The organism is Pseudomonas sp. Tav-5-1A, assembly GCF_055755055.1.
Map to the genome: position 1 here is coordinate 4,780,925 of NZ_CM146901.1, position 57,671 is coordinate 4,838,595.

Consider the following 57,671-nt stretch of genomic DNA (forward strand, 5'->3'; position numbering starts at 1 on the left):
GAAACGCCTGGAAGTCTAACCCCCACACCGCTTGCGTAGCCGCTGCCGACAGGCTGCGCTGGCCCTGACGTACACTGGAGATGTCCAGCGTAGGTGATGGCCAGCGCAGCCTGCGGCAGCGGCTACGCATTTCAGCGTCGTAGGGTTAACCGCGCCCCATGTGCTGCACGATATAGTCGACGAAGCTGCGCAGCTTCGGCGACCGGTAGCGCTCCTGGGGGTAGACCAGGTGCATCGGCCGCACCGGCAGGTGCCAGTCCGTCAGCAACGGCAGCAGCCGGCCATCGTCCAGTTCCTCGCGCACCAGCGCATCGGGCAGCATCACGATGCCCAGCCCCGACAACGCCGCGCGCTTCAACGCCGGGGCGCTGTTGACGGCGATGCGCCCGCTGACATCCACCGTCACCTCGCCTTCCGGCCCGGTCAACCGCCAGTGCTTCTGCGTCCAGCGCCATTCGGTGCCGGCCGGGTAGGCGAACGCCAGGCAATCGTGCGCGGCCAGCGCCTGCACCGTCGTCGGCACACCGCGCCGGGCCAGGTAGGCCGGGGCCGCGCACAACGTCAGGCCGTAGTCGTGCAGCGGCCGCGCCACCAGGCTGGAGTTCTCCAGGGTGCCCAGGCGAATGGCGGCGTCGAAGCCCTCCTCCACCAGGTCCACCAGCCGGTCCGTCAGCACCACGTCGAGGTTCACCGCCGGGTTGGCCGCCAGGTAGCCGGCCAGGCAGGGCATCAGGCATTCGGCGCCGAAGGTCGGCGGCGCGCTGACCCGCAAGGTGCCGTGGGGCACGGCCTGCACCTCCTCGGCCAACTGCTCGGCGGCGCTGACCTGGCCGAGTATGTCCAGGCAACGCTGGTAGTAGGCGCTACCAAACTCGGTGAGGCTCTGGCGCCGGGTGGTGCGGCGCAGCAGGCTGACGCCCAGGCGCTGCTCCAGCGCGCGCAAATGGTTGCCCACCATGGTGGTGGACATGCCGCACGCTTCGGCGGCGGCGGTCATGCTGCCGCCCTCCACCACCTGGACGAATACGCCCATGGCCTGAAACAGGTCCATTAGCCACTCCTGCTTGAAAGTCCTTTCAGTGTAGAGCCGTTTATCCCGCCTTGCTGGATAAACATACTGAGCTGGCCCACTACAAGGAGACGGCCCCCATGAATGCCCCCCAAGCCCTGCCCGGCAACCACCCCAGCCTGATGAACAACTACCAGCCGCTGCCCATCAGTTTCACCCGCGGTGAAGGCTGCCGGTTGTGGGACAGCGAGGGCCGCGAGTACCTGGACGCCCTGGCCGGCGTGGCAGTGACCTCGGTGGGCCACAGCCACCCGCGCATCGTCGAGGCGATTCGCGAGCAGGCCGGCCTGCTGCTGCACACCTCCAACCTGTACCGCATCGACTGGCAGGTGCAGCTGGCGCAGCAACTGACGGCGCTGGCCGGCATGCAGCGGGCGTTCTTCTGCAACTCCGGCGCCGAGGCCAACGAAACCGCGCTGAAGCTGGCGAGGCTGCATGCCCAGCGCAAGGGCATCCGCCAGCCGCTGGTGGTGGTGATGGAGAACAGTTTCCATGGCCGCACCTTCGCCACCCTGTCGGCCAGCGACAGCCCCAGCTGCCAGGCCGGCTTCGCGCCGCTGATGGACGGTTTCATCAAGGTGCCGTTCGGCGACGTGCTGGCCATCCAGGCCCTGGCGCAGAGCCACGGCCAACGCATTGCCGCCGTGCTGGTGGAACCGGTGCAGGGCGAAAGCGGCGTGCAGGTGGCGCCCGGTGGCTACCTGGCGGCCCTACGCACCTTGTGCGATGAACAGCACTGGCTGCTGATGCTCGACGAGATCCAGACCGGCCTGGGCCGCACCGGCCGCTGGTTCGCCGGCCAGCATGAAGGCGTGGTGCCCGACGTGATGACCCTGGCCAAGGCCCTGGGCAACGGCGTGCCCATCGGCGCCTGCCTGGCCGCCGGCGCCGCGGCCGAGCTGTTCGGCCCCGGTAGCCACGGCAGCACCTTCGGCGGCAACCCGCTGGCCTGCCGGGTGGCGTGCACGGTGCTGGAGATCATGGAGGAAGAAGGGCTGGTGGCGAACGCCGAGCGCCAGGGCCGGCTGATGCTGGACGAACTGCGCACGGCGTTGAAGGGCCACCCCCAGGTGCTGGCGGTGCGCGGCCACGGCTTGATGATCGGTATCGACCTGGCATTCCCGGCGCGCCACCTGGCGGAGCTGGCCGCGCGTGAGCACGGCGTGCTGATCAACATCGCCCGCGGCCAGACCATCCGCCTGCTGCCACCCCTGACCCTGGACGACGCCACCCGCCAGGCCATGGTCGCGCGGCTGCTGGCGTTGCTGGAATCAGTGCGGTGAATGCCCCGGCGGGCCGATCAGTTCGCGGACCTTGGCCACCACGTCATCGATCTTGAACGGCTTGTCGAACACGGCGGCGAACAGTTGCGGGGTAGCACGGCCAATGCTGCCCTGGGCACCACTCATCAGCAGGATGGGCATGTCCTTGTACAGCGCGTGCTCGCGGATCTTGCGGGCCATTTCCAGACCGTCCATCACCGGCATCATGAAGTCGGTGATCACCAGCGCCGGGCGCTCGCGCTCCAGCACTTCCAGGCCCTTGCGGCCATTGGCTGCCTTGACGACCTCATAGCCCTCATCCTCGAACGCCAGTTCAAGGATGTTGGCAATCATGAATTCGTCGTCGACGATCAGGATAGTGCTCATGTCAGCTCGACCGGGGCGTCTTCAAGGCTTGCTGACCGCCGAGGCGCTTCCGGATAACACTGCCTCTGCATGCTTGAACGCCTTCTTCAGATCGATGCCGCTTTCGTCGATGACCAGCTCCAACAGCGACGGGTCATAAACGCTGTCCCTTACTTTAAGGATGGACAGCAAGCGTTTTAGTTCAGCTTCATATTCCACGAACCGCAGCAGCAGGATGTTGTCGACGATGCTCGACAGGTCCGGCGTCGGCGACGTGATCTCGGGGCCGAACAGGCCGCGGATCTCCCAGGTCACGAACACCGTCACGCCGCGGGCGCGCAGCTCCCCCATCAGGGCGCTGAAAAATTCGGTGAGGCGCGCCTGGTTGGTGGCGCAACGGGTCATGCCGCCCAGGCTGTCGATCAGCACGCGTTTGATGCGGTGCTCGTCCACCTGCTTGAGCAGGCGTGCGCCCAGGCCGTCGACCAGGCCTTCGGTGGTGGGCTGCCAGGACACGAACAGCGCGCCGGCGTCCTGCATGGCCTGGAAGTCGTAGCCCAGGGCCTTGGCCTTGATGGCCAGGCGTTGCGGCGACTCGTAGAAGCCGAAATGCAACGCCGGCTCGACGTGGCTGCCGGCGCCCAGGAAGTGAATGCCCAGGGAGGTCTTGCCGATGCCCGAGGGGCCCATGGCCAGGGTCACCGACGAGCGCGGCAGGCCGCCGCCGATCAGCTTGTCCAGCGCCGGCACGCCGCTTGGAAGGCGCGTCAGGTCGGCACTGTCGGGGCGCGACGGGTGGCTGTAGAGGCTTTCCAGGCGCGGGTACACCACCAGGCCGTCGTCGGTGATCTCGCATTCGTGCAGGCCCGACAGCGCGCCGCTGCCGCGGGTCTTGCGCAGCTGGATGCGGCGCACCGAGCGGGTGCCGAACAGCTCTTCGCCCAGTTCGATGACGCCATCGACCATGGTGTGCTCGGGGCTGCCGTCGTCCAGCCGCGAGCTGGTGAGGAACAGCACGGTGCAGCCGGCGAAGGCGGCGTGGCCCTGCAGCTCGGAGATGAATTTCTTCGTGTCGATCTGCGACTCGGCCTTGGAGCGCGCGTTGAGCAGGCCGTCGACGATCAGCACCGTGGCCTTCTGCCGGCTGATCTCGCGGCGCAGCAGCTTGACCACCTCGTCCAGGCCTTCGTTTTCCAGGGTGTCGAAGGCGCTGACGAACTGGATCTCGTTGCCGATGCGGCCAGCGTCGAAGAACCGCAGGGTCGACAGGTACTGGAAGAGTCGCTCGTGGGACTCGGCCAAAAGCGTGGCCACCAATACTCGCCCGCCATTGCGCACGTGGTTGAAGCCCAGCTGGTTGGCCAGGATGGTCTTGCCCGACCCCGGTCGCCCCTGGACGATGTAGGACGAACCTGCGACCAGCCCGCCCTTCAACAGAAGGTCGAGCCCTTCAATACCGCTTTCAAGGCGTTTTAGCTGTTCCAAGATCCGGCCTGCCTTTCATGAATAATCGCCGAGATAGACTGCCCCGTGTACGGAACGTTTAATCTCTTGATGGATAAGGAATTCTATACCGCATCGCGAGCATGCAGAAAAATTTATCTCAGCCTTCTGTAGCAGCGGCCGCCAGGCCGCGTCCCAGGCCCATCGACAGGGTCAATCGCGCTATCGAAACAAGCGATTAGACGTGCAGGCGTTGAGCCATTAGCTTTCGCGGCAATCAATGTCGCAAATCGTCGCAGGGCCAGGATGGCGCAGCGTAAGACAGCGCACCCTTTTTCCACCTGGCTCGCGAGTACCTTCCATGTCCTTGAACACCCCCCAGCAGATCGCCGAGATGGCCATCGAAACCGGCACCAAGAAAGCCCAGGCCTCGCTGCCCGCGATCCTGGTGCTGGGCTTCCTGGCCGGCGCATTCATCGCCCTGGGCTTTTTGCTCGACATCCACGTCAGCACCATGATCCCCGGCGCCTGGTCGTCCCTGGGCAACCTGCTGGGCGCCGCCGTGTTCCCGCTGGGCCTGATTTTGGTGATCCTGGGCGGCGGCGAACTGCTGACCGGCAACATGATGACCCTGCCCATGGCCCTGTTCAGCGGCAAGATCAGCCTGGCCGCGCTGCTGCGCAACTGGCTGCTGGTGACCGTGGCCAACCTGCTGGGCGCGCTGTTCGTGGCCTACTGCTTCGGCCACGTGCTGGGCCTGACCGAAGGCCCGTTCCTGGCCAAGACCCTGGCGATTGCCAACGCCAAGGCCAGCGCCGACTTCACCCACGCATTCGTCTCGGGCATCGGCTGCAACTGGATGGTGTGCCTGGCGGTGTGGCTGTCGTACGCCAGCAAGGAAGTCACCGGCAAGATCCTGGGCATGTGGTTCCCGGTGATGGGCTTCGTGGCCATCGGCTTCCAGCACGTGGTGGCGAACATGTTCGTGATCCCGGCGGCCATCTTCGCCGGTGCCCTGGACTGGAGCCAGTGCGCCAACAACCTGGTGGCGGTGTTCCTCGGCAACGCCGTGGGTGGCGCGGTGTTCGTGGGCCTGGCCTACTTCGTGGCCTTTGGCAAGCAGGCCGAGGCCGCCGCTACCCCGGTGGCCGAAGCCCACCGCTGAGGCAGGACGCGCGCCTGGGGGGAATCGCGCAACGGCCACCACCCGCCGTCCACACGGCGGGCCGCAGCCTTGCGGCAGCAGCTACATTTGTTGCAACGTGCCATGGCCTGATGGATCGGCGTTGGCTGAGGTGTTACAAAGACGTTTTCGCTACTGCCGCGCATCCCCCCATGAACATCGACGACAGCATGATCACCCGGGCGATCTTCGCCCTGCTCTCCCAAGGCGCCCCCGAAGACTCCATCTGCCCCAGCGACGTCGCCCGCGTGCTCAGCGCCGACGAGGCGCTGTGGCGCGCGTTGATGCCAGACATCCGCCGGGTGGCCTCGTGCCTGGCCCAAGCTGACGTTTTGCGCATCACTCAAGGCGAAGCCACCCTGGTCCCGGACCGCATCGGCAGCGGCCCTATACGGCTGCGCCGCGGGCGACTGATGCGCTGAGTGATAACATCCGCGCATCAATACATCAGAAATATGCAGTTATCATTTCAAAATATTTCCGCGACCATCGTCCCCCTACAAAAAACCCATGTGCCCCGTTGCACGTGTCATAAAAATGATGGGAGATGCACATGCAGTCCTCACCCCAGGGCGCGTCCGCGTCCGCTCGCGCCAAAGCCGGCGCGGTATTCCGTGTCACCTCGGGCAACTTCCTCGAACAGTTCGATTTCTTCCTGTTCGGGTTCTACGCCACCCACATCGCCGCCGCCTTCTTCCCCGCCAGCAGTGAATTCGCTTCGCTGATGATGACCTTCGCCGTGTTCGGCGCAGGCTTCCTGATGCGGCCCCTGGGCGCGGTGATCCTTGGCGCCTATATCGACGACGTCGGCCGCCGCAAGGGCCTGATTGTGACCCTGTCGATCATGGCCAGCGGCACGATATTGATCGTGCTGGTGCCCGGCTACGAGACCATCGGCCTGCTGGCCCCCGCCCTGGTGTTGCTGGGCCGCCTGCTGCAGGGCTTCTCGGCCGGCGCCGAGCTTGGCGGCGTGTCGGTGTACCTGGCGGAAATGGCCACCCCCGGCAAGAAAGGCTTCTACACCAGCTGGCAGTCGGCCAGCCAGCAGGTCGCCATCGTCGTGGCTGCCGCGCTGGGCTACGGCCTGAACCAGTGGATGAGCGGTGACGACATCGCCGCCTGGGGCTGGCGCATTCCGTTCGCCGTGGGCTGCATGATCGTGCCGTTCATCTTCCTGCTGCGTCGCAAGCTGGAAGAGACCGAAGAGTTCAGCGCCCGCCGTCACCGCCCGGCCATGCGCGAGGTGTACAACACCCTGGTGGCCAACTGGACCATCGTGGTGGCCGGCATGCTGATGGTGGCCATGACCACCACCGCCTTCTACCTGATCACCGTGTACGCGCCCACCTTCGGCAAGAGCGTGCTCAACCTGAGCACCGCCGACGCGCTGATGGTGACCCTGCTGGTGGGTGTGTCGAACTTCATCTGGCTGCCTATCGGCGGCGCGCTGTCTGACCGTATCGGCCGCAAGCCGATGCTGATCGCCATGACCGTGCTGGCCATCGCCACCTCGTACCCGGCGCTGTCGTTCCTGGCCCAGGCACCGAGCTTCGCGCACATGCTGGAAACCCTGCTGTGGCTGTCGTTCATGTACGGCATGTACAACGGCGCGATGATCCCGGCGCTGACCGAAATCATGCCGGTGGAAGTGCGCGTGGCCGGTTTCTCCCTGGCCTACAGCCTGGCCACCGCGGTGTTCGGCGGCTTTACCCCGGCCATCTCCACCGCGCTGATCCACAGCAGCGGCGACAAGGCCGCGCCTGGCTACTGGATGAGCTTCGCCGCCCTGTGCGCCCTGTGCGCCACCCTGTACCTGTACCGCCGCGGCAGCGCCCAGCTGCGCGCCGCCGTGTGAGGGGCGTGGCCATGAAGAAATTGCTCAACAGCCTGGCCGCCCTGACCCTGGGGCTGGCCGCCGCGGGCCTGGCCCAGGCCCAGGACCTGACCGTGATGACCTCCGGCGGCTTCACTGCCGCCTACAAGATCCTCGGCCCGCAGTTTGCCGCAGCCCATGGCGACCAGCTGAACACCGTGCTGGGCCCGTCCATGGGCAAGGCCGCCGAGGCGATCCCCAACCGCCTGGCACGCGGTGAGCAGGCCGACGTGGTGATCATGGTTGGCTACGCCCTGGACGACCTGATCAAGCAAGGCAAGGTGCTGCCCGCCTCGCGGGTGGAACTGGCCGACTCACGCATTGGCCTGGTGGTGAAAGCCGGCGAGCCGAAGCCGGACATCAGCAGCGTCGCTGCCTTCAAGCAGGCGTTGCTGCAGGCCAGGTCCGTGGGTTATTCCGACAGCGCCAGCGGCGTCTACGTACAGGACCAGCTGTTCAAGCGCCTGGGCATCGAAGCCCAGCTCAAGCCCAAGGCGAAGATGATCGAGCGCATTCCGGTGGCCGGTGAAGTGGCCAAGGGCGAGCCGCAGCTGGGCCTGCAACAGGTCAGCGAGCTGTTGCCCATCGCCGGCGTGACCTACGTGGGCAAGATCCCCGAGCCGCTGCAGTCGGTGACACGCTTCGCCGCCGGCATCCCGGTAGGCTCCGCGCACCCGGCCGAGGCCAAGGCCCTGCTCGACTACATGGCTTCGGCCCAGGCGCAGTCGGTGGTCACCGGCACCGGCCTGGACTCAGTGCCTCACTGATCTTCCAGGGGTTTCTTGAACTCCCTGATCAACTGCTCCAGTTCCAGCGCCGCCGGGGTCAACAGCCGGCCCCGGCGGCGGATCAACCCCACGCTGCGCAGCACCTCGGGCTCCACCAGCGGGATGCTGGTCATCCACTGGTGCTCGCCCAACGGCAAGGCCATGGACGGCACCGCCGCAATCCCCAAGCCCGCCTCAACCAGCCCGAGCATGGTCGTCACATGGCGGGTCTCGCAGATGCTCGGCCGCGCCGGGCGGATGTGCAGCAACGCCTGGTCCAGCACGAAGCGGTTGCCGGAGGTCTTGTCCACCGAGATGTAGTCGTGCTGGAAATACTCTTCCCAGCTCAGCTGCTTGCGCCCGGCCAGGGGGTGGTCGCGGCGGCAGGCGGCCACGTAGTGCTCCTGCACCAGCAGTTCGAATTCCAGCTCCGGCGGCAGGTTGCCGGTAAAGCTCAGGCCCAGGTCGGCCTCGCCGCTGAGCACGGCCTGCTGCACGTCGTTGGCGCTGGCATCGAGCACCTTCACGCGAATGCGCGGGTAGAGCTTGTGGTAGCGGGCCACCACCTTGGGCATGAAGTAATAGGCGGCCGACGGCACGCAGGCCACGGTGACGTTGCCCAGGCGCGTGGAGGCCACTTCGCTGATGCCCAGCAGGGCGATGTCCAGGTCATTGAGCAGGCGTTCGGCGCTGGGGGCGAAGGCACGGCCGACCATGGTCAGGTTGACGCGGCGGGTGGTGCGGTCGAACAGCCGCACGTTGAGCGCGCTTTCCAGCTTTTCGATGCGCCGGCTCAACGCCGGCTGGGAGATGCTGATGGCCTCGGCGGCCTTGCGAAAACTGCCCTTCTCCACCACTGCGCGAAAGGCCTGCAGGTCGTTCAGGTCGAAATTGATGCTCATCCCGGTCACTCATGCCGAATTTTATTTATCCGATCAGCTTAATGCATGAATGGCCATGATTGATGCTGGACCATAGTCGAAAGACCGTTCGTCGCCGCCCAAGCACCAACGCGGTGGCCGGGCAATCCATTGTAGGGAGCGAGGCGTCACCCTCTCGCTTCCCGAACAATAACGACGGAGATTTCCCATGGACGCATTCAAAGCAGGCACGCTTGTGCTGGCCCTGACCGGCGCGCTGGCAAGCCAAGCATTCGCCGCTGCCACCAGCGCCTTTGTCGCCGATGCCACGGCAGGCGGCATCACCGAAGTCGAGGCCGGCAAGTTGGCGCTGCAGAAGAGCAGCTCGGCGGACGTGAAGAGCTTCGCCCAGATGATGATCAAGGACCACGGCGCGGCCAACCAGAAGCTGGCGGCGCTGGCGCACAAGCTGGACCTGGTGGTGCCCGACGACGCCACGTTGATGGACCAGGCGAAGAAGAAAATCCTCGAAATGCGCGACGAGTCCTTCGACAAGGCCTACGCCGCCAATCAGGTGAAGGCCCACGAAGACACCATCGAGCTGTTCCAGAAAGAGGTCGAATCCTCCGACAAGGCCGAGCTCAAGGACTTCGCCAAACAGACCCTGCCCAAGCTGCAGGAGCACCTGAAAATGGCCAAGGAACTGCAAGCCAAGCATCAGTGATCCTGGCGCGCACGGCCGTGGATTTCCCACGGCCCTGCGCCAGCGTTTACCATGGGCGCTTTATGCCCTGCCAAAAGTCTTTCATGAACGCCGACGCCCTCGCTTTATTGCAGCAACACCTCAGCACCGCCCTGCAACACCCGCCTGCCGAAACCCGCCGCCTGTTCCACGGCCGCGGCCGCTGCTGGCCGGGCCTGGAGCAAATCACCGTGGACTGGCTGCAAGGGGTGCTGCTGGTGTCGCTGTTCCGCGAACCGGCCGCCGACGAGCTGGCCGCGCTGAAGCCGCTGCTGCTGGCACTGGCCCAGGCCACCCCACAGGTGCACAGCCTGATCCTGCAGCACCGCTACCTGCCCGACAGCGCCGCCGAATGGCTGCTGGGCGAGCCGGTGGAGCAATGGTTCATCGACGAGGACGGCCTGCGCTACCAGCTGGACTTGGGCCGCAAGCAGAACATCGGGCTGTTCCTGGACATGCGCTACGGCCGCCAATGGGTGCGCGAGCAGGCCGCGGGCAAGCGCGTGCTGAACCTGTTCGCCTACACCTGCGGCTTCTCGCTGACGGCCATCGCCGGCGGCGCCGAGCACGTGGTGAACCTGGACATGGCCCGCGCCGCCCTGAGCCGCGGCCGTGACAACCACCGCCTGAACGGCCACGACCTGGACCGCGTGAGTTTCCTGGGCCACGAGCTGTTCAAGTCGTGGGGCAAGGTCAAGCGTGGCGGCCCCTATGACCTGGTGATCATCGACCCGCCGTCGTTCCAGCGCGGCAGCTTCGTGCTCACCCAGGACTACCGCAAGGTGCTGCGCAAGCTGCCCGAGCTGCTGACCGAACAGGGCGTGGTGCTGGCCTGCGTCAATGACCCGGCCATCGGCTCCGACTTCCTGATCCAGAGCATGGCCGAGGAAGCGCCGCAGCTGACCTTCCAGCACCGCCTGGAAAACCCGCCGGAATTCCCCGACGCCGAGGCCGAAGGCGGCCTCAAGGCGCTGGTATTTACCAGCGCATGAACCCCGCATGACTGCGTAGCCGCTGCCGCAGGCTGCGCTGGCCCTTGCCCACGCTGAAAATATCCAGCGTACGCCAGGGCCAGCGCAGCCTGGCGGCAGCGGCTACAGCGTTTGCCCCTGGGAAGGTGAACGGCAGGTTGCTCTCTTGGGCAATGCCACTTACCCTCTGCGGGCTTTTTCATGCGTGCAGCAGGAAGCCGGTGCAACTCCGGCGCGGTCGCGCCACTGTGTTCGGGCCTCCCGAAAGCCAGACCTTGCTGCACGCCATTTCTTTCGCCCAACGGACGCGCCATCCCGGGAGCCGCTGCATGCTGTTACGCCGCCTTGCCTTTGCCTGCCTGTGTTTATCCGCCGCCTCAGCCGTAGCCGCCGCGCCGGCCAGCCACTACCCACTGACCGTGCAGAACTGCGGCCACAGCGTGCGCATCGACGCCCCACCACAACGGGCGGTCAGCCTGGGCCAGGCCAGCACTGAATTGCTGCTGTCCCTGGGCCTGGGCCCGCGCATGGTCGGCACCGGCGTGTGGTTCGGGCCGCTGCCGCCGTCGCTGGCGGCCGCCGGCGCCAAGGTGCCGCGCCTGGCCGACAACGCCCCCAGCTTCGAGGCCGTGGCCAAGACCGCGCCGGACATCGTCGTGGCGCAGTACACCTACCACATCGGCCCCCAGGGCGAGGTGGCGACGCCCGAGCAGTTGCTGAAGCTGGGTATCCCCTCCTACGTGTCGCCCAGCGACTGCGACGGCAAGGGCGTGACCGCCACCTCCAACGCCGATGGCAGCCGCAGCCAGCTGTATTCCCTGGCCCTGGTGGACAAGGAAATCAGCGAACTGGCGACCATCTTCGACGTGCCCGCTGCCGGCCAGGCCCTCAGCGCACGCCTGCATGAGCGCGTGGCGGCCGCCGTGAAACTGGCCAGCGCCACCGCGCACCCACCGCTGTCGGTGCTGTACTGGTTCTCCAGCACGCGCCTGGAAGGCGACCCGTGGGTGGCCGGCAAGCACGGTGCGCCGGGCTATATCTCCCAGGTGCTGGGCCTGCGCAACGTCATCGACAGCGATGAGGAATGGCCCGGCGTGAGCTGGGAGAGCATTGCCGCCCGCGATCCCGACGTGATCGTGCTGGCGCGCATGCAGCGCCGCCTCTACCCCGCCGACGACGTCGAGAAGAAGCTGGCCTTCCTGCGCAACGACCCGGTGACCCGCGAACTCAAGGCGGTGCGCAACGGCCGCCTGATCGTGGTCGACGCCAACACCCTGAACCCGTCCATGGGCGTGGTCGACGCCATCGAACAGATCGCCAAGGGCCTGGCCGACACGGGCAAGGCGCCTTGATGCCAGTGGAGCGCAGCCGCCTGGGCCGCTGGGCCCTGGCCCTGCTGGCGCTGTTCAGCCTGGGCCTGTCGATTGCCCTGGCGGTGTCCCTGGGCGAGCTGGACATTCCCATAGTCGTGACCCTCAAGGCGCTGCTCAACGGCCTGGGGCTGGGTGCCTATGACGTGCCGCGGATCCAGCAGGGCATCATCTGGGAATACCGCCTGAGCCGCGCGCTGGTGGCCGCCTGCTGCGGCGCTGGCCTGTCGCTGTGCGGCGCGGTGTTGCAGGCGCTGCTGCGCAACGCCCTGGCCGATCCGTACGTGCTGGGCATCAGCGCCGGCGCCTCCACCGGCGCGGTGCTGGTGATGCTGCTGGGCCTGGGCGGCGGCTTGATTGGCATATCCCTGGGGGCCTTCCTCGGCGCCGCGCTGGCGTTCGGCCTGGTGGTGCTGCTGGCCACCGGCATCCGCGGCGGCCCGGCCCAGGTGATACTGGCCGGCGTGGCCGGCGCGCAGCTGTTCAACGCCCTGACCGCCTGGATCGTCTCCACCTCGGCCAACGCCGAACAGGCGCGCAGCGTGATGTTCTGGCTGCTGGGCAGCCTGGGCGGCGTGCGCTGGGCGGACGTCGGCTTGGCCGCTGCGGTGGTGGGCGCCGGCCTGGTGGTGTGCTTGTACTGCGCGCGCACCCTGGATGCCTTCGTGTTTGGCGACGACGCCGCCGCCAGCCTCGGCGTGCCGGTGGCGGGCCTGCGCTGGTTGCTGTTCGGAGTGACGGCGCTGATCACCGCCACCCTGGTGAGCATCGTCGGCGCCGTGGGTTTCGTCGGCCTGGTGGTGCCGCACATCGCCCGCCTGCTGGTAGGCCCGCGGCACGTGCGGCTGCTGCTGGCCTGCGTGCTGATCGGCGCCAACTTCATGGTGCTGGCCGACATCGCCTCACGGTTGATCGTGCCCGGCCAGGTGCTGCCCATTGGCGTGGTCACCGCCCTGGTCGGCGCGCCGGTGTTCGCCGCCCTGCTCTACCGCAACCGGGCGGCGCCATGAGCCTGCGCGCCGACAACGTCGGCTGGAGCGTCGACGGCCAGGTGATCATCGACGGCATCAGCCTGGACCTGCCCGCCCAGGGCACCCTGGGCCTGATTGGCCCCAACGGCTCCGGCAAATCGACCCTGCTGCGCCTGCTGGCCGGCCTGCGCACGCCCAGCCAGGGCAGCGTCAGCCTCGACGGCCGCCCACTGGCGCAATGGCCGCGCAAGGCCGTGGCCCGGCGCGTGGCGCTGGTGGAACAGCACGCCGGCACCGAGGTGGACATTCGCGTGCAGGACATCGTGCGCCTGGGCCGTACCCCGCACCGCGGCGCGTTGTCGGCCTGGACCCAGGAGGACCAGGCCATCGTCGAGCAGGCCCTGGCGCGCACCGGCCTGGGCGCGCTGCGGCTGCGCAGCTGGCACAGCCTGTCGGGGGGCGAACGCCAGCGCACGCAGATCGCCCGCGCCCTGGCCCAGGGCCCCAGCGAACTGCTGCTGGACGAGCCCACCAATCACCTGGATATCCAACACCAGCTGCAGCTGCTACAACTGATTCAGGGCCTGCCGGTGACCTGCGTGATGGCCCTGCATGACCTGAACCTGGCCGCGATGTTCTGCGACCGCCTGGTGCTGCTGCAACAGGGCCGGGTGGTGGCCAGCGGCAGCCCGGAACAGGTCCTCACCGCCGGGCGGGTCGCCCAAGTCTACGGCGTGCGCTGCGTGGTCAGCCCCTCCGCCCACCATGGCCGGCCGCACATTCAATACCTGCCCTGAGGCATGGCCCATGAAAACCGTCCTGGTCATCGGCATCGGTGCCGGCAACCCTGACCACCTGACCTTGCAGGCGCTGAAGGCGCTGAACCGCGTCGACGTGTTCCTGCTGTTCGACAAGGGCCCGGCCAAGCACGGGCTCAACGACCTGCGCCGCGACCTGTGCACGCGCCTGGCCACCGAGCGGCCCTGGCGCATGGTGGAAGCCGACCACCCGCCGCGCGGGCCTGACGGCGACAGCTATGCGGGTGCGGTGCAGCAGCTCAACGACGACAAGCAGCGGCTGATCGAACGGCTAATCGCCGATGAAGTCGCCGATGGCCAGTGCGCGGGCATCCTGGTGTGGGGCGACCCGGCCCTGTACGACAGCACCCTGCGGATTTTGCAGGCGATCCTGGCCGCCGGCCGTGAGGTGTTCGAGTACCAGGTGATACCCGGCATCACCGCCGTGCAGGCGCTGGCCGCAGCCCATCGGGTGCCGCTGAACGAGATAGGTGGCTCGGTGCGCATCAGCCCGGGGCGGCAGCTGGGGGATGCATTGGGTGCCGGCGACAGCCAGGTGGTGATGCTGGACGCCCATCAGGCGTTCAATCGCTTGCGTGGCCAGGGGTTGTATATCTGGTGGGGCGCCTACGTGGGCAGCGCCGATGAGATCCTGATTGCCGGGCCACTGGACCAGGTGGCCGACCAGATCGAGCACGTGCGCGACCAGGCACGGCTGCGCCACGGCTGGATCATGGACACCTACCTGCTGAAACCCACCCCGTAGCAGCTGCCGCAGGCGGCGTCCGGGGCTGTGCGGTATTCCAGGAAGACCGTGGCGCTGGGGGACGCGGCCTGCGGCCGCTGCTACGAGGGCGGTACAGGCGAGGCGGTATTGCGGCCGGGAAATGAAAAAGGCCGCTTGCGCGGCCTTTTTCAGGTGGGCATCACGGCTTAGTAGCGCGTGATATCCGCCTTGGTTTCCAGCGCCTTGCGGTAGGCCGCGAAGTCCTGCTGGCCAGCACGCGAGGCCAGGAAGCGGCGGTATTGCGCTTTCTCGGCATCGCTGGCGGCAGCAGCTTCGTTGACACCGTTCAGGCGGACCAGCACGTAGCTGCCATCGGACAGGCTGACGCTGTCGTAGACCGGCTTGTCCTTGCCCACGGGCTTGGTCATGCGGAATACGTCCTGCAGCACGGTCGGATCGATACCTTCCTGGCTACGCGACACGGCTTCCTGGGTTTTCCAGGCCTGGCCTTCCTGCGTCGCCGCCAACGGGATCTTGCCGTCGCGCAGGCCGGCCACCAGGGCATCGACCTTGGCCTTGACCTGCTCGCTGGCCCTGACCTGCGCCAGGTGCTTGCGGATCGCGTCAGACACGGCTTCCAGCGGCAGTTGCGCCGGCTTGCGGTGTTCACGCACGTGCACCACCACGGTGGTCTCCGGGTCCAGCTCGATGGCCGAGCTGTTGGCGCCTTCGTCCATCACTTCCGGGCTGAACGCGGCTTGCACCACGGCACGGTTGGCGGTCACGCCTTCGCTGCCACCTTCGCGGCCAAACGGCGCCGAGGTCTGGACCTTCAGGCCCAGGTCAGCGGCTGGCTGCACCAGGTCGGAGGCTTCGTACGAGGAGTCTTCCAGTTTCTTGGCAGCGTCCACGTACATCTGCTCGACCTGGGCGGTCTTGGCGTCACGGGTCAGCTTGTCTTTCAGGCTGGCGAAGGTAGGCGCCTGAGGAGCCTCCACACCCAACAGCTTGATCAGGTGCCAGCCGAACTGGCTGCGCACCGGCGCCGATACCTGGTCCTTGTTCAACGCGTACAGCGCCGTCTCGAAGGCCGGGTCGTAGACGCCCTTGCCGGCGTAGCCCAGGTCACCGCCATTGTTGGCCGAACCCGGGTCCTGGGAAAATTCCTTGGCGAGCTTGGCGAAGTCTTCACCCTTGGCCAGGCGCGCCTGGATCTCTTCGATCTTGGCCTTGGCCTGGGCGTCGGTGGTCTTGGCGTTGACCTCGATCAGGATGTGCGCGGCACGACGCTGCTCGGTGAGCGCGGCGGTCTGGGCCTTGTAGGCGGCCTGCAGGTCTTCGTCCTTGACGGTGACCTTGTCGAAGAACGACGACTTCTTCAGCTCGATGTAGTCAATCACCACCTGGTCGGGGCTCATGAACTCCTTGGCGTGCTCGTCGTAGTGTTTCTTCACTTCATCGTCGGTGACCTTGATGGCCGACGGGTCAGCCTTGAAGGTCAGCGAAGCGAAATCGCGCGTCTGCTTTTCCAGGCGGGCGAAGGCCTGCACCTGGGCGTCGGTGACAAAGCTGCTGCCGGCGACACCGGCGCGCAGTTGGCCGACCAGCATTTCCTGGGCCATCATCTGGCGGAATTGCAGGCGCGAGTAGCCCATCTGGCGGATCACGGCATCGAAGCGATCGGCGCTGAACTTGCCGTCCACCTGGAATTCAGGCGTTTGCAGGATCAGTTGGTCCAGCTCGGCTTCCGAGAAGCTGAACTTGGCATCGGTAGCGCCCTGGATCAGCAGCTTGCGGTCGATCAGGCCCTTGAGGGCCGCTTCACGCAGCATCTTCTCGTCGAGCATGGAGGCGTCGAAATCCTTGCCCAGCTGTTGCATCAGCTGGCGGCGTTGCAACTCGACCGCCTGGGCCAGCTCGCTCTGGGTGATGGCGTCGCCATTGACCTTGGCCGCGTCGGCGGTGTGGCTGGTGGCTTTGAAAATGGCATCGAAGCCAGTCAGTGCCATCAAGGCAACGATGACACCGATGATGGTCTTGGCAATCCAGCCTTGTGAATTGTCCCTGATATTCTGCAGCATGCGTCCCCCAGAAACGGTTGTACTGATTAAGCAACCGCGGAGAGTGGGTAGAATCCGGATAGAAGAAAGGCGCATCCGAGGATGCGCCTTCTCGTAACAGGCGGAGCAAGCGCCGGCGCCGTGCGTCGGCTTGAGACCAGCTCAATGGCTGCTCCGCTTCCAGGTCGGAAATTTTTCCCGCCCCGGTCGGGCAAAGGCGTGAAAGGCTTAGTTTACCGCTTCTTTCAGTGCTTTGCCGGCTTTGAAGCCAGGCTTCTTGGCAGCAGCGATTTCCAGGGTCTTGCCAGTCTGTGGGTTACGGCCAACGCGAGCTGGGCGGTCAGTCACAGAGAAAGTACCGAAACCTACCAGTACCACGGAGTCGCCAGCCTTCAGAGCGCCAGTGACGGATTCGATAACTGCGTCCAGCGCGCGGCCAGCTACAGCTTTCGGGATATCAGCAGATGCGGCGATAGCATCAATCAGTTCCGACTTGTTCACTCTTAAGTCCCCTTATATCTATATGAGTTTGTTTCTAAGTATGTGGTAAAGCTAAAACTGTGCCGGGAGGCTGCTGACACCGGTAAGTGCCGCTTTATAACAAGGGCCTGAAAAAGCTGTCAAGGAAGGCCCCCCGGCCGAAATACGTGCTAGTGCGTGCTGATTCTTTCCTTGGAATCCGTGTCGCGTTTCTCGTCCTTCGCGACTATCTCCGGAGCCACATCGGGCAAGGGCTCCGGGGCGTATTGCAGCGCAATCTGGAGCACTTCGTCAATCCATTTAACCGGTTTAATCTGAAGATCCTGCTTAATATTGTCAGGAATTTCCTTCAAATCACGCACGTTCTCTTCGGGAATGATCACAGTCTTGATCCCACCACGGTGCGCAGCCAGCAATTTCTCCTTCAAGCCACCGATTGCGAGCACTTGGCCACGCAGGGTGATCTCGCCGGTCATGGCCACGTCGGCACGCACTGGAATCTGCGTCAGGGCCGAGACCAGGGCGGTGCACATACCGACACCGGCACTTGGACCATCCTTGGGCGTGGCACCTTCAGGCATGTGGATGTGGGTGTCGCGCTTCTCGTGGAAGTCCAGGGGAATGCCCAGGCTCTTGGCACGGCTGCGCACCACGGTCAGCGCGGCCGTGATGGATTCGACCATCACGTCACCCAGCGAACCGGTCTTGATCAGCTGGCCCTTGCCCGGTACCACGGCGGCTTCGATGGTCAGCAGTTCGCCGCCCACCTGGGTCCACGCCAGGCCAGTCACCTGGCCGATCTGGTCCTGCTGCTCGGCCAGGCCGTAGCGGAACTTGCGCACGCCCAGGAAGTGCTCGAGCGAGTCGGAGGTCACTTTCACCGAGAAATGCTTGTCGCGGGCGTGTTCCTTGACCACCTTGCGGCAGACCTTGGCGATCTGGCGCTCCAGGCCACGCACACCGGCTTCGCGGGTGTAGTAGCGGATGATGTCGCGGATGGCCGCCACTTCCAACTCCAACTCGCCCTTCTTCAGGCCGTTGGCCGTGATCTGCTTGGGCGACAGGTACTTGGTGGCGATGTTGATCTTCTCGTCCTCGGTGTAACCCGGCAGGCGGATCACTTCCATCCGGTCCAGCAGCGCTGGCGGGATGTTCATGGAGTTCGAGGTGCAGAGGAACATCACGTCCGAGAGGTCGTAGTCGACTTCCAGGTAGTGGTCGTTGAAGTTGTGGTTCTGCTCGGGGTCGAGCACTTCCAGCAGCGCCGACGCCGGGTCGCCACGCATGTCGCTGCCCATCTTGTCGATTTCGTCCAGCAGGAACAGCGGGTTGCGCACCCCTACCTTGGTCATCTTCTGGATCAGGCGGCCAGGCATGGAGCCGATGTAGGTGCGGCGGTGGCCACGAATCTCGGCTTCGTCACGCACGCCACCCAGGGCCATGCGCACGAACTTGCGGTTGGTGGCATGGGCGATGGACTCGGCCAGCGAGGTCTTGCCCACGCCAGGCGGGCCTACCAGGCACAGCACCGGGCCACGAATCTTCTTCACGCGCTTCTGCACGGCGAGGTACTCAAGGATGCGCTCCTTGACCTCTTCCAGGCCGTAGTGGTCGGCGTCGAGAATGTCCTCGGCGCGCGCCAGGTCCAGGCGCACCTTGCTCTGGGCCTTCCACGGCACTTGCACCAGCCAGTCGATGTAGGAACGCACCACGGTGGCCTCGGCCGACATCGGCGACATCTGCTTGAGCTTGTTCAGCTCGGCAGTGGCCTTGGCCAGGGCATCCTTGGGCAGGCCGGCGGCGTCGATGCGCTTTTTCAGCTCTTCGACTTCGTTGTGGCCTTCGTCGCTGTCGCCGAGCTCTTTCTGAATGGCCTTCATCTGCTCATTCAGGTAGTACTCGCGCTGGCTGCGCTCCATTTGTTTCTTCACGCGGCCGCGAATGCGCTTCTCGACCTGCAGCAGGTCGATTTCGGCGTCCAGCAGGGCCAGCACGTGTTCGACCCGGGCGGACAGGTCGATGATCTCGAGGATTTCCTGCTTCTGCTCGATCTTCAACGCCATGTGCGCGGCCATGGTGTCTACCAGGCGGCCAGGCTCATCGATACTGTTCAGCGAGGACAGGACTTCGGCAGGGACTTTCTTGCCCAACTGCACGTATTGCTCGAACTGGGCCAGCAGGCTGCGCACGAACACTTCGGACTCGCGGTCCGGGGCATCGACTTCGTCGATCAGCTGCACTTCGGCGCGGCAATGGCCGTCAACTTCCATGAAACTTTCGACGGTGCCGCGCTGCTCGCCCTCGACCAGCACCTTGACGGTGCCATCAGGCAGCTTGAGCAGTTGCAGCACGGTAGCAACGGTACCCACGCGATACAGGGCGTCTTCGCCTGGATCATCGTCGGCAGGATTCTTCTGGGCCAGCAGCAGGATCTGCTTTTCACCCGTCATCGCGGCCTCGAGGGCTTCGATGGATTTCTCGCGCCCCACGAACAGCGGGATCACCATGTGCGGATACACGACGACATCACGCAATGGCAGGAGAGGCAATTCGATGGTGGTCTTCATGATTTCGCCTCTACAGCGGCCCTAGGGCCGTAGACAGTGGAATTGAGCTTGTAGTCAATGTGGGGGCAGCCCCCAAAAAAAACAAGCGCTGCGGGGCAGGAAAAGCAAAGGGGCCCGAAGGCCCCTTCCTGTTTCAAGCCGCAGTACGACTTATGCGTCTGGCGCAGCCTTGGCCGGCGTCTCACTGTTTTCGTAGATTAACAGTGGCTTGGACTTTCCTTCGATGACGCTTTCGTCGATCACCACTTTGCTGACGTCTGTCTGCGAAGGGATCTCGTACATGGTGTCCAGCAGCACGCCTTCCAGGATGGAACGCAGGCCACGGGCACCGGTCTTGCGCTCGAGCGCACGATGGGCCACGGACTTCAGCGCGTCGGCACGGAACTCCAGGTCCACGCCTTCCATCTCGAACAGCTTGGCGTATTGCTTGGTGAGGGCGTTCTTGGGCTCGGTCAGGATCTGCACCAGCGCAGCCTCATCGAGCTCGTCCAAGGTGGCCAGCACCGGCAGACGACCCACGAATTCCGGGATCAGGCCGAACTTGACCAGGTCGTCAGGCTCGACTTCACGCAGGGACTCGCCCACTTTCTTGCCTTCCTGCTTGCTGCGCACTTCGGCGTTGAAGCCGATGCCGCCAGCCGTGGAACGGTTCTGGATGACCTTTTCCAGGCCCGAGAACGCACCACCGCAGATGAACAGGATGTTACGGGTGTCTACCTGCAGGAACTCCTGCTGAGGGTGCTTGCGACCGCCTTGTGGCGGTACCGAGGCAACGGTGCCCTCGATCAGCTTCAACAGTGCCTGCTGCACGCCCTCGCCCGACACGTCGCGGGTGATGGACGGGTTGTCGGATTTGCGCGAGATCTTGTCGATTTCGTCGATGTAGACAATGCCCATCTGGGCCTTCTCGACATCGTAGTCGCATTTCTGCAACAGCTTTTGAATAATGTTCTCAACGTCTTCACCGACATAACCCGCTTCAGTCAGCGTGGTGGCGTCGGCGATGGTGAAGGGTACGTTGAGCAGGCGCGCCAGGGTTTCAGCCAGCAGCGTCTTGCCCGAACCGGTCGGGCCGATGAGCAGGATGTTGCTCTTGCCCAACTCGACGTCGTCACCCTTCTTGTCACGTTGATTGAGGCGCTTGTAGTGGTTGTACACCGCTACCGCCAAAACCTTTTTAGCGCGTTCCTGACCAATCACGTACTGATCAAGGATGCCGCTGATTTCTTTGGGCGAAGGCAATTTATGCGCGTTGCTCTCGGCCTGGGCTTCTTGCACCTCCTCGCGGATGATGTCGTTGCACAGGTCGACGCACTCGTCGCAGATAAAGACCGAGGGGCCGGCAATCAATTTGCGCACTTCATGCTGGCTTTTGCCACAGAAGGAGCAATAGAGCAATTTGCCGTTGTCCTCGCCGTTGCGGGTGTCAGTCATTCGATCGATCCAAATCCGATAGGCTTGCAACACAAGATGAAGGCAATCGCGGGGTTTTTCAAGTCCACAGGTGGCTGGTTGTGCCAACCACCTGGCATTTGCTCCGCTTAAGCAGGCATCTGACGCTTGTTGATCACGGAGTCGACCAGGCCGTACTCGGCCGCGCGGTCGGCGCTCATGAAGTTGTCACGATTGGTGTCCTGCTCGATCTGCTCGAGAGTCTGGCCGGTGTGGAACGCCAGCAGCTCGTTCAGGCGGTGACGGATCGAGAGGATTTCGCGGGCGTGAATGTCGATGTCCGACGCCTGGCCCTGGAAACCGCCCAGTGGCTGGTGAATCATCACGCGCGAGTTCGGCAGGCAGTAACGCTTGCCCTTGGCGCCACCGGCCAGCAGGAAGGCGCCCATGCTGCAGGCCTGGCCGATGCAGGTGGTGGACACGTCCGGCTTGATGAACTGCATGGTGTCGTAGATCGACATGCCTGCAGTGACCGAGCCGCCAGGGCTGTTGATGTAGAGATGGATATCCTTGTCCGGGTTCTCGGCTTCGAGGAACAGCAATTGCGCGCACACCAGGTTGGCCATGTAGTCTTCTACCGGGCCAATCAGGAAGATCACTCGCTCTTTCAACAGGCGCGAGTAGATATCGTAGGCGCGTTCGCCACGAGCCGATTGCTCGACAACCATCGGGACCAGGCCGCCAGCGGCCTGGATGTCAGAACTGTGCTGAATATAAGAATTGCGGGACATGTCTCGCACTCACTCCCAAATAGTCAAGTCTTGAATACGCATAAGCCAGCGCGAAGGCTGGCTTATGGTGGTGTTCCAACGCTGGAAGGAATCAGTCGGCTTGTGGTGCTTCGGCCGGCTTGACTGCTTCTTCGTAGGAGACCGCTTTGTCGGTCACACTAGCTTTCTGCAGAACAGTATCCACAACTTGCTCTTCCAGCACAACCGAACGGACTTCGTTCAGTTGCTGGTCGTTCTTGTAGTACCACGCCACGACCTGCTCTGGCTCCTGGTAGGCCGAGGCCATTTCCTGGATCATTTCACGTACGCGGGCTTCGTCCGGCTTCAGCTCGTTGGCCTTGACCACTTCGGCGACGATCAGGCCCAGTACCACGCGGCGCTTGGCTTGTTCTTCGAACAGCTCGGCCGGCAGTTGATCAGGCTTGATGTTGCCACCGAACTGCTGGACGGCTTGAACGCGCAGGCGGTTCACTTCGTTTTCCAGCAGGGCCTTTGGCACCTCGATCGGGTTGGCAGCCAGCAGGCCGTCCATGACCTGGTTCTTCACCTTGGTCTTGATCGCCTGGCGCAGTTCGCGCTCCATGTTCTTGCGAACTTCGGTGCGGAAGCCTTCCAGACCGGTTTCCTTGATGCCGAACTGATTGAAGAAGGCTTCGTTCAGTTCAGGCAGGGTCGGTGCGGCAACGCTGTTGACGGTCACGGTGAACTCGGCGGCCTTGCCGGCCAGGTCCAGGTTCTGGTAGTCCTCTGGGAAGGTCAGGGTCAGCACGCGCTCTTCACCCGCCTTGGCGCCCACTAGGCCTTCTTCGAAGCCTGGGATCATGCGGCCGGAACCCAGCACCAGCTGGGTGCCCTGGGCCGAACCACCGGCGAAGGCTTCGCCGTCGATCTTGCCGACGAAATCGATGTTCAGCTGGTCTTCGTTTGCAGCGGCACGGTCGGCAGCTTCAAAGCGAACGTTCTGCTTGCGCAGCACTTCCAGCATTTTGTCCAGGTCGGCATCAGCCACTTCGGCGCTCAGGCGCTCGACGTTGATGGACTCGAAACCTGCGACAGCGAACTCTGGGAATACTTCGAAAGTAGCGATGTATTCCAGGTCCTTGCCCTTTTCGAACACTTTAGGTTCTACAGCCGGGGCACCGGCTGGATTCAGCTTCTGCTCAACCACGGCTTCGTAGAAAGTCGCCTGGATCAGGTCGCCCAGGGCTTCCTGACGTGCGGAATCTTCGTAGCGCTGACGAATCACGCTCATCGGCACTTTGCCAGGACGGAAGCCTGGAACCTTAGCGCGACGGGCAGTCTGTTGCAGACGCTTGTTGACTTCGGTCTCGATGCGCTCGGCAGGCACGCCGATGGTCATGCGGCGCTCGAGAGCGGAAGTGTTTTCAACAGAAACTTGCATGGATTTTCCTCGTTGCACAGACGTTAGCCGGCCATTTCCGACCCCAATCAAGGGCATGCATTCTAGAGGGTCGAACACAAGAAGTCACCCTGTGCAAGACAGCTTGAAACAAGGAATGGCAAAACCGCCGCAAAAGCCCGCCTGCAAAGGGCTTGGCAGGGCCATGGACGGTGTTTTCAGCGCCCTCGGCCATGCGACCGACGGCATTTCCACGAACATCACGCACTGATATCGCGCACGCGGATCTTTGCAAAATATTTACGTTCGTAGACAAACAGTTACAAAATTTCGATGTCTGATACATCAGAACGGGCGCATTACCCCCGACATCAGGAGACAACCGTGTTCAACAAACTCACCAAACTTACCGTGGCAGCCCTGGCAGCCGTCGCCATCCTCAGCACTTCCGGGTGCATCATCTTCCCGGACCACGGCCATGGCGGTGGCGGCTATCACCGCGGCTGGTATCGTTGATCGTTGATCGTTGAATGAATGAAAAAGCCCGCCTTTCGATGGAAGGCGGGCTTTTTTGTGGCTGGTGAAAAGTCCTGCCGCCCATTGACCCAAAGCGGGCAGACAAGGCCAGCGACGCCTCTCCACCAGGCCATGGCACGTTGCCACGAATGTAGGAGCTGCCCCCAGGCTGCGTCGCGCCGCGCGGGCGGCGCTCGATCCCAACAGCAACTAAACAACATCGGCGAGCATCCGGTGAGCGCGACGCAATCCCCAGCGGGGACCTTCAGCCCCCTCCCCGCCACAGCCGGGGTGAAATCGCGCCATGCCTCAAAGGGGCAGGCCCTGATTCTTCTACCGCTCTTGAGATCGAGCGCCGCCCACGCGGCGCGACGCCGCCTTGCGGCAGCTGCTACATCCTGTGGGAGCTGGCTTGCCAGCGAGCTGTTGGGGCCATAAAAGCTCGCTGGCAAGCCAGCTCCCACAAGACAGTTGCTGCCACAGTTTTTGCGCTGCACCATGGCCTGACGGCGTGAGACGAAGGATCAAGTCACACTTAATCTCACGCAAACAAAAAAGGCGCCTGATTCGCATCAGGCGCCTTTTTCACGAAATATGGGGTGGACGATGGGGATCGAACCCACGACAACAGGAGTCACAATCCTGTGCTCTACCAACTGAGCTACGCCCACCATAAAACGGTGTTGCAGTGCCCCACTACAAACGGGGCGATACAGCTTGAATGGTGCGGACGAAGAGACTCGAACTCTTACAGCTTGCGCCGCTGGAACCTAAATCCAGTGTGTCTACCAATTTCACCACGTCCGCATGTGAAGCTTTTAAAGCAAAGGCGCCAGACTTTCATCAGGCGCCTTTCGAAATATGGGGTGGACGATGGGGATCGAACCCACGACAACAGGAGTCACAATCCTGTGCTCTACCAACTGAGCTACGCCCACCATATTGCGCTACTTGTGCCAAAGCTGCCTAATGGCGCACCCGGCAGGACTCGAACCTGCGACCATCCGCTTAGAAGGCGGATGCTCTATCCAGCTGAGCTACGGGCGCTTATTTAATCTGCATTCTGTGACGACTACAAATTTTAAGCTTCAGTCCTGCGGAGTTAAATACTCAACTCTGCCTGACCTTCTTCACCAGTGCTAGGCTCTGCCCGACAAGTGCGACGAATGTTATAGACGGTCGGTAGGGTCGTCAATCTTTTTCTGCAAAAAATTCATTTTATTTAAGGGCTTAGCGGAATCGTCGGACCAAGCGCCTTTGCCCATCGCGCCCGGCGTGCGAGAATGCGCGCACATTTTCTTCCCTCTCGATGGTTAACCACGCGACATGACTGCACAACTAATCGACGGCAAGGCGATCGCCGCCAGCCTGCGCCAGCAGATCGCCCAACGGGTCACCGAGCGCCGCCAGCAAGGCCTGCGCACCCCGGGCCTGGCCGTGATCCTGGTCGGCAGCGATCCTGCCTCCCAGGTATATGTCTCGCACAAGCGTAAAGACTGTGAAGAGGTCGGCTTCCTGTCCCAGGCGTTCGACCTGCCTGCACAGACCACCCAGCTGGAACTGGAAAGCCTGATCGACCGCCTCAACGACGATGCCGACATCGACGGCATCCTGTTGCAACTGCCGCTGCCCGAGCACCTGGACGCGTCCAAGCTGCTGGAGCGCATTCGCCCCGACAAGGACGTGGACGGTTTCCACCCCTACAACGTCGGGCGCCTGGCCCAGCGCATTCCGCTGCTGCGCCCGTGCACCCCGAAAGGCATCATGACCCTGCTGGAAAGCACCGGCCAGGACCTGTACGGCATGAACGCGGTCGTGGTTGGCGCGTCCAACATCGTTGGCCGCCCCATGGCCATGGAGCTGCTGCTGGCCGGCTGCACCGTCACCGTCACCCACCGCTTCACCAAGGACCTGGCCGGCCACGTCGGCCGTGCCGACCTGGTGGTGGTGGCCGCCGGCAAGCCTGGCCTGGTCAAGGGTGAGTGGATCAAGGAAGGCGCCATCGTCATCGACGTTGGCATCAACCGCCAGGAAGACGGCAAGCTGGTTGGCGACGTGGTGTACGACACCGCCCTGCCCCGCGCCGGCTGGATCACCCCGGTGCCGGGCGGCGTGGGCCCCATGACCCGCGCCTGCCTGCTGGAAAACACCCTGTATGCCTGCGAAACGCTGCATGCCTGAGTGATTGCCCTGCCATGAAAAAACGCCGCACGCCGTCACCGGGTGCGGCGTTTTTTTATACCTGCGCCACCCATAACTATTGAGCACCCTTGCCCCGGCAAGGAAAAACACAATGCCGCCCTTTGAACCAGCCAAAGGGCCATGACCATGCTGCGCGACACCCCATCGACGTTCGATATCCGCACCACCCCTCACTACGAACTGCTCAAGCGGCAATTGCCAGGCTGGATGGAGAAGGTCCATCCGGACCTCCACGCCGCCATCAAGAGCAAGCCCCTGCCGCCCATGACCTGGTACGAAAAGGCCCTGCGGGAGATGCCGGACGTTGTGGCGCAATTCCAGCAGGCGCACAGGCTGCACCGCCACGACAGCGAGCAGGTCAACGCCATCATGGCGCGCATTCCATCCCCCGAGGCCTTCGCCCGCCCCCTGCTGGAGCAGGCGATCAAGCGACGCTTCGATGAAGACATCGATAGCACCCAGACCTTCCTGTTCAACGCCCAACGCGTGGTCGTGCCGCCGACCTACGAGTTCGGCCACGAAGCCGACGTCGACCTCGCGACCTTCAATGCCGACCGCAAGGCACGTCGCGAACAGGCCATGCACGCGGCGACCTCCACGCTGTTGCAGGCCGCCATGCAGAACTTCGAAGCCAAGGACGCCGAGCGCCACGGCATGGACAACGGCGACCTCAAGGCCGACATCTACATTGCTTTCAGCGTCGACAACCTCACCATCAGCGGCACGCCGGTGGGCATTCCCGCCCACGCCTTCGCCCAGCTGTGCCGCGAACTGGACCTGGGCCAGCGCTACCAGGAGCGCATCCAGATGGCGCTGAACTGGACCTATCGTCCGGGCGACGCCCCCGACAGCGCACTGGCCAACAGCACGGCGCAGATGAAGCTGTTCGAGCGCTCATCGCTGCTGCTGCAGACTCACATCGCCTACATGAAGGGGGACATCGACCCAGCCACCCACGAGGACATGATCAAGGTCGCGCACAACAAGAGCTCCAGCCGCTGCCATTCCCTGCGGCTGTTCAAGACCGTGCTCAAGGGCATCATCCTGGTCCGGGAGCGCAGCACCCTGCCAGACCAGCCGGTGCGCGTGACCGCCTACATACCGGACGACCCGCTCACCCCGCTGAAAACCTACCCCTCGGTCCCGGCGTTCGTCAGCGCCCTGCGCGCCAACCTGTTCAAGCCTGGCTACCTGCAGTTTCTCGCCCGCTTCGTACCGGCCCGCGAGCGCGCCACGCTGTTTCACCAACTGGACACGGCGCTGCACCCCAAGGCCTGGGACAACGCCAACCAACGCTGGGTCGCGGGCAGCGCCCCTGATGCCGACATCAAGGCCAGGGCCACGGCGTTCGAGGACTTCCTGCTAGAGGAACTGGTGCGGCACAAGGTCAACACCCTCAAGGATGACGCCCTGTTTCACCTGGTCACCACCGAAGCCGAGGACCGCAAGAGCCAGCAAGAGCACGCCGACTACCTCAAGGGCAGATTCTTCATGGCCCTGAACGTGGCCGCGTTCTTCGTACCCGGCCTTGGCGAAGCGCTACTGGTGATGACCGCCGTTGAGCTGTGCTGGAAGACCATTGAAGGCTTCGAGAGCCTGCTGGAAGGCGACAAGGAAGCCGCCATTGGCCACTTCCTGGGCGTGGCGGAAAACGTCGCCATGTTGGCCGCCTTCGCCGGCGCGGGCTACATCGCCAGCCAATACGTGTTGCCCAAAGTCATCGGCACGCTAAAGCAGATCCCCCTGCCCAACGGCGTCACACGGCTGTGGAAGCCTGACATCGCACCTTACCAGCACGAGGTCGAACTGCCAGCCTCGGCAAGGCCTGACAACCAGGGCCTGTACAACCATGAGGGCAAGCAATGGCTCAAGCGCGACGACGGCCTCTATTGCGTCAAGGCCCCGGAGGATGGCTTGCCCTACCGGCTGGCGCACCCTGGCAAGGCAGGCGGCTATGAGCCGCCGCTGCGCACCAACGGCAAGGGCAGCTGGATCAGCGAGGCCGACACGCCACACACCTGGCAGGGGCCGGACCTGTTCCGCAAGCTGGGGCCCGTAACCGACGGCATTTCCGACACCACGGCCGGGCGCATCATGCGCGTCAGCGACACCCACGAAGCGACGCTGCGCCTGTGCCTGGCCGAGGCTGAACAGCCGCCAGCGCTGCTGGACGACACCCTGCAACGCTTCAAGCTCGACCAGGACCTGGACACCGTCATCACCCAGCTCGAAGCCCAGCAGCCACCGGCCGATCCGCAGTTGCTGCTGCAGCTGCTGGCTGAACATCCTCGCTGGCCAACAGACAAGGCCTTGCGCCTGGAAAGCCCGGATGGCAGGGTAATCCGCCAGTTCACAGCTGCCCGCGACACCACCATCCTTGTTCACGACAATGAGCTCGACGCGCTGCAGGTGGTGCTCGACAGCTTGCACCCCGACGAGGTCCATGCACTGCTGGGCACTGAGCCTGGCCCCTACGCCAGGCTCATCCTGCGCCAGCAGCTGCTGGAAAACGCCACAACGCGGCGCACCGAACTGTTCAACCGCCGCTACCAGGCCACCCAGGCCACGACCGACCCACTGGCCGCGCTGATAAGGGCCCGGTTCCCCGACCTGCCGGTCTCCGTCGCCGAGGAACTGGCCGCCCATGCCAACCCGGCCGAGCAAGCGCTGATGCGCGATGCCAGCGTGCCACCACGCCTGGCCGACGAGGCCCGTGCCTACCAGGCCAAGCTGCGAGTGAACAGGGCGTATGAAGGGGTATACCTGGACTCGATCAACACTGCGGACAGCACCCTGCTGCAACAGCACACCGCAGCGTCGCTGCCGGGCTGGTCGGCCGCCCAGCCGGCGCCGATCGGCGTGGTGCGCGAGACGTCCTTGCCACCAAGGCGCAAGGTGCAGGAGCTGCTGCAGATGGCCCCCGACAAGCCCGGCGCCAAGTCGCCCATGGAACTGGCCGATGGCCGCGCCGGCATGCCCGTGAGCGAAACGCCGCGCATCATCCTTGAAGAATCGCTGCTGGACAAACTACGCCTGCTGGAACTGGAAGCCGCGCTGGATACCGACGCCCAGGGCATCCTTGACCGGCTCTACGCCCAGGGGCTGGACCGGGCAGCCATCGACCAGCGGCTCAACCAACTGTTCGACGAGCAACGCCAGCTGCAGGCGCACCTCGACCAATGGACACTGGATTCCGCCGGCCAGCACCTTTCCCCGGCACGCCAGCTCAGCCGCCAGCGCATCGGTGAGGCGCTGCAGCAATTCTGGCGCGCCAGCAGCCTGCCGCACGCCACCCCGGCGGGCCACGCCCTGCATCTTGAGGCGGTGTACCTCGACGATTTTCCCCCTGACCTGCCAACCTTCATCCGCGACCGCGTGCAACACCTCGATCTGCTTAGCGTCCGCCCGGTTGAACGGCGCCCGTCCCTGGCCCTGCTGGACGCGATCCAGCGCGACCGCGACACCGTAGAAGGATTTTTCGCCCAGTTCGAGCATGTCACCGCCGTGAGCATCAACGAAGGCGGCGCCCTGGGCCCCTACAGCCTGTTCAGCGACTGGACGACGCTGATCGCCTCACGCTACCCGCGACTGACCGAACTGCGCCTGGTGAACCTGCGCCTGCCGATTGGCAGCACGCGCCTGCGGGAGATCCGCAGCCTTGCCCAGCTCCGGCACCTGGACCTGAGCGGCAACCGCTTCTACGAGCCACTGGATTTTTCCAACCTGAACCTGGACTACCTCGGCCTGGACTCCCTGAGCGATGAATGGAGCGAGTTCCAGCCCGACCTGTTCAGCCCGGCGCTGCTCGATCACGCCAGCGAGGTATCCCTGCGCGGCAACCGCTTGCTGGCCCTGCCCGACCACCTGCTGGAGAACCCTACCGGCACTGGCCGCAGCACCCGCCTGGTGCTGACCGACAACCGCCTGAACCGCGAAACCATGCGCACGGCCATCGAAAGCGAACAGCCCGACGGTCGATATACGTTTGAAACCGACCTACCGCGCGCCAGCGTCGAGGCCAGCATCAGCCAGCAACGGGCTTTGCAGCGCGCTGTTACCGACTGGCGCGACGCCTCCAGCTCATCTGCGCCGCCCAGCGAGGCGACCCTGGCCACGCGCCGCTCGGTGGGCCACGCCATTACCCAGTTCTGGCGCATCCTCATCGCCGAAAATGCCGCGCCGGTGCTGGAATTGAACGGCGCGGCCGCGGCGCAATTCCCCCACACGCTGCCAGACTTTTTCTACCGAGAAGTGCTGGACCTGCAGCTTAACGAGCCTACGACCAGCCCCACCGAGCTGAACCGGCTACTGCGGGCCTTCCCGCAACTGGAGCGGCTGAGCATCGATGGCGCGCCCACCCCCCTGCCCGGCTTGCCGGCGGCACTGCTGGAGCTGCCGTCCCTGCGCAGCCTGCACCTGGTCGACCAGGGCCTGGTGATAGACCAGGCCGCCATGGACTTCTTCGCCGGCATTTCCGAGTTACAGCACCTGAGCCTCGACGGCAACACCCTGGGCACCATCAGCGAGGTGTCGGCGCTACGCAACCGCAATCTCGACATGCTGAGCCTGGAACGCATGGGCATCACCGCCTGGCCGCACTGGTTGGACAGCCTCATCCCGGACTATCTGGGGCGCGTCAACCTGTGCGACAACGGCTTGATCGAACTGCCCGAGTACCTGTTGGAAAACCATCGCCGCGACACCGGCCACGCCACCATCGAGCTACGTGGCAACCCCCTGGGCCACGAGACCATGCGTCGCGCCCATGTGTCGGAGTCGTACTATCGCCCCTTCGCCTTCGACATGGACCTGCCCGACGACATCGCCGAGCTGACTCAGAGCGAGTCCCACAGCTCGGACGGCCCCACGTCCAGCGCTTCGCAACATTCGCTGCACAGCCCGGGCCTGTCCACCGAAGTCGACGCGCCCTCCGCCGAACCCTGGCTGCACGACGCGCTCGACCAGGAGGCGTCACTGCGCCAGATCTGGGACGGCGTACAGGGCGACTCCGCTGCGACCGACCTGCTGAACCTGATCAACCGCCTGCGCCAGACCGCCGACTACCGTAGCAGCAGGACCCGGCCCGAACTGGTGCGGCGCGTGTGGACTGTGCTGGAGCAGGCGGCCGAAGACCATGAACTGCGCCTGCTGCTCAACGGCATGGCCGAAGAGCCCCTGCAACTGCTGGCCGTCCATGGCACCTGCCCGGACGGCATTCGCCTGGCGTTCAACCAGATGGAGGTGCAGGTGTTCACCCGCCAGGCCACACGCACCATCACCGGCGAGGGCCGCGGCCCGCAGTTGCAAAACCTGGTGCGACGGCTTTTCCGCCTGAACGCCCTCGATGACCTGGCGGTGCGCAACGCCGGCGCCCGCGACGAAGCCGAGGTGCGCCTGGCCTACCGCTTGCACCTCGCCCAGGAAATGGACCTGCCGATTCCGCCGTCGCGCATGCTGTATGAAGGCTCGGCCGACCTGCGCCCGGGCGAATTGAACCTGGCCCGCAGTGAAGTGGGCCGTGGCGAGCAGGGCCAGCCGTTCCTGGACTTTGCCGCCGACCAATCGTTCTGGACTGAGTACCTGCGCGAAACCCAAGCCGAGCGCTTCCAGGGCTTGCGCAACGACTACGAGGCGCAGGTGCTGGCGCTCACCGACCGCTACCCGGACGAGACCATGGAGCAGATCGGCGAGCGCATCAGGAAGCTCGACCAGCGGCTGCTGGCCAACGAACGCAAGCTGGTCATGCAGCTCACCAACCAGCAGGACAACCCATGACCTGAACACAAAAAAACCGGCCAATTGGCCGGTTTTTTTCTACAGCATGCCGCTTAGTCGGCCAGGCGCCAGGTGGTGCCGCCCTTGCCGTCTTCCAGCACCACGCCCATGGCGGTCAGCTGGTCGCGGATGCGGTCCGACTCGGCCCAGTCCTTGCCGGCACGCGCCGCCAGGCGCGCGGCGATCAGCGCGTCGACTTCATCGGCGTCAACCTTGCCTTCGGCACCAGCACGCAGGAAGTCATCGGCTTCCAGCTGCAGCACGCCCAGCAGGCTGCCCAGCTCGCGCAGGCGCGCGGCCAGGCCGGCGGCGGCGTTGAGGTCGCTGTCGCGCAGGCGGTTGATCTCGCGCACCAGGTCGAACAGGACCGCGCAGGCTTCCGGGGTGGCGAAGTCGTCGTTCATGGCGTCGGTGAAACGCGTCACGTACTCTTCGCCACCGGCGGCGGCGACGCTCGGCAGGCCCTTGAGCGCATGGTAGAAGCGCTCCAGCGCGCCCTTGGACTCCTTCAGGCTCTCTTCCGAGTAGTTGATGGAGCTGCGGTAGTGGCTGGACACCAGCAGGTAGCGCACCACCTCCGGGTGGTACTTGGCCAGCACATCGCGAATGGTGAAGTAGTTGCCCAGGGACTTGGACATCTTCTCGCCATTGATGCGGATCATGCCGCAGTGCATCCAGGCATTGGCGTACTGCTGGCCGGTGGCGGCCTCGCTCTGGGCGATCTCGTTCTCGTGGTGCGGGAACTCCAGGTCGTTGCCACCGCCGTGGATGTCGAAGGTGTCGCCCAGGCAGCAGGTCGACATCACCGAGCACTCGATGTGCCAGCCCGGACGGCCCGGGCCCCATGGCGACTCCCAGCTTGGCTCGCCCGGCTTCACGCCTTTCCACAGCACGAAGTCCAGCGGGTCCTGCTTGGCCTCGTCGACTTCGATGCGGGCACCGATGCGCAAGTCTTCGATCTTCTTGCGCGACAGCTTGCCGTAACCCACGAACTTGCCGACGCGGTAGTACACGTCGCCGTTGCCCGGGGCGTAGGCGAAGCCCTTGTCGATCAGGGTCTGGATCATGGCGTGCATGCCGGCGATATGGTCGGTGGCACGCGGCTCCAGGTCCGGCTTGAGGATGTTCAGGCGCGCCTCGTCCTCGTGCATCGCGGCGATCATGCGTTCGGTGAGGGCGTCGAAGCTTTCGCCGTTTTCCCGCGCGCGGTTGATGATCTTGTCGTCGATGTCGGTGATGTTGCGCACGTACGTCAGGTCGTAGCCGCTATGGCGCAGCCAGCGGGTCACCAGGTCGAAGGCGATCATGCTGCGGCCATGGCCAATGTGGCAGAAGTCGTACACGGTCATGCCGCACACGTACATCCGCACCTTGTTGCCGTCCAGCGGCTTGAAGACTTCCTTGCTCTTGGTGAGCGTGTTGTAGATCGATAGCACGATGATTCCTTAGCTGCCCCACGAGTCGCGCAGGGTGACAGTACGGTTGAATACCGGACGACCAGGCTGGGTGTCTTTCAGGTCGGCGCAGAAGTAGCCTTCGCGCTCGAACTGGAAGCGATCTTCCGGCTGTGCGTGGGCCAGCGATGGCTCCGCGCGGCAACCAGTCAGCACTTGCAGCGAATCAGGGTTGATGTTGTCCAGGAAGCTTGCGCCCTCCTCGGCCTTTTCCGGGCTCGGGGAGCGGAACAGGCGATCGTACAGGCGTACTTCGCATTCGACGCTGGCGGCGGCCGGCACCCAGTGGATCACGCCCTTGACCTTGCGGCCCTCGGGGTTCTTGCCCAGGGTGTCGGGGTCGTAGCTGCACAGCAGCTCGACGATGTTGCCGTCGGCGTCCTTGATGGCTTCGTCGGCGCGGATCACGTAGCTGCCGCGCAGGCGCACTTCACCGGCTGGCTCCAGGCGCTTGTAGCCCTTGGGCGGCTCTTCCATGAAGTCGTCGCGGTCGATGTAGATCTCGCGGGCGAACGGCAGCACGCGCATGCCCATGTCTTCTTTCGGGTGGCGTGGCAGCTCCAGGGTTTCTTCCTGGCCTTCCGGGTAGTTGGTGATGGTGACCTTCAGCGGGCGCAGCACGCACATGGCGCGCGGGGCGTTGCGGTCCAGGTCGTCACGGATGCTGAATTCCAGCATGTTCATGTCCACCACGCCGTCGGAACGGTTGGTGCCGATCATTTCGCAGAAGTTGCGAATCGATGCCGCGGTGTAGCCACGACGGCGGAAGCCCGACAGGGTGGACATGCGCGGGTCGTCCCAGCCATGCACGTGCTGCTCGTCGACCAGTTGCTTGAGCTTGCGCTTGCTGGTCACGGTGTAGCTCAGGTTCAGGCGGCTGAACTCGTACTGGCGCGGGTGGCTGGGCACCGGCAGGTTGTCCAGGAACCAGTCGTACAGCGGGCGATGGCCTTCGAACTCCAGGGTGCAGATGGAGTGGGTGATGCCTTCGATGGCGTCGGACTGGCCATGGGTGAAGTCATAGTTGGGGTAGATGCACCATTTGTCACCGGTCTGGTGGTGGTGGGCATGACGGATGCGGTACAGGATCGGGTCGCGCAGGTTCATGTTCGGCGAGGCCATGTCGATCTTGGCGCGCAGCACGCGCTCGCCGTCCTTGAACTCGCCGGCCTTCATGCGCGCGAACAGGTCCAGGTTCTCTTCCACCGCACGCTCGCGGAACGGGCTGTTCTTGCCTGGCTCGGTCAGGCTGCCGCGGTATTCGCGGGCCTGCTCGGGGGTCAGGTCGCAGACGTAGGCCTTGCCGGCCTTGATCAGCTCGACGGCCCAGTCATGCAGCTGGTCGAAATATTGCGAGGCGTAGCGCACTTCGCCGGCCCAGTCGAAGCCCAGCCATTTCACGTCGCGCTCGATGGCGTCGATGTATTCCTGGTCTTCCTTGGCCGGGTTGGTGTCGTCGAAGCGCAGGTGGCAGACGCCGCCCAGTTCCTTGGCCAGGCCAAAGTTCACGCAGATCGACTTGGCGTGGCCAATGTGCAGGTAGCCGTTGGGCTCCGGCGGGAAGCGGGTGACGATGCTGGCGTGCTTGCCCGAGTCCAGGTCGGCCTGCAGGATCGGCCGCAGGAAATTGGTGGGAACTACCGGCGCGCCTTTGGCGTTTGCGGCATTGGGAGCGTTATCGGCGGTGGGCTTGCTCATAGGATCCTTGAAAACGTACCTGTGGCCATGGGTAGGCCGACTAAATCAAAGCGCTTATCATAGCCGAAGCTGTCAAGTCGCTGACAGGCCAGTCTGCCGGGTTTCGCCGGCCGTCTGCGAAAAAACAGCCTCGAAATGCGTATCGCGACCTGTAAACTGCGCGTCAGGGTTATAAACGACCCGCCAAATTCTCTAAAGAAGAGCGAATCCTGAAATGTCCAAAGTAAAACTGACTACCAACTTCGGCGACATCGTGCTGCAGCTGAACGCTGAAAAAGCCCCGAAAACCGTGGCCAACTTCATCGAGTACGTCAACGCTGGCCACTACGCCAACACCGTATTCCACCGTGTCATCAGCAACTTCATGATCCAGGGCGGCGGTTTCGAGCCAGGCATGAAGGAAAAGAAAGACAAGCGCCCAAGCATCCAGAACGAAGCCAACAACGGCCTCTCCAACACCAAGTACACCGTTGCCATGGCCCGCACCATGGAGCCGCATTCGGCTTCGGCGCAGTTCTTCATCAACGTCGCCGACAACACCTTCCTGAACCACAGCGCACCGACCGTGCAAGGCTGGGGCTACGCCGTGTTCGGTGAAGTGATCGAAGGCAACGACGTGGTCGACAAGATCAAGGGCGTGGCCACTGGCTCCAAGTCGGGCCACCAGGACGTACCGGTAGAAGACGTGGTCATCGAGAAAGCCGAGATCATTGAGTGATTCTGCTGATCTCCGATCTGCACCTGCAGGAAGAACGCCCGGACATTACCCGGGCGTTCCTGGAGTTTCTCGCCGGGCGCGCGCGCTCGGCGAGCGCTCTTTATATCTTGGGGGACTTTTTCGAAGCCTGGATTGGCGACGATGGCATGAGCCCCTACCAGCATTCGATCGGCGAGGCCCTGCGCGCACTCAGCGACAGCGGCACGAAGATCTTCCTGATGCACGGCAACCGCGACTTCCTGATCGGCAAGCGCTTCTGCAAGGCGGCCGGCGCCACCCTGCTGGCAGACCCCAGCGTGGTCGATTTCTACGGTGAGCCGGTGCTGCTGATGCACGGCGACAGCCTGTGCACCCGCGACGAAGCCTACATGAAAATGCGCCGTATCCTGCGCAACCCGCTGACGCTGTTCATCCTGCGCCACCTGCCCCTGCGCACCCGCCACAAGCTGGCGCGCAAGCTGCGCAGCGAAAGCCGCGCGCAGACGCGCATGAAGGCCAACGACATCGTCGACGTGACGCCTGAAGAGGTGCCACGGATCATGGCGCAGTACAAGGTCAACACCCTGATCCACGGCCACACCCACCGCCCGGCCATCCACAAGCTGCACGTGGGCGATGCGCCCGCGCGGCGGATTGTGCTGGGGGATTGGGACAAGGATGGCTGGGCGTTGCAGGTGGATGAACAGGGCATGTCGCTGGCGGCATTCCCTTTCTAGGTTCTGTATGAACGGTGTGGGAGCTGGCTTGCCAGCGAGCTTTTCGGGCCTCAAAAGCTCGCTGGCAAGCCAGCTCCCACAGTATTTCACGCAAGCTCCACACATTTCATACAGAGCCTGAAGGTCGGGAAGGCCGGCGCCGATATCAGTGCCCTGCCGCCTCCGGCCCTGCCTTGGCGGCGAACGGCGGCTTGGCCAGCCACACGATCAGGATCAGGCCCATGAACATCCAGCCCAGCAGCGTGAAGTAATCCACGGTGGAGAGCATGTACGCCTGCGCCTCGACGATACCGTCCAGCTGCTGGTAGGTCTTGAGCCCTGCGCCGCCCATCTGTTGGATGGTGTGCTGGGTGGCCGGGTCGTAGGCGGTCACGCTTTCCGTCAGGTAGGCATGGTGCTGGTCCGCCCGGCGAATCCAGATCCAGGTGGTCAGCGAGGCCGCGAAGCTGCCGCCCAGGGTCCGCAGGAAGGTGGCCAGGCCCGAGCCGTCGGCGATCTGGTTGGGTGGCAGGTCCGACAGCAGGATGGTCAGCGTCGGCATGAAGAACAGCGCCACGCCGATCCCCATGAACATCTGCACCAGCGCCACGTGGTTGAAGTCCACCTCGTTGGTGAAGCCGGCCCGCATGAAGCAACTGGTACCAATGGCCAGGAACGCCAGCCCTGCCAGGATCCGCAGGTCGAACTTGGTGGCGTACTTGCCCACGAACGGTGACATCAGCACCGGCAGGATACCCAGCGGTGCCACCGCCAGCCCCGCCCAGGTCGCCGTGTAGCCCAGCTGCGTCTGCAGCCACTGCGGCAGGATCAGGTTGATGCCGAAGAAGCCCGCATACCCCAGGATCAGCACAATGGTGCCGAAGCGGAAGTTGCGGTACTTGAATAGCTTCAGGTTGACCACCGGGTGCTCGTCGGTCAGTTCCCAGATGACGAAGAATGCCAGGGCAATGGCCGAGATCACCGCACCGATGATGATGAAGTTGGACTCGAACCAGTCGGCGTCGTTGCCCTTGTCGAGCACGATCTGCAGGGCGCCAACCCCAATGATCAAGGCAATCAGGCCCACGTAGTCCATGGGCTGGCGGCTGGTGACCACCGGCCGTGCGGCCAGCTGTTGGCGCACCACCAGGCAGGCGAAGATACCGATCGGCACGTTGATGAAGAAGATCCACGGCCAGCTGTAGCTGTCGGTAATCCAGCCGCCCAGGATCGGCCCGGCAATGGGCGCCACCACCGTGACCATGGCCAGCAGTGCCAGTGCCATCCCCCTTTTCGCCGGTGGGTACACGGCAATCAGCAGCGTCTGGGTCATGGGGTACAGCGGCCCCGCCACCACGCCTTGCAGCACGCGGAAGCCGACCAGCTCAGGCATCGACGTGGAAATACCACAGAGGAACGAGGCCAGCACGAACAGGATGGTGGCCCACAGGAACAGCTTGACCTCGCCAAAGCGACGGCTCAGCCAGCCGGTCAGCGGCAAGGCGATGGCGTTGCTCACGGCGAACGAGGTGATCACCCAGGTGCCCTGCTCGGAGCTGACCCCCAGGTTGCCGGAAATGGTCGGCAGCGCCACGTTGGCGATGGTGGTGTCGAGCACCTGCATGAAGGTCGCCAGCGACAGGCCGATGGTGCTGAGCAGCAGGCTGGGCGGCTTGAAGGAAGCGTTACTCATCGCAAATCCCTGGAAGTTGGAGGCGTACAGGCCCCGCGCGAGCGCACGGGGCCTGTGGATCGGCGAATCAGCGTTGGGCGGTGTTGCCGGCGCCGACGCTGTTGTCGTGGATCAGACGCGTGATCATGTCATCGGCCTCACCCAGCTGACGGTCATACACCTGGGTGCTGAACGAGGCTTTCTGCGGCGGCTGCTGGGCCAACACCGGGCCGCTCTGGTCGTGCAGGTTGACGTCGACCACGGTGGACAGGCCGATGCGCAGCGGGTGGTCCTTCAGCTCATCCGGGTTCAGGTGGATACGCACGGGCACGCGCTGAACGATCTTGATCCAGTTGCCGGTGGCGTTCTGCGCCGGCAGCAGGGCAAAGGCGCTGCCGGTGCCGGCGCCCAGGCTGTCGACGGTGCCGGTGAACTTGACGTCGCTGCCGTACAGGTCGGCGGTGATGTCCACCGGCTGGCCGATGCGCATCTTGCTCAGCTGGGTTTCCTTGAAGTTGGCGTCGATCCAGATCTGGTCCAGCGGGATCACGGCCATGGTCGCGGTGCCCGGTTGGATGCGTTGGCCCAGCTGCACGGTGCGCTTGGCGACGTAGCCGGTGACCGGCGCGATCAGCGTGGTACGGGCGTTGGCCAGGTACGCCTGGCGCAGCTGCGCGGCGGCCGCCATCACGTCAGGGTGGGTGGCCACGGTGGTGTCATCCACCAGCGCGGTGTTGCTCTTGAGCGCCTGCTGGGCGTTGGCGACCGCAGCCTGGGCGGCGTTCAGGTCGTCACGGGCATGGCTCAGCTCTTCCTGGGAAATGGCCCCGCCGGCGGCCAGGGTACGGCGACGGTCGAAGTTGTCCTGGGCCTTCTTCAGGTCGGTCTGGCGCGACAGCAACTGCGCCTTGGCGCCATCGACGTTGCTGTACAGCCCGCGCACCTGGCGCACGGCCTTGGCCAGGTTAGCCTGGGCGCTTTGCAGGTTGACCTTGGCGTCGGCCGGGTCGAACTCCAGCAGCACCTGGCCGGCGTGCACCAGGTCGCCGTCGTCGGCGCCGATGCTGGTGACGGTGCCGGTGACCAGCGGGGTGATTTCCACCACGTTGCCGTTTACGTAGGCGTCGTCGGTGCTTTCGTTCCAGCGGCCGTAAACCTCGTACCAGCCCCAGGTAGCCAGGCCGCCGAGGATCACCAGCAACAGCAGAATGAACAGCATCACCTTACGCTTGCGCGGGTTGCCAGCGTTGGGTTGTTCCGTTGCCGGAGCCTTGTCCGGCGAGTTTGTAGCGGAGGCAGTAGCCATGACAGATACCTTGCTTATTCAGTCTGCGTTGCGTGTGCGGAAGGAGTGGCGGCCTGGGCGACGCTGTCGCCCGAGAAGCCGCCGCCCAGGGCCTGCATCAACTGGATCGACAGGTCGATCTGTTCGGCGTTGAGGCTGGCCAGTTGTCGTTGTGCCTGCAGCAGTTGCTGCTCGATGGTCAGCACGTCCACGTAGTTGCCGATACCGGAGCCATAACGCAGGGTGCCGGTGTCATAGGACTGCTTGGCGATGCTGGCCGCGCGTTCCTGGGCCTTGATCTGCAGGTCGATGGCGTGCAACTGGTTGATGGTGTCGCTGACATCGCCAAGGGCCTTGACCAGGCTCTTGTTGTACTGCGCCACCGCCAGGTCGTAGTCGGCGTCGCGGGCATCGAGGTCGGCGCGCAGGCGGCCGCCGTCGAAGATCGGCAACGACACCGTCGGCGAAATGCTCAACAGGCGGCTGGCGCCGCCGAACAGCGAATCACCCAGCAGCGACTGGGTGCCGGCCGCGGCGCTGAGGTTCAGATTGGGGTAGAAGCGGGTCTTGCCAGCGGCCACGTCCTTGCTCGCAGCCTCCACGCGCCAGCGCGCGGCCACCAGGTCCGGGCGGCGGCCCAGCAGTTCGGCGGGCAGCACCGATGGCAGCGCCACGGCGCTGGCCTGCAACACTTTCGGCCGGGCGATCTCGTTGGCCCGGTCCGGGCCCTTGCCCAGCAACACCGCCAGGGCGATGCGCGCGCTTTGCAGGCGCTTCTTGGCGTCTTCGGCCGAAGCCTGGGAGCTGGCAGCCAGGCTCTCGGTCTGCTGGAACTGGTAGTCGCTGTCGATGCCGGCCTTGAGGCGGCGCTGGCCCAGGTTCAGCATCTGCTGGGTGCGCTTGAGGTCGTCCTGGGCCAGGTCGTCCATGATGTAGGCTTGGCCCAGGTCACTGTAGGCGCGGGCGACATCGGCAGCCAGGGTAAGCCCGGCTGCCTGGCGGTCGACTTCGGCGGCGCGGGCCTGGCCCAGCGCGGCTTCCCAGGCGTCACGCTGGCCGCCCCACAGGTCGAAGCTGTAGTTGAACGACAGTTGCGCCTCGCGCACGGTGGCGTACAGGCCACCCACGCCCTGCGGGTCCTGCACCTTGGGCAGGCGCTCACGCACCACGCCCGCCGAGGCATCCAAAGTCGGCATGCGCGCAGCGTCCGCCGCCAGGGCGGCCGCCGTGGCCTGGTGGGCGCGGGCCGCGGCCACCTGCATATCGGGGCTGTCGCGCAGGGCTTCGCGAATCAAACCGTCCAACTGCTCGTCGCCCAGGCTTTTCCACCAGTCGGCTTTCGGCCAGGCGGCAGGCGACAGGGTCACGCCTTTCAGCGTGCCATCGGCCTGCAGGGTTTTCGCATCGGTGGCCACGCCCGAGGTGTTCAGGCCATGGAAATTGGCACAGCCGGCCAGGCTCATGGCCAGGAACACCAGGCTGAACCGGTTGCGTAAGGACTTGCCGCTCATTTTTCACCTACCCGCAAGGCGGTGAGGGTGTCCCCGGCCGCCAGCAATACTTTGGTTAAGATTCGTTCCAGGTCCGCCAGTTCGGTCGGCTCCAGCACCCCTACCAAATCGTTCATGGCATCGGCGCCAATGTGTGGCATGCGCTCCGCCAGGGAATGCCCCTCGGCGGTCAGTGCCAGGCGAATCTGCCGACGGTCCGTGGCGCAGCGCTTGCGCGTGATCAGGTTTTTCTGTTCCAGGCGGTCGAGCATGCGGGTCATGGAGCCACTGTCCAAAGACAGGTAGCGGCACAGTTCCGCCGGCGTATCGACCTTGTACATGTCAATGAAAATCAACACCTTGAACTGGGCCGAGGTCACACCTTCAGGCACCAGGTGGGTGTCCAGGATGCGATCCTTGACCTGCGACGCACGGCCCAGCAGCAGGCCGATGGTGCAGCGCTGGAAATTTTCCGGGGTGAAATGTCTCATCAAGAAGCCTGCCTAGGCAGTAATTTATACAAGATGTTACTGCCTAGGCAGCTAATGTCAAATAAATTTATTAGCTTGCTTAGTATTCGGACGACAGACGGAAGGAAAAGTTTAGGCGCAAACGCGTAGCCGCTGCCGCAGGCTGCGCTGGTCTTCGAGTCCACTGAAAAACTGCAGCGAACATCAGGGCCAGCGCAGCCTGGGGGCAGCGGCTACAGAAAGGTCAGGCGAAGGCAGGCACGCCGCTGTGGAAGCGGAACTCGGGGTCGGGGCTGAGGATCAGGTCGGCCTCGACTTCGCGCACCTTGTCGATGGTCTTGGCAATGTCCTTGGCCTCACCGTAGTGATGCGCCAGCTTCAGGTAACCCTGGTAGTGCCGCGCCTCGCTCTTCAGCAGGCCGTGGTAGAAGGTGCCCAGCTCTTCGTCCAGGTGCGGCACCAGCGCCTCGAAACGTTCGCAGCTGCGCGCCTCGATGAACGCGCCTACCACCAGGGTGTCCACCAGCTTCACCGGCTCGTGGCTGCGCACCACCTTGCGCAGGCCCGAGGCATAGCGCCCGGCGTTCAGCGGCCGCAGTTCGACGTTGCGGCGCTTCATCAGGCGGATCACCTGTTCATGGTGCACCAGCTCTTCACGGGCCAGGCGCGACATGAAGTTGATCAGGTCGGCGTGGGTGCAGTACTTGGCGATCAGGCTCAGCGCGGTGCTGGCGGCCTTGAACTCGCAGTTCTTGTGGTCCACCAGCATGGTTTCCTGGTTCACCAGGGCTGCGTCGACCCACGCCTGCGGCGTCCTGCAACCGAGGAACTCATGGATTTCAGACAGCATGCTCGACTCCTGGGGCGGGGCAAAAGCCGGCGATTATACGGACCCCACGGCAGATCGCCAGCCGCTATGCTTGAGAGAGGTCAATGGGCCGGACTGGCGGCTGTCTATAGTAGAACCCTACCTGCCCCTACCCGCCCGGGAGAACCGTCATGCAAACCATCCGCAGCCTGTTGGTGGTGCTGGACCCTGAACACGCCCACAGCCAGGCGCTGACCCGCGCCAAGCTGATCGCCGGCGTCACCCAGGCGCACCTGCACTTGTTGATGTGCGACCACCACCAGGACCACAGCGCCCTGCTGACCCTGCTCAAGAGCCAGTTGCACGACGACGGCTTCAGCGCCACGGCCGAGCAGGCCTGGGAGGGCAACCTGGAGAAGACCATCATCAAAGTGCAACAGACCGAAGGCTGCGGCCTGGTGATCAAGCAGCACCGCCACGAAAGCGCGCTGAAGCGCTTCCTGCTGACGCCCAGCGACTGGAAGCTGCTGCGCCACTGCCCCTGCGCGGTGCTGATGGTGAAAAGCGAGCGGCCCTGGACCCACGGGGTGATCCTGGCGGCGGTGGACGTGGGCAATGCCGACGGCGAACACCGGCACCTGCACGCGAACATCGTCGAACATGGCTTCGACATTGCCCGCCTGGCCAAGGGCGACCTGCACGTGATCGCCGCCCACCCCTCGCCGATGCTGTCGGCCAAGGACCCGGCGTTCCAGCTCAAGGAAACCATCGAGGCGCGCTACCGCGAACAGTGCGCGGCGTTCCAGGCCGAATTCGACATCGACGACGCCCACCTGCACATCGCCGAGGGGCCTGCGGACGTGCTGATTCCCTTCACCGCGCAGAAGCTCAACGCCGCCGTGACGGTGATCGGCACCGTGGCCCGCACCGGCGTGTCAGGGGCGCTGATCGGCAATACCGCGGAGGTGGTGCTGGATGCGCTGGAGAGTGACGTGCTGGTGCTCAAGACCGACGAGATCATCGCGCACCTGGAAGAATTGGCCCGCGGCTAGTTTGTGTGGGAGCTGGCTTGCCAGCGAGTTTTTGAGGCCCTCAAAGCTCGCTGGCAAGCCAGCTCCCACAGGCCCTCACGCCTCGGGAAACGCGTCCTGCAAAAAACCGGGCGCTATGTAGCGCTCGTAATGCGCCTCCGACAGCAGGAAGAATTCCCGATCAATGGCATCGCGCAATTCCGGCAGCTCCCAGTCGCGGAATTCGGGCAGCAGGACCATGCCGTAGGCCTCCAGCTGGTTGATCACCCGCGCGCCACGGGCGATCAACTGGTAGGCCCAGCAGTATTCGGACTGGTTCGGCACAAAACGGATCTTGCGTTGCTCCAGCTGAAGGCGCAGCTTGTCCTTGTCGAAGACTTCGAGCTTGGCCACCATCACCTGCACCAGCAGTTGCTCCAGGCGCAGCCACACGGCGCGCTTGGCGTCGTCGTCGTAACCGTTCCAGTGGATCACTTCGTGGTGGAAACGCTTGCAGCCGCGGCACACAAGATCCCCGTAAACCGTGGAGCAGAGGCCTACACAGGGGGTCTTGATGGACTGATTGGACATGGGCCGGCAACGCTTTGACAAAGAAGACAGGCGGCCATGTTAGCCCTTTGTCTAAGGATGATCACCCCTGAAGTGGTAGGGCTTAACTTACCTTTCTTGTTTTTTTGCCGTAGAATCACGCTGCCTTTTTAGGCACCAATGTCCGCTAGAAGCTGTTTTCAAAGCGTCACGAGCACAGTTATCCGACAGAACGGCGTTGGCGCAGGTATTTGCAGGCACAAGTACCTGGCGCCAGCCCTCATCAGCTCCCCGTTCTGGAGGCGTAAAACTTTGAAAGCAGCTTCTACAAGGAATTTCTGCAGCCCCGGCTCATCGGCTCGAGAAGCCGTGCGGTGCATGGGCGCAGAAGTGACTGGATGAGCGTCCCGGACAGGGACCACTGATGAGGGTAATAACTGTGCTTGAAGCCTACCGCAAACACATCGAAGAGCGTGCCGCCCAGGGTATCGTGCCCCAGCCGCTTAACGCCGAACAAACAGCCGGCCTGGTCGAGCTGTTGAAGAATCCTCCGGCTGGCGAAGAAGCCGTCCTTGTCGACCTGATCACCAACCGCGTTCCACCAGGCGTGGACGAAGCGGCCTACGTGAAGGCCGGCTTCCTCTCCGCCATCGCCAAGGGCGAAGCCACCTCCCCGCTGATCGACAAGAAACGTGCCGTCGAGCTGCTGGGCACCATGCAGGGCGGCTACAACATCGCCACCATGGTTGAGCTGCTGGACAGCGCCGAGCTGGCCGCTGTTGCCGCCGAACAGCTCAAGCACACCCTGCTGATGTTCGACGCCTTCCACGACGTGGCTGAAAAGGCCAAGAACGGCAACGAGCACGCCAAGGCCGTGCTGCAATCCTGGGCCGACGGCGAGTGGTTCAAGAAGCGCCCGGTGCTGGCCGACAAGATCAGCCTGCGCGTGTTCAAGGTCACCGGCGAAACCAACACCGACGACCTGTCCCCCGCCCCCGACGCCTGGTCGCGCCCTGACATCCCGCTGCACGCCCTGGCCATGCTGAAAATGGCCCGCGACGGTATCGTGCCGGACGTGCAAGGCTCCATCGGCCCGATGAAGCAGATCGAGCAGATGCGTGGCGAAGGCTTCCCGATCGCCTACGTCGGTGACGTGGTAGGTACCGGTTCGTCGCGTAAATCGGCGACCAACTCGGTGCTGTGGTTCTTCGGCGACGACATCCCCTACGTGCCGAACAAGCGCGCTGGTGGCTTCTGCTTCGGCTCGAAAATCGCCCCGATCTTCTACAACACCATGGAAGACGCCGGCGCCCTGCCGATCGAATTCGATGTCTCGAACATCAACATGGGCGACGTGATCGACCTGTACCCGCACGCTGGCAAGGTCTGCAAGCACGGTACCGACGAAGTCATCACCACCTTCGAAATGAAAACCCCGGTGCTGCTGGACGAAGTCCGCGCCGGTGGCCGTATCCCGCTGATCGTCGGCCGTGGCCTGACCGAAAAAGCGCGCGCCGAGCTGGGCCTGGGCCCAACCGACCTGTTCAAGCTGCCCGAAGCGCCGGTCGACACTGGCAAGGGCTTCACCCTGGCACAGAAAATGGTCGGCAAAGCCTGCGGCCTGCCAGTAGGCAAGGGCGTGCGCCCTGGCACCTACTGCGAACCGAAAATGACCACCGTGGGTTCGCAAGACACCACCGGCCCGATGACCCGTGACGAGCTGAAAGACCTGGCCTGCCTGGGCTTCTCCGCTGACCTGGTCATGCAGTCGTTCTGCCACACCGCTGCCTATCCGAAGCCGATCGACGTGGTCACCCACCACACCCTGCCGGACTTCATCCGCACCCGCGGCGGCGTTTCCCTGCGCCCAGGCGACGGCATCATCCACAGCTGGCTGAACCGCATGCTGCTGCCGGACACCGTCGGTACCGGTGGTGACTCGCACACCCGCTTCCCGATCGGCATCTCGTTCCCTGCAGGTTCGGGCCTGGTCGCCTTCGCCGCTGCCACCGGCGTCATGCCGCTGGACATGCCGGAGTCGGTACTGGTGCGCTTCAAGGGCAAACTGCAACCAGGCATCACCCTCCGTGACCTGGTACATGCCATCCCTTACTACGGCATCCAGAAAGGCCTGCTGACCGTCGAGAAGAAAGGCAAGATCAACGCCTTCTCGGGTCGCATCCTGGAAATCGAAGGCCTGGACGAGTTGACTGTTGAACAGGCATTCGAACTGTCCGACGCCTCGGCCGAGCGTTCCGCCGCCGGTTGCACCATCAAGCTGCCGGAAAAGGCTATCGCCGAGTACCTGAAGTCGAACATCACCCTGCTGCGCTGGATGATCAGCGAAGGCTACGGCGATGCGCGCACCATGGAACGTCGTGCCCAGGCAATGGAAGCCTGGCTGGCCAACCCTGAACTGCTGGCCGCCGATGCCGACGCCGAATACGCCGAAATCATCGAAATCGACCTGGCCGACGTCAAGGAGCCAGTGCTCTGCGCCCCTAACGACCCGGACGACGCTCGCCTGCTGTCCACCGTTCAAGGCCAGAAGATCGACGAAGTGTTCATCGGTTCGTGCATGACCAACATCGGTCACTTCCGCGCTGCCGGTAAGCTGCTGGACCAGGTGAAAGGCCAACTGCCGACCCGCCTGTGGCTGTCGCCGCCGACCAAGATGGATGCCCACCAGCTGACCGAGGAAGGCTACTACGGCATCTACGGCAAGGCTGGCGCGCGCATGGAAATGCCGGGCTGCTCGCTGTGCATGGGTAACCAGGCACGTGTTGAGCCGAACAGCACCGTGGTGTCGACCTCGACTCGTAACTTCCCGAACCGTCTGGGCGATGGCGCCAACGTGTTCCTGGCCTCCGCCGAACTGGCCGCCGTTGCCTCGATCCTGGGCAAGCTGCCAACCGTCGAGGAGTACATGGAGTACGCGAAAAACATCGACAGCATGGCTGCCGACGTTTACCGCTACCTGAGCTTCGACCAGATCGCCGAATTCCGCGAGGCTGCTGCCAGCGCGAACATTCCGGTGGTTCAGGCCTAAGCCCGACCGGCAATAAAAAAACCCCGTCCTGGTGACGGGGTTTTTTATTGCCTCCTGAAAGCGCAGACAAGCCAAACTACCCCTAGCTGCAGGAGCACCGGGGCTCCCGCACCACGGTATCGGGAAACATTGGCTGGTTACCAAGGACGATGCCGTGCCCTCGAAGTCGGAATTTCATGCAGGCGACAAGGCACGCACCCAGCGGGTCTCGAATTCAACCTGGGTGCCGGACCGGGTATTCAGGTAGTCCACCCGCCGCCCTCTTGCGGAGTAAGCATCGCCGCGACTGCCGGTGTATTCGACGATGGGGTTCACCGCTGTACGCCGGCCCTGCGCGTCACGCAACACGAACCGCGCGGCCCGGCCCGGCGTGCTGCCGCCAACCAATTCAAACTTCCACACCACAGGCGACGTGACTCCCCGGTACAAGCCCAGGTACCCGCCATGACTGACGTCCAGCGAGGCACCGGCAAACTCTCCAGCATCGTCCGCAGCACTGATGGCGAAATGAATCCGCTTCTCGCGTTGCTCCAGGTACCTGAAGGCAAATTTCGCCGCGTCGGTGGCCTGATCACTGCGCACCAGCCAACCACCGCCCGCGAGCCCCCTGGCGCGATGCAAGGCGACAAAGCCTCGATGCCCCTCGGTTACGCAGTAAAGCTTGGCCACAAAGTATTGTCCGATGAATGAATCCATCACCCTTCCCCCTTTTTGCCTAGATCAATGGCTCTGGGTTGAGCAGGACGAGCTGTAGGACGGTGCCTTCACGCACATTGAGGTAAAGGACTCGCCCCTTGCTGACGTATACAGCGCTGTAACGGCTGCCCGTCGCGATAGCCGTAGGCAGCACCCCGAGACGGAACCCGTCGTAGTCACGCAACCAGAAGGTCAGGTCATCCTCATGGCCGGAGAAATCAATCTTCCATTCATTGTGTACAGCGGCCACGTGATACAGGCCGGCATAGCCGCCCTGGCTGACCCCCAGGTGCGCATCCTGGTAGTCGCCGGCGCCTTGAGCGCCCCTGATTGCGTAGTGGAAGCGATCATCCTGATCGCTTAAAAAGTCGAACCTGAATCGGGGGCCGGGTGCTTGCCCAGTCCCCACCAACATCCAACCACTCTTGATCGAGCCCTCGCCTTGGGAAAAGGCCACTGGGCCGCGAAACCCTTCGGTGATGCTATACAACTGAGCGGTGAACGAAGTACCCATCAACGCCTTCATGATGACCTCCCTGGTCTCTGGAAGCGGGGCTTTGCCCGCTGTCAGCGGGCTGCTGACATTCCCAACATAACGTGGGGCACCAGCACATTGCAGGACGAAAATATCTCCAGCGGGCAGGTTTGCAGGAGTAAAAAAAACCCGTCGCAGGCGACGGGTTTTCTAGATGACCTACGGGATCACGGGTTGGATGTACCGCTCAACGCCAGATCCATCAACTCCCGGTTCGCCACCGCATACATGGCGTAATCGGTGCCGGTGGCGGCCTTCAGCTCTTCAAGCATGGCGCGCCAGCGCACCACCATGCCCTTGTGCTGCTCAGCCCATAGCTCCACGCGGGCGTCCATGTCCGCAGGGCCATCGGCCATCTGCAGCACGGAGATGGTGATCGCCCGCTGCTGGAAGTCGATGTCGTCGCGGAACGCCTCGCGGGCCAGGGCTTGCCAGTTGTTTTCCACCGGCAGGCTGCTGATTTGCTGCAGGTACCAGTTCAGGTCCAGGGAACTGCCCACGGCGAAGAACGCCCGCGCCACTTCCGCAGCGTTGTGGCCGGTGACGTCCGAGGCCTCGATGATCGGCAGCAGCGTGTACAGGTGGCTGGTGCCTGCGACCATCCGCGCCAGCAATTCCGGCACGCCGGCTTCGACGTAACCCTGGTAGCGGGTCTGCCACACCTCGCGGGTAGGGCCTTCCAGCAGCTCGTCCAGCTTCAGGCCCAGCGCGGCGATATGCGGCCCGAAGTGCGCCACGTCGCGACCGGCGTCCTGCTCGTTGCGGCGGCTGCGCAGGAACCAGCGCGTGGCACGGCGGCCCAGGCGCATCAGCTCGTCCATCAGCGCCAGCTGCACCTCGGCGGCCACCTGGTAGTCCAGCGCCTCGATCTGGCGGAACCAGTGCGGCAGGTGGAAGATGTCGCGCACAATCACGTAGGCACCGGCGACGTTGGCCGGGCTCATGCCGGTGGACTCCTTCAGCCGCTGCACGAAGGTGATGCCCATGTTGTTGACCAGGTCGTTGGCGATCTGGGTGCTGACAATCTCGCGTTTCAGGCGGTGGCGGCGCATGGACTCGGCGTACTTGCTGACCAGCGACGGCGGGAACGCCGTCTCCATGTCGCGGGTCAGGTAGTCGTCGTCCGGCACCTGGGACTTGAGCAGGGCTTCCTTGAGATCGATCTTGCTGTAGGAAATCAGCACCGACAGCTCGGCCCGGGTCAGGCCCTGGTTGTTGGCCACGCGCTCTACCAGCTGTTCCTCGGACGGCAGGAACTCGATGGCACGGTCCAGCTTGCCACGGCTCTCCAGGTCAGCCATCAGGCGCTTGTACTCGGCCAGGCGCTCGTAGGCACGGCGCGCGGCCAGGGACAGGGCCTGGGTCTGCTTGTAGTTGTTGCCCAGCACCAGGTGGCCAACCTCGTCGGTCATGCTGCCCAGCAGCAGGTTACGCTGCTTCTCGGTCATGTCGCCGCCCTGCACCGCTTCATTGAGCAGGATCTTGATGTTGACCTCGTGGTCGGAGCAGTCCACGCCACCGGCGTTGTCGATGAAGTCGGTGTTGGTGGCGCCGCCCAGCAGGCCGAACTCCACGCGGCCCAGCTGGGTCATGCCCAGGTTGCCGCCCTCGCCCACCACCTTGCAGCGCAGTTCATTGCCGTTCACACGCAGGGCGTCGTTGGCCTTGTCGCCCACGTCGGCATGGGACTCGCTGCTGGCCTTGACGTAGGTGCCGATGCCGCCGTTCCACAGCAGGTCTACCGGAGCCTTCAGCAGGGCGTTCAGCAGTTCGGTAGGCGTCAGTTTGTCGGCCTGGATGTCGAAGCGTTGCTTCATCTGCGGGCTGATGGCGATGCTCTTGGCGCTGCGCGGGAAGATACCGCCGCCCTCGGACATGATCGCCGTGTTGTAGTCGCTCCAGGCCGAGCGCGGCAGGTCGAACAGGCGCTGGCGCTCGGCGAAGCTGCTGGCCGGGTCCGGGTTGGGGTCGATGAAGATGTGCAGGTGGTTGAAGGCGGCCACCAGCTGCAGTTTGTCGGACATCAGCAGGCCGTTGCCGAACACGTCGCCGGCCATGTCGCCGATGCCGATCACCGTGGTCACGTCCTGCTGCACGTTGATGCCGCGCTCGCGGAAGTGGCGCTGCACGCCCACCCACGCACCCTTGGCGGTGATGCCCATTTTCTTGTGGTCGTAGCCGGCCGAACCACCCGAGGCGAAGGCGTCGCCCAGCCAGAAGCCGTAGTCGATGGCGATGCCGTTGGCGATGTCGGAGAAGGTCGCGGTGCCCTTGTCGGCGGCCACCACCAGGTAGGGGTCATCGTCGTCGTGGCGCACCACGTTGGCTGGCGGCACCACGCCGCCGTCCTTGAGATTGTCGGTGATGTCCAGCAGGCCCGAGATGAACAGGCGGTAGCAGGCGATGCCCTCGGCCTGGATATCGTCACGGCTGCCGCCCAGGGGCAGGCGCCGCGGCAGGAAGCCGCCCTTGGCGCCCACGGGCACGATCACCGAGTTCTTCACCTGCTGGGCTTTTACCAGGCCCAGCACCTCGGTGCGGAAGTCTTCCTCGCGGTCCGACCAGCGCAGGCCGCCACGGGCGACGTTGCCGAAACGCAGGTGCACGCCTTCGACGCGTGGGCTGTAGACGAAGATCTCGAACTTGGGCACCGGCTTGGGCAGCTCGGGAATCAGCTTGGGGTTGAACTTGAAGCTGAAGTACGACTTGGCGTGGCCGTTGGCGTCGGGCTGGTAGAAGTTGGTGCGCAGGGTGGCCTTGATCAGGTCCAGGTAGCGCCGCAGGATGCGGTCCTCGTTGAGCACCTGCACGTCGTCCAGCGCCGTGAGGATGGCCTGCTCCAGGCGTTGCTGCTTGTCGTCGAGGTCTTCGCCGGTGAGCTTGCGCGCCAGGTAGAAGCGGGTCTTGAACAGCCGGGTCAGCTCGCGGGCGATGTCGGTGTGGTTGTTCAGGGTGCTGGCGATGTAGCCCAGGTCGAAGCCCAGGCGGATCTGCTTGAGGTAGCGGGCGTAGGCACGCAGCAGCGCCACGTCGCGCCACGGCAGGCCGGCGGTCAGCACCAGGCGGTTGAAGGCGTCGTTCTCGGCGTCGCCTTGCACGATGTGCACGAAGGCATCCTGCAGGGTGTCGTTGAGCTGCTGGATGTCCAGGTCCAGGCCTTCGGCGGCGGTGAAGGCGAAGTCATGAATCCAGAACTCGCGGCCGTTGGTGTGGCGCAAGCGGTACGGGAACTCGCCCAGCACGCGTAGGCCAAGGTTTTCCAGGATCGGCAGCACGTCGGATAGCGCCAGCGGCGTGTCGGCGTGGTACAGCTTGCAGTGCAGCTGCTGCTTGCCGGTCTGCGCCAGCGGCTGGTAGAAGCTCATCACCAGCGGGCGCTTGTCGTTCAGGGCCAGCAAGTGCTGCATGTCGACCACCGCCGAATGCGCGGCGAAGCGCTCGCGGTAGCCGGCGGGGAAGCCTTTCGGGAAGTCGGCCAGCACGTTGGTGCCGTGGGCTTCGCCGAACGCCTCGACGGTCAGGCTGGCGTAGTCGTCCTGCCAGGAACGGCAGGCCTGCACCACTTCGTTTTCCAGCTGCAGCGGGTCGATGTCGATGCGGTTCTTCGGGTCCACGCGCAGGATCAACTGCACCCGCGCCAGCACCGATTCCGAGAAGAAGGTCCAGAACTCGCAGTCGCTGGCCTTGAGGCGGTCCATCAGCACCTGCTGGATCTTCTGCCGCACCTCGGTGGAGTAGACGTCACGCGGCACGTAGGCCAGGCAGTAGCAGAAGCGCCCGTACGGGTCCTTGCGCAGGAACACGCGGATCTTGTTGCGCTCCTGGATCTGCACGATGGACATCACCGTGGTGAACAGCTCGTCCACCGGGGTCTGGAACAAGTCGTCGCGCGGCAGCACTTCCACCACCTGGGCCAGTTCCTTGCCCAGGTGCGCCTTGGGATCGAAGCCCGAACGGCGCTCGATTTCGGCGACCTTGCGGCGAATGTACGGGATCTGCCGGACACTTTCACCGTACACCGTGGAGGTGTACAGGCCCATGAAGCGGCATTCCTTGATCACCCGGCCATTGGCGTCCAGCTGGCGCACCGAGACATAGTCCGGGTAAGCCGGGCGGTGCACGCGGCTGGGGTGCGCGGCCTTGGCGAAGGACAGCAGCAGCGGTTCGTTCAGGTAGTTGACGGCGTAGTCTTCGATGCGCAGGTCATCGGCGCTGAGGCCGGCGCGCAGCAGGCGGGTCAGGCCCAGGAACGAGCTTTCGTCGTACACCAGGTGGCCGCCGTCGGCGTCGTTGGCCACCACGAATTCTTCATAGCCCAGGAAGGTGAAATGGTTGGCCACCAGCCATTCCAGGAAGGTCTTGACCTCGGCCTTTTCCTCTTCATCCACCCCATAGGGGCTCTGGTCCACCAGTTGCAGCACTTCGCGGACCTTGGCTTTCATCGGCTCGAAATCGGCCACGGCCACGCGCACTTCCACCAGCACCTGCTCCAGCTCCTTGGCCAGCAGCTTGAGCTCGGCGGCGTTGGCGCAGCGGTCGATCTCCAGGTACATCAGCGATTCCTGCAGCACGCCCTCGCCCTGGGTGCCCTTGGGCAACAGCTCCTGCAGGCTGCCATCGGCGCCGCGGCGTACGCTGAGCACGGTGGTCTGCAGGGTGTGGATGCTGTAGCCGCGACGGTTGAGCTCGGTGCGCACCGAGTCCACCAGGAACGGCAGGTCGTGGTGCAGCACCTCGACCGCGGTGTGGGTGGATTGCCAGCCGTGGCGTTCGTAATCGGGGTTGTACACCCTTACCTGGGGCTGGGCGTGGTCGAACCGCTCCAGCAGGCGCCAGGCCGAAAGGGTACAGCCGGCCAGGTCGCTCAGGCGGCGCTGGGTGAGTTCGTCCAATGAGATGATGCCGAAGAACTGATCAGCGAACAGCGCTACTTGTGGCAGGGCCTGCTCGCTAACGTGCTGCGCCAGGGCCGCTTTCAGTTGTTGCTGGAAGTCGGCTTTGCTGGCTGCGGTGAAGAACGCCATCTGTGGTACTCCGCTTGGGCTTGTTTTTGAATGAAGCGTCGCGTGTGTTCCCCTCTGGGATCAACCATAGCCAACCCGCCGCAAGAGGGGAGGAAAAACCCGATACCGGAGGTTGCCGGCACCGAGGGCAAGGGTCCGAACCGGTGCCTTGGACGTTGCACCAAAATGGACCGCTTGCCGACTCCCCAGCTTACCCAGTGCAACAGCTTCGATACTTGCAGGGCTGCGACATATTCGGTCAATCCGGAGTTGTCGTACGAGCTACACAGGGCGTTGCACACACAGGTTTCAGATTCGACGCAAACAGTGTCAGAATCCCTGCCTGCCCTCTTACCGTGGAAACAATCATGCAATTTCAAGCCAGCCAGTTGATGGTCAACCCTTGTGACGACGAAGAAGACAACATGGCGCTGGTGTGCTGCCACGATGAAAAAGGCGGCATGATCCTCATCACCCGCATGGCCGATGACAACGATGTGGAATTCACCCTGGGCGAAGAAGAGCCGTGCTACGTGCGCGACTTCAAGGTCACCCTGGACGAGAACACCCTGAAGTTCGAACTGGCCGCCGATGACGCCGACGTATTGAACGGCGACGCCGAACTGGTGATCCACTATGACAAGGGCCAGGTAGACCTGGCTGAAGTCGAGGAAACCCTGCGCAACATTCTCGACGGCACCGGCACCTACGTGAGCCACATCGCCCGCTGATCACGCCCTGGAGCGCGCCATGACCCGCCCGGTATTCGACGCTCACTGCCACATCATTGACCCGCGCTTCCCGCTGGTCGCCAATGACGGCTACCTGCCCCCCACCTACACGGTGGACGACTACCAGGCCCAGGTCGCGCCGCTGGGCGTATGTGGCGGCGCGGTGGTGTCGGGCTCGTTCCAGGTGTTCGACCAGCAGTACCTGCTGGACGCCCTCGCGCGGCTGGGGCCCGGCTATGTCGGGGTGACCCAGCTGCCGGCTTCAGTCACCGACGCCGAGCTGCAGCACCTTGACCGCCACGGCGTGCGCGCCCTGCGCTTCAACCTCAAGCGCGGTGGTTCCGAACAGCTGGACAAGCTGGAGCCCTTCGCCAAGCGCGTGCATGAACTGCTGGGCTGGCACGCCGAGCTGTACGTCGATTCCCGTGATTTGCACGCGCTGGAGGCGCGCCTGCTGCGCCTGCCCGAAGTCAGCATCGACCACCTGGGCCTGAGCCGTGACGGCCTGCCCACGCTGTTGCGCCTGGCCGAACGCGGCGTGCGGGTGAAGGCCTGCGGCTTCGGCCGGGTGGATTTCCCCGTGGGGCCGGCGTTGCAGGCCATTTACGCGGCCAATCCCCACGCACTGATGTTCGGCACCGACCTGCCGTCCACGCGGGCGCCGCGGCCGTTCCAGGTCGAGGACCTGGGGCTGGTGGAGGACATGCTGGGGGACGATGGTGCGCAGATGGTGCTGTGGGGCAATGCGCGGGATTTCTATCGGTTGTGATTGTTGTGGGAGCCGGCTTGCCGGCGAGCTTTTCGGGCTTCAACAGCTCGCTGGCAAGCCAGCTCCCACACTCATCAATCGAGCTTCTTGCGGATCCAGTAGAGGTAGGTGCCCTCGCCTTCACGCCGCTCCACCAGTTCATGCCCCAGGAACACGCAGAACTTGGGAATGTCGCGCTGGGTGGAGGGGTCGGTGGCAATCACCTTCAGCAAGCCGCCGGCCGGCAGGTCGCGCACGTGCTGGTGCAGCATCATCACCGGTTCCGGGCAGTTGAGGCCGGTGGCGTCGAGCACGCCATCCACGGCCAGTTCAGCAGGTTCAGACATACAAATCTCCAGAAACGTGCGGGCATTGTCAGCCAATGCCCGGGCGCAGGTTACCCCTTGCGCGGGGCCTTCTTGGTCGGGGTGTCGATACGGCGCAGGTGGCAGGTCACTTCCTCGCGGTCGTGGTACAGCTGCTTGCAGCCGATTTCCACTTCGATACCGCGGGCCTTGAAGCCGTCGGCGATGCGCTCCAGCAAGCGGCGCACCTCGGCGTAGCGCTGCTTCATCGGCAACTTCAGGTTGACCACCGCCTCGCGACACAACCCCTCGCCCAGCCAGGTCTCGAGCAGGGAGGCGCTGCGGGCCGGCTTCTCGACGATGTCGCACACCATCCAGTCCACGGTGGGGCGTGGCTTGTAGGTGAAACCGTCAGCCATCAGGTGGGTGACCAGGCCGGTGTCCATCAGGCTCTGAGCCATGGGGCCGTTGTCGATGGCCGTCACCAGCATGCCGCGGCGCACCAACTGGTAGGTCCAGCCGCCGGGCGCGGCGCCCAGGTCGACCCCGGTCATGTCTTCCGACAGACGCTCGTCCCACTCGTCACGCGGGATGAAGTGGTGCCAGGCCTCTTCCAGCTTCAGGGTGGAGCGGCTGGGCGCCTCGCGGGGGAACTTCAGGCGCGGGATGCCCATGGGCCACATGGCCGAATTGTGCGCCGGGGCCAGGCCCAGGAACACCTCGCGGCCGCTGCGGAAGGTCAGCAGCAGGCGCGGCAGGTCATCGTCTTCCACCAGCTTGCCGGCCTTGAGCAGGGCCTTGCGCAGCGGACCTTCGAATTTGCGACAGAAGGTCGACAATTCCTTGCCGTCGTTGGTATCCAGCACTTCCAGCCACAGGCTGCCGCAGGTCGGATACGCGCCGAGGGCATCGAGCAGCACGCTGATGCGGTCGGTTTCCGGCAGTTCCACGAACGCGCCACGCGCCCACTGGCGCGGGAAGATCAGGTCACTGAAGTTGACCTCGTCCATCAGCCGCTCAAGGTCCGCCGGTTCATGGCAGATGAACTCGGCGAAGGCGCTGGCCGGCTTGGCCTTGGCGTAGCCAGCCACGTCGAAATACGCGGCCAGTTCGGAAATTTCGGAACAGACTTCGCCTTCGAAGCCCGGCCGGCAGTGCATAAACAGGGTATTCATCAACCACTCCTGGACCGGCGCCCCGACAGTAGGCCGCCGCCATGGCGAGCGCACCACTGGCGCGCTGCCGAAATCGGCGCATTCTAAAGGAAGTTCGGAACCGGCGACACGCCTGGACAGTCAGGTGTAATGATAGCTAGCTACGCTTTATGCCCTGGGTCCGTGCCGTGCGGACCTTCGCGGCAGCCGCCAAGGAGTGATTTCATGCCCTCGCTTGATAGCCTGAAGACCCTCAAGACCCTGCAGGTCGACGACCGTCAGTACCACTATTTCAGCCTGCCCGAAGCCGCCAAGAGCCTGGGTGCCCTGCAACAACTGCCCATGTCCCTGAAAGTGCTGCTGGAAAACCTGCTGCGCTGGGAGGACGCCAAGACCGTCACCGGCGACGACCTCAAGGCCCTGGCCGCCTGGCTCAAGGACCGCCGCAGCGACCGCGAGATCCAGTACCGCCCTGCCCGCGTGCTGATGCAGGACTTCACCGGCGTGCCGGCGGTGGTCGACCTGGCCGCCATGCGCGCCGCCGTGGCCAAGGCCGGCAGCGACCCACAGCGCATCAACCCGCTGTCGCCGGTGGACCTGGTAATCGACCACTCGGTGATGGTCGACAAATACGGCGACAACCAGGCCTTCGGCGAAAACGTCGACATCGAGATGCAGCGCAACGGCGAGCGTTACGCCTTCCTGCGCTGGGGCCAGAGCGCCTTCGACAATTTCAGCGTGGTGCCGCCGGGCACCGGCATCTGCCACCAGGTGAACCTGGAGTACCTGGGCCGCACCGTGTGGACCAAGGAAGAGGACGGCCGCACCTACGCCTTCCCCGATACCCTGGTAGGCACCGACTCGCACACCACCATGATCAACGGCCTGGGCGTGCTGGGCTGGGGCGTGGGCGGCATCGAGGCCGAGGCGGCCATGCTCGGCCAGCCAGTGTCGATGCTGATTCCCGAGGTGATCGGCTTCAAGCTCACCGGCAAGCTCAAGGAAGGCATTACCGCCACCGACCTGGTGCTCACCGTCACCCAGATGCTGCGCAAGAAAGGCGTGGTGGGCAAATTCGTCGAATTCTACGGCGACGGCCTGGCCGACCTGCCCCTGGCGGACCGCGCCACCATCGCCAACATGGCCCCGGAATACGGCGCCACCTGCGGCTTCTTCCCGGTGGATGAGGTCACGCTGGACTACCTGCGCCTGTCCGGCCGCCCCGAGGCCACGGTAAAACTGGTGGAGGCCTACACCAAGGCCCAGGGCCTGTGGCGCCTGCCAGGCCAGGAACCGCTGTTCACCGACAGCCTGGCGCTGGACATGGGCACGGTTGAAGCCAGCCTGGCCGGACCCAAGCGGCCCCAGGACCGGGTGGCGCTGCCGAAAGTGGCCCAGGCGTTCTCGGACTTCATCGGCCTGCAACTCAAGCCGTCCAGCAAGGACGAAGGCCGCCTGGAAAGCGAGGGCGGCGGTGGCGTGGCCGTGGGCAACGCTGCCCAGGCCGGCGAGGCGCAGTACAGCTGGCAGGGCCAGACCCACCACCTCAAGGACGGCGCCGTGGTGATCGCCGCCATCACCTCGTGCACCAACACCTCCAACCCCAGCGTGATGATGGCCGCCGGGCTGGTGGCGAAGAAGGCCGTGGAAAAAGGCCTGCAGCGCAAGCCCTGGGTGAAGAGCTCGCTGGCGCCCGGCTCGAAGGTGGTGACCGATTATTACAAGGCCGCCGGCCTGACCCAGTACCTCGACGCCCTGGGCTTCGACCTGGTGGGCTACGGCTGCACCACCTGCATCGGCAACTCCGGGCCGCTGGACGAGCCCATCGAGAAAGCCATCCAGCAGGCCGACCTGACCGTGGCCTCGGTGCTTTCGGGCAACCGCAACTTCGAGGGCCGCGTGCACCCGCTGGTGAAAACCAACTGGCTGGCCTCGCCGCCGCTGGTGGTGGCCTACGCCCTGGCCGGCAGCGTGCGCATCGACATCAGCAGCGAACCCCTGGGCACCGGCAAGGACGGCAAGCCGGTGTACCTGCGCGACATCTGGCCCAGCCAGCA

The 57,671-nt window shown here is 64.2% G+C and carries 45 protein-coding genes, 4 tRNA genes and 1 riboswitch (2 of these 50 running past the window's edge); of the genes, 22 read left to right on the forward strand and 27 right to left on the reverse strand.

The features are described 5' to 3' along the window. A protein-coding gene (locus tag AC0J42_RS21875; RefSeq protein WP_473006893.1) for an MFS transporter crosses the window boundary here: on the forward strand, positions 1–19 show its 3' portion. The gene continues 1,247 nt to the left of window position 1, outside the view; only the last 19 of its 1,266 coding nucleotides appear in the window; its start codon lies off the left edge, out of view; it ends in the stop codon at positions 17–19. A gap of 126 nt (positions 20–145) precedes the next feature. Here the strand turns inward: AC0J42_RS21875 and AC0J42_RS21880 are convergent, their stop codons facing one another. Continuing rightward, the gene (locus AC0J42_RS21880) at positions 146–1,051 is read right to left on the reverse strand and encodes a LysR family transcriptional regulator (protein WP_473003778.1); all 906 of its coding nucleotides are present in this window, start codon (positions 1,049–1,051) and stop codon (positions 146–148) included. 98 nt (positions 1,052–1,149) lie between these two features. On the opposite strand from AC0J42_RS21880, the gene AC0J42_RS21885 reads away from it, so the two are divergent. Beyond that, a complete protein-coding gene (locus tag AC0J42_RS21885; RefSeq protein WP_473003779.1) occupies positions 1,150–2,352 on the forward strand; it encodes an acetylornithine/succinylornithine family transaminase in 1,203 nt (400 codons plus the stop codon). On the opposite strand, the gene AC0J42_RS21890 is transcribed toward AC0J42_RS21885, so the two are convergent. Together AC0J42_RS21890 and AC0J42_RS21895 are read right to left on the reverse strand one after the other, a co-directional pair. Then, positions 2,341–2,718 (reverse strand): response regulator, encoded by a 378-nt coding sequence (locus AC0J42_RS21890; RefSeq protein ID WP_416425800.1) that lies wholly within the window; start codon positions 2,716–2,718, stop codon positions 2,341–2,343. The genes AC0J42_RS21885 and AC0J42_RS21890 overlap by 12 nt on opposite strands. Positions 2,719–2,739: 21 nt before the next feature. Next, positions 2,740–4,185, reverse strand: coding sequence for an ATPase domain-containing protein (locus tag AC0J42_RS21895; RefSeq protein WP_416427437.1), 1,446 nt, complete (start codon positions 4,183–4,185; stop codon positions 2,740–2,742). A 316-nt stretch (positions 4,186–4,501) separates the two neighbouring features. Between AC0J42_RS21895 and AC0J42_RS21900 the strand changes: the two genes are divergently transcribed. From AC0J42_RS21900 to AC0J42_RS21915, 4 genes are all read left to right on the forward strand, one after another. Beyond that, positions 4,502–5,305, forward strand: coding sequence for a formate/nitrite transporter family protein (locus AC0J42_RS21900; RefSeq protein ID WP_473003782.1), 804 nt, complete (start codon positions 4,502–4,504; stop codon positions 5,303–5,305). A 170-nt stretch (positions 5,306–5,475) separates the two neighbouring features. Then, positions 5,476–5,745 (forward strand): DUF3253 domain-containing protein, encoded by a 270-nt coding sequence (locus AC0J42_RS21905; protein ID WP_473003784.1) that lies wholly within the window; start codon positions 5,476–5,478, stop codon positions 5,743–5,745. A gap of 131 nt (positions 5,746–5,876) precedes the next feature. After that, entirely contained in the window at positions 5,877–7,178 is a 1,302-nt protein-coding gene (tcuC, locus tag AC0J42_RS21910) for an MFS transporter (protein WP_416425806.1), read from the forward strand. An 11-nt stretch (positions 7,179–7,189) separates the two neighbouring features. Then, a complete protein-coding gene (locus tag AC0J42_RS21915) occupies positions 7,190–7,963 on the forward strand; it encodes a substrate-binding domain-containing protein (RefSeq protein ID WP_473003786.1) in 774 nt (257 codons plus the stop codon). Here AC0J42_RS21915 and AC0J42_RS21920 read toward each other — a convergent pair. Continuing rightward, the gene (locus AC0J42_RS21920) at positions 7,957–8,865 is read right to left on the reverse strand and encodes a LysR family transcriptional regulator (RefSeq protein ID WP_416425808.1); all 909 of its coding nucleotides are present in this window, start codon (positions 8,863–8,865) and stop codon (positions 7,957–7,959) included. The two genes, AC0J42_RS21915 and AC0J42_RS21920, sit on opposite strands and share 7 nt — an antisense overlap. Before the next feature lie 187 nt (positions 8,866–9,052). On the opposite strand from AC0J42_RS21920, the gene AC0J42_RS21925 reads away from it, so the two are divergent. From AC0J42_RS21925 to cobF, 6 genes are all read left to right on the forward strand, one after another. Beyond that, entirely contained in the window at positions 9,053–9,547 is a 495-nt protein-coding gene (locus AC0J42_RS21925; RefSeq protein WP_473003789.1) for a DUF4142 domain-containing protein, read from the forward strand. A gap of 83 nt (positions 9,548–9,630) precedes the next feature. Continuing rightward, a complete protein-coding gene (locus AC0J42_RS21930) occupies positions 9,631–10,557 on the forward strand; it encodes a class I SAM-dependent methyltransferase (RefSeq protein ID WP_473003791.1) in 927 nt (308 codons plus the stop codon). A gap of 182 nt (positions 10,558–10,739) precedes the next feature. Next, positions 10,740–10,822: riboswitch (adenosylcobalamin (AdoCbl) riboswitch) on the forward strand. A 43-nt stretch (positions 10,823–10,865) separates the two neighbouring features. After that, the gene (locus AC0J42_RS21935; protein WP_473003793.1) at positions 10,866–11,888 is read left to right on the forward strand and encodes an ABC transporter substrate-binding protein; all 1,023 of its coding nucleotides are present in this window, start codon (positions 10,866–10,868) and stop codon (positions 11,886–11,888) included. Beyond that, on the forward strand, positions 11,888–12,916 hold the full coding sequence (locus AC0J42_RS21940; RefSeq protein WP_473003795.1) for a FecCD family ABC transporter permease: 1,029 nt from the start codon (positions 11,888–11,890) through the stop codon (positions 12,914–12,916). Before AC0J42_RS21935 ends, AC0J42_RS21940 begins: the two co-directional genes overlap by 1 nt. After that, a complete protein-coding gene (locus AC0J42_RS21945; protein WP_473003797.1) occupies positions 12,913–13,674 on the forward strand; it encodes an ABC transporter ATP-binding protein in 762 nt (253 codons plus the stop codon). Before AC0J42_RS21940 ends, AC0J42_RS21945 begins: the two co-directional genes overlap by 4 nt. Before the next feature lie 10 nt (positions 13,675–13,684). Continuing rightward, entirely contained in the window at positions 13,685–14,440 is a 756-nt protein-coding gene (cobF, locus tag AC0J42_RS21950; RefSeq protein WP_473003799.1) for a precorrin-6A synthase (deacetylating), read from the forward strand. A gap of 167 nt (positions 14,441–14,607) precedes the next feature. Here the strand turns inward: cobF and AC0J42_RS21955 are convergent, their stop codons facing one another. The 6 genes from AC0J42_RS21955 to tig form a co-directional block, all read right to left on the reverse strand. Continuing rightward, the gene (locus AC0J42_RS21955) at positions 14,608–16,482 is read right to left on the reverse strand and encodes a SurA N-terminal domain-containing protein (protein WP_473003801.1); all 1,875 of its coding nucleotides are present in this window, start codon (positions 16,480–16,482) and stop codon (positions 14,608–14,610) included. 207 nt (positions 16,483–16,689) lie between these two features. Beyond that, positions 16,690–16,962, reverse strand: coding sequence for an HU family DNA-binding protein (locus AC0J42_RS21960; protein WP_166359462.1), 273 nt, complete (start codon positions 16,960–16,962; stop codon positions 16,690–16,692). 149 nt (positions 16,963–17,111) lie between these two features. After that, positions 17,112–19,508, reverse strand: a complete 2,397-nt coding sequence (gene lon / locus AC0J42_RS21965; RefSeq protein ID WP_416425823.1) for an endopeptidase La — start codon at positions 19,506–19,508, stop codon at positions 17,112–17,114. Positions 19,509–19,658: 150 nt separating this feature from the next. Then, complete coding sequence (clpX, locus tag AC0J42_RS21970) at positions 19,659–20,942, reverse strand: ATP-dependent Clp protease ATP-binding subunit ClpX (protein WP_416425824.1); 1,284 nt, start codon at positions 20,940–20,942, stop codon at positions 19,659–19,661. A gap of 107 nt (positions 20,943–21,049) precedes the next feature. After that, a complete protein-coding gene (gene clpP / locus AC0J42_RS21975) occupies positions 21,050–21,691 on the reverse strand; it encodes an ATP-dependent Clp endopeptidase proteolytic subunit ClpP (RefSeq protein ID WP_416425826.1) in 642 nt (213 codons plus the stop codon). Positions 21,692–21,782: 91 nt separating this feature from the next. Further along, positions 21,783–23,093, reverse strand: coding sequence for a trigger factor (tig, locus tag AC0J42_RS21980; protein ID WP_416425828.1), 1,311 nt, complete (start codon positions 23,091–23,093; stop codon positions 21,783–21,785). 342 nt (positions 23,094–23,435) lie between these two features. Here tig and AC0J42_RS21985 point away from each other — a divergent pair, with 342 nt between their 5' ends. Next, positions 23,436–23,567 carry a hypothetical protein gene (locus tag AC0J42_RS21985; RefSeq protein WP_416425829.1) on the forward strand — a complete coding sequence of 44 codons (132 nt, stop codon included), beginning with the start codon at positions 23,436–23,438 and terminating at the stop codon, positions 23,565–23,567. 595 nt (positions 23,568–24,162) lie between these two features. On the opposite strand, the gene AC0J42_RS21990 is transcribed toward AC0J42_RS21985, so the two are convergent. The 4 genes from AC0J42_RS21990 to AC0J42_RS22005 all read right to left on the reverse strand — a co-directional run bounded on the left by AC0J42_RS21990 (position 24,163) and on the right by AC0J42_RS22005 (position 24,614). After that, a tRNA-His gene (locus tag AC0J42_RS21990) sits at positions 24,163–24,238 on the reverse strand. Positions 24,239–24,289: 51 nt separating this feature from the next. Then, positions 24,290–24,374 (reverse strand) — tRNA-Leu (locus AC0J42_RS21995). A gap of 55 nt (positions 24,375–24,429) precedes the next feature. Beyond that, positions 24,430–24,505 (reverse strand) — tRNA-His (locus AC0J42_RS22000). 32 nt (positions 24,506–24,537) lie between these two features. Then, positions 24,538–24,614: transfer RNA gene (locus tag AC0J42_RS22005), tRNA-Arg, on the reverse strand. 279 nt (positions 24,615–24,893) lie between these two features. On the opposite strand from AC0J42_RS22005, the gene folD reads away from it, so the two are divergent. Further along, positions 24,894–25,748: a bifunctional methylenetetrahydrofolate dehydrogenase/methenyltetrahydrofolate cyclohydrolase FolD gene (gene folD / locus AC0J42_RS22010; RefSeq protein ID WP_416425830.1), complete on the forward strand. Its 855-nt coding sequence runs from the start codon at positions 24,894–24,896 to the stop codon at positions 25,746–25,748. 147 nt (positions 25,749–25,895) lie between these two features. Next, positions 25,896–31,544 (forward strand): NEL-type E3 ubiquitin ligase domain-containing protein, encoded by a 5,649-nt coding sequence (locus AC0J42_RS22015; protein WP_473003806.1) that lies wholly within the window; start codon positions 25,896–25,898, stop codon positions 31,542–31,544. Positions 31,545–31,597: 53 nt separating this feature from the next. Here AC0J42_RS22015 and cysS read toward each other — a convergent pair whose 3' ends face one another. Next, a complete protein-coding gene (cysS, locus tag AC0J42_RS22020; protein WP_473003808.1) occupies positions 31,598–32,980 on the reverse strand; it encodes a cysteine--tRNA ligase in 1,383 nt (460 codons plus the stop codon). A 9-nt stretch (positions 32,981–32,989) separates the two neighbouring features. Beyond that, positions 32,990–34,696: a glutamine--tRNA ligase/YqeY domain fusion protein gene (locus AC0J42_RS22025; RefSeq protein WP_473003810.1), complete on the reverse strand. Its 1,707-nt coding sequence runs from the start codon at positions 34,694–34,696 to the stop codon at positions 32,990–32,992. A gap of 214 nt (positions 34,697–34,910) precedes the next feature. On the opposite strand from AC0J42_RS22025, the gene AC0J42_RS22030 reads away from it, so the two are divergent. Together AC0J42_RS22030 and lpxH are read left to right on the forward strand one after the other, a co-directional pair. Next, positions 34,911–35,414, forward strand: coding sequence for a peptidylprolyl isomerase (locus AC0J42_RS22030; protein ID WP_416425836.1), 504 nt, complete (start codon positions 34,911–34,913; stop codon positions 35,412–35,414). Continuing rightward, positions 35,411–36,130, forward strand: coding sequence for a UDP-2,3-diacylglucosamine diphosphatase (gene lpxH / locus AC0J42_RS22035; protein ID WP_473003813.1), 720 nt, complete (start codon positions 35,411–35,413; stop codon positions 36,128–36,130). The genes AC0J42_RS22030 and lpxH overlap by 4 nt, the downstream gene beginning before the upstream one ends. 145 nt (positions 36,131–36,275) lie before the next feature. On the opposite strand, the gene AC0J42_RS22040 is transcribed toward lpxH, so the two are convergent. The 5 genes from AC0J42_RS22040 to AC0J42_RS22060 all read right to left on the reverse strand — a co-directional run bounded on the left by AC0J42_RS22040 (position 36,276) and on the right by AC0J42_RS22060 (position 41,876). Then, positions 36,276–37,802 (reverse strand): DHA2 family efflux MFS transporter permease subunit, encoded by a 1,527-nt coding sequence (locus tag AC0J42_RS22040; RefSeq protein WP_416425838.1) that lies wholly within the window; start codon positions 37,800–37,802, stop codon positions 36,276–36,278. 67 nt (positions 37,803–37,869) lie between these two features. Beyond that, positions 37,870–39,087 (reverse strand): EmrA/EmrK family multidrug efflux transporter periplasmic adaptor subunit, encoded by a 1,218-nt coding sequence (locus tag AC0J42_RS22045; protein WP_473003815.1) that lies wholly within the window; start codon positions 39,085–39,087, stop codon positions 37,870–37,872. Positions 39,088–39,101: 14 nt separating this feature from the next. Further along, positions 39,102–40,577, reverse strand: coding sequence for an efflux transporter outer membrane subunit (locus AC0J42_RS22050; RefSeq protein WP_416425841.1), 1,476 nt, complete (start codon positions 40,575–40,577; stop codon positions 39,102–39,104). Next, the gene (locus AC0J42_RS22055) at positions 40,574–41,047 is read right to left on the reverse strand and encodes a MarR family winged helix-turn-helix transcriptional regulator (RefSeq protein WP_416425842.1); all 474 of its coding nucleotides are present in this window, start codon (positions 41,045–41,047) and stop codon (positions 40,574–40,576) included. The genes AC0J42_RS22050 and AC0J42_RS22055 overlap by 4 nt, the downstream gene beginning before the upstream one ends. A gap of 223 nt (positions 41,048–41,270) precedes the next feature. Continuing rightward, the gene (locus AC0J42_RS22060; RefSeq protein ID WP_416425843.1) at positions 41,271–41,876 is read right to left on the reverse strand and encodes a MiaE family protein; all 606 of its coding nucleotides are present in this window, start codon (positions 41,874–41,876) and stop codon (positions 41,271–41,273) included. 149 nt (positions 41,877–42,025) lie between these two features. Here AC0J42_RS22060 and AC0J42_RS22065 point away from each other — a divergent pair, with 149 nt between their 5' ends. Then, positions 42,026–42,886, forward strand: a complete 861-nt coding sequence (locus AC0J42_RS22065; RefSeq protein WP_416425844.1) for a universal stress protein — start codon at positions 42,026–42,028, stop codon at positions 42,884–42,886. A 75-nt stretch (positions 42,887–42,961) separates the two neighbouring features. Here AC0J42_RS22065 and AC0J42_RS22070 read toward each other — a convergent pair whose 3' ends face one another. Further along, positions 42,962–43,435 carry a DUF1289 domain-containing protein gene (locus AC0J42_RS22070; RefSeq protein WP_416425845.1) on the reverse strand — a complete coding sequence of 158 codons (474 nt, stop codon included), beginning with the start codon at positions 43,433–43,435 and terminating at the stop codon, positions 42,962–42,964. 397 nt (positions 43,436–43,832) lie between these two features. Between AC0J42_RS22070 and acnB the strand changes: the two genes are divergently transcribed. Next, the gene (gene acnB, locus AC0J42_RS22075) at positions 43,833–46,442 is read left to right on the forward strand and encodes a bifunctional aconitate hydratase 2/2-methylisocitrate dehydratase (protein ID WP_416427438.1); all 2,610 of its coding nucleotides are present in this window, start codon (positions 43,833–43,835) and stop codon (positions 46,440–46,442) included. Between the two features lie 174 nt (positions 46,443–46,616). On the opposite strand, the gene AC0J42_RS22080 is transcribed toward acnB, so the two are convergent. The 3 genes from AC0J42_RS22080 to AC0J42_RS22090 form a co-directional block, all read right to left on the reverse strand. Further along, positions 46,617–47,138, reverse strand: a complete 522-nt coding sequence (locus AC0J42_RS22080) for a hypothetical protein (protein ID WP_416425846.1) — start codon at positions 47,136–47,138, stop codon at positions 46,617–46,619. 19 nt (positions 47,139–47,157) lie between these two features. Beyond that, a complete protein-coding gene (locus AC0J42_RS22085) occupies positions 47,158–47,664 on the reverse strand; it encodes a hypothetical protein (RefSeq protein WP_473003817.1) in 507 nt (168 codons plus the stop codon). A gap of 176 nt (positions 47,665–47,840) precedes the next feature. Further along, positions 47,841–52,697, reverse strand: a complete 4,857-nt coding sequence (locus AC0J42_RS22090; protein WP_473003819.1) for an NAD-glutamate dehydrogenase — start codon at positions 52,695–52,697, stop codon at positions 47,841–47,843. Positions 52,698–53,044: 347 nt separating this feature from the next. Between AC0J42_RS22090 and AC0J42_RS22095 the strand changes: the two genes are divergently transcribed. Together AC0J42_RS22095 and AC0J42_RS22100 are read left to right on the forward strand one after the other, a co-directional pair. Beyond that, entirely contained in the window at positions 53,045–53,407 is a 363-nt protein-coding gene (locus AC0J42_RS22095; RefSeq protein ID WP_473003821.1) for a hypothetical protein, read from the forward strand. A gap of 19 nt (positions 53,408–53,426) precedes the next feature. Continuing rightward, the gene (locus AC0J42_RS22100; RefSeq protein ID WP_416425850.1) at positions 53,427–54,176 is read left to right on the forward strand and encodes an amidohydrolase family protein; all 750 of its coding nucleotides are present in this window, start codon (positions 53,427–53,429) and stop codon (positions 54,174–54,176) included. Between the two features lie 74 nt (positions 54,177–54,250). Here the strand turns inward: AC0J42_RS22100 and tusA are convergent, their stop codons facing one another. Then, the gene (gene tusA / locus AC0J42_RS22105) at positions 54,251–54,502 is read right to left on the reverse strand and encodes a sulfurtransferase TusA (RefSeq protein ID WP_416425851.1); all 252 of its coding nucleotides are present in this window, start codon (positions 54,500–54,502) and stop codon (positions 54,251–54,253) included. Positions 54,503–54,552: 50 nt separating this feature from the next. Then, entirely contained in the window at positions 54,553–55,635 is a 1,083-nt protein-coding gene (gene rlmM, locus AC0J42_RS22110; RefSeq protein WP_473003823.1) for a 23S rRNA (cytidine(2498)-2'-O)-methyltransferase RlmM, read from the reverse strand. Positions 55,636–55,839: 204 nt separating this feature from the next. On the opposite strand from rlmM, the gene acnA reads away from it, so the two are divergent. Continuing rightward, positions 55,840–57,671, forward strand: partial view of an aconitate hydratase AcnA gene (gene acnA / locus AC0J42_RS22115; protein WP_473003824.1) — the 5' portion only. Its footprint extends 910 nt past the window's final position; 1,832 of the gene's 2,742 nt are visible here — the first part of the coding sequence; it begins with the start codon at positions 55,840–55,842; its stop codon lies off the right edge, out of view.

Coding starts and splice junctions, on each gene's coding strand:
- AC0J42_RS21890 (WP_416425800.1), bottom strand. CDS start 2,718: ATGAGCACTATCCTGATCGTCGACGACGAATTCATGATTGCCAACATC.
- AC0J42_RS21885 (WP_473003779.1), top strand. CDS start 1,150: ATGAATGCCCCCCAAGCCCTGCCCGGCAACCACCCCAGCCTGATGAAC.
- AC0J42_RS21920 (WP_416425808.1), bottom strand. CDS start 8,865: ATGAGCATCAATTTCGACCTGAACGACCTGCAGGCCTTTCGCGCAGTG.
- rlmM (WP_473003823.1), bottom strand. CDS start 55,635: ATGAATACCCTGTTTATGCACTGCCGGCCGGGCTTCGAAGGCGAAGTC.
- AC0J42_RS22040 (WP_416425838.1), bottom strand. CDS start 37,802: ATGAGTAACGCTTCCTTCAAGCCGCCCAGCCTGCTGCTCAGCACCATC.
- AC0J42_RS22055 (WP_416425842.1), bottom strand. CDS start 41,047: ATGAGACATTTCACCCCGGAAAATTTCCAGCGCTGCACCATCGGCCTG.
- tig (WP_416425828.1), bottom strand. CDS start 23,093: ATGCAAGTTTCTGTTGAAAACACTTCCGCTCTCGAGCGCCGCATGACC.
- AC0J42_RS21930 (WP_473003791.1), top strand. CDS start 9,631: ATGAACGCCGACGCCCTCGCTTTATTGCAGCAACACCTCAGCACCGCC.
- cobF (WP_473003799.1), top strand. CDS start 13,685: ATGAAAACCGTCCTGGTCATCGGCATCGGTGCCGGCAACCCTGACCAC.
- AC0J42_RS22070 (WP_416425845.1), bottom strand. CDS start 43,435: ATGTCCAATCAGTCCATCAAGACCCCCTGTGTAGGCCTCTGCTCCACG.
- folD (WP_416425830.1), top strand. CDS start 24,894: ATGACTGCACAACTAATCGACGGCAAGGCGATCGCCGCCAGCCTGCGC.
- AC0J42_RS22095 (WP_473003821.1), top strand. CDS start 53,045: ATGCAATTTCAAGCCAGCCAGTTGATGGTCAACCCTTGTGACGACGAA.
- AC0J42_RS22015 (WP_473003806.1), top strand. CDS start 25,896: ATGCTGCGCGACACCCCATCGACGTTCGATATCCGCACCACCCCTCAC.
- AC0J42_RS22050 (WP_416425841.1), bottom strand. CDS start 40,577: ATGAGCGGCAAGTCCTTACGCAACCGGTTCAGCCTGGTGTTCCTGGCC.
- AC0J42_RS22080 (WP_416425846.1), bottom strand. CDS start 47,138: ATGGATTCATTCATCGGACAATACTTTGTGGCCAAGCTTTACTGCGTA.
- AC0J42_RS22025 (WP_473003810.1), bottom strand. CDS start 34,696: ATGAGCAAGCCCACCGCCGATAACGCTCCCAATGCCGCAAACGCCAAA.
- clpP (WP_416425826.1), bottom strand. CDS start 21,691: ATGTCCCGCAATTCTTATATTCAGCACAGTTCTGACATCCAGGCCGCT.
- AC0J42_RS22030 (WP_416425836.1), top strand. CDS start 34,911: ATGTCCAAAGTAAAACTGACTACCAACTTCGGCGACATCGTGCTGCAG.
- AC0J42_RS21945 (WP_473003797.1), top strand. CDS start 12,913: ATGAGCCTGCGCGCCGACAACGTCGGCTGGAGCGTCGACGGCCAGGTG.
- tcuC (WP_416425806.1), top strand. CDS start 5,877: ATGCAGTCCTCACCCCAGGGCGCGTCCGCGTCCGCTCGCGCCAAAGCC.
- AC0J42_RS22090 (WP_473003819.1), bottom strand. CDS start 52,697: ATGGCGTTCTTCACCGCAGCCAGCAAAGCCGACTTCCAGCAACAACTG.
- AC0J42_RS22100 (WP_416425850.1), top strand. CDS start 53,427: ATGACCCGCCCGGTATTCGACGCTCACTGCCACATCATTGACCCGCGC.
- AC0J42_RS21955 (WP_473003801.1), bottom strand. CDS start 16,482: ATGCTGCAGAATATCAGGGACAATTCACAAGGCTGGATTGCCAAGACC.
- AC0J42_RS22085 (WP_473003817.1), bottom strand. CDS start 47,664: ATGAAGGCGTTGATGGGTACTTCGTTCACCGCTCAGTTGTATAGCATC.
- AC0J42_RS21935 (WP_473003793.1), top strand. CDS start 10,866: ATGCTGTTACGCCGCCTTGCCTTTGCCTGCCTGTGTTTATCCGCCGCC.
- AC0J42_RS22065 (WP_416425844.1), top strand. CDS start 42,026: ATGCAAACCATCCGCAGCCTGTTGGTGGTGCTGGACCCTGAACACGCC.
- AC0J42_RS21905 (WP_473003784.1), top strand. CDS start 5,476: ATGAACATCGACGACAGCATGATCACCCGGGCGATCTTCGCCCTGCTC.
- AC0J42_RS21925 (WP_473003789.1), top strand. CDS start 9,053: ATGGACGCATTCAAAGCAGGCACGCTTGTGCTGGCCCTGACCGGCGCG.
- AC0J42_RS21940 (WP_473003795.1), top strand. CDS start 11,888: ATGCCAGTGGAGCGCAGCCGCCTGGGCCGCTGGGCCCTGGCCCTGCTG.
- AC0J42_RS22045 (WP_473003815.1), bottom strand. CDS start 39,087: ATGGCTACTGCCTCCGCTACAAACTCGCCGGACAAGGCTCCGGCAACG.
- tusA (WP_416425851.1), bottom strand. CDS start 54,502: ATGTCTGAACCTGCTGAACTGGCCGTGGATGGCGTGCTCGACGCCACC.
- clpX (WP_416425824.1), bottom strand. CDS start 20,942: ATGACTGACACCCGCAACGGCGAGGACAACGGCAAATTGCTCTATTGC.
- AC0J42_RS21900 (WP_473003782.1), top strand. CDS start 4,502: ATGTCCTTGAACACCCCCCAGCAGATCGCCGAGATGGCCATCGAAACC.
- AC0J42_RS21915 (WP_473003786.1), top strand. CDS start 7,190: ATGAAGAAATTGCTCAACAGCCTGGCCGCCCTGACCCTGGGGCTGGCC.
- AC0J42_RS22060 (WP_416425843.1), bottom strand. CDS start 41,876: ATGCTGTCTGAAATCCATGAGTTCCTCGGTTGCAGGACGCCGCAGGCG.
- AC0J42_RS21880 (WP_473003778.1), bottom strand. CDS start 1,051: ATGGACCTGTTTCAGGCCATGGGCGTATTCGTCCAGGTGGTGGAGGGC.
- lon (WP_416425823.1), bottom strand. CDS start 19,508: ATGAAGACCACCATCGAATTGCCTCTCCTGCCATTGCGTGATGTCGTC.